The 57,671-nt window shown below is 41.2% G+C and carries 47 protein-coding genes and 1 pseudogene (2 of these 48 only partly in view); 18 read left to right on the top strand and 30 right to left on the bottom strand.

Annotated features, from left to right (window positions below):
• The 11 genes from CDC33_RS27705 to gloA form a co-directional block, all read right to left on the bottom strand.
• Nucleotides 1-648: the 5' portion of a glycosyltransferase gene (locus CDC33_RS27705; RefSeq protein WP_109011654.1), read on the bottom strand. Its footprint begins 435 nt before the window's first position; only the first 648 of its 1,083 coding nucleotides appear in the window; its start codon is at nucleotides 646-648; the stop codon falls past the left edge of the window.
• Between the two features lie 2 nt (nucleotides 649-650).
• Complete coding sequence (hpsE, locus tag CDC33_RS27700) at nucleotides 651-1,643, bottom strand: hormogonium polysaccharide biosynthesis glycosyltransferase HpsE (RefSeq protein ID WP_109011653.1); 993 nt, start codon at nucleotides 1,641-1,643, stop codon at nucleotides 651-653.
• Nucleotides 1,640-2,626 carry a hormogonium polysaccharide biosynthesis glycosyltransferase HpsE gene (gene hpsE, locus CDC33_RS27695; protein ID WP_109011652.1) on the bottom strand — a complete coding sequence of 329 codons (987 nt, stop codon included), beginning with the start codon at nucleotides 2,624-2,626 and terminating at the stop codon, nucleotides 1,640-1,642. Before hpsE (CDC33_RS27695) ends, hpsE (CDC33_RS27700) begins: the two co-directional genes overlap by 4 nt.
• Before the next feature lie 189 nt (nucleotides 2,627-2,815).
• Complete coding sequence (locus CDC33_RS27690; RefSeq protein ID WP_109011651.1) at nucleotides 2,816-3,529, bottom strand: pilus assembly FimT family protein; 714 nt, start codon at nucleotides 3,527-3,529, stop codon at nucleotides 2,816-2,818.
• 39 nt (nucleotides 3,530-3,568) lie between these two features.
• On the bottom strand, nucleotides 3,569-4,549 hold the full coding sequence (gene hpsC / locus CDC33_RS27685) for a hormogonium polysaccharide secretion pseudopilin HpsC (protein WP_244919366.1): 981 nt from the start codon (nucleotides 4,547-4,549) through the stop codon (nucleotides 3,569-3,571).
• Nucleotides 4,550-4,615: 66 nt separating this feature from the next.
• Entirely contained in the window at nucleotides 4,616-5,413 is a 798-nt protein-coding gene (gene hpsB / locus CDC33_RS27680; protein WP_369694362.1) for a hormogonium polysaccharide secretion pseudopilin HpsB, read from the bottom strand.
• 104 nt (nucleotides 5,414-5,517) lie between these two features.
• Nucleotides 5,518-10,119 carry a hormogonium polysaccharide biosynthesis protein HpsA gene (gene hpsA, locus CDC33_RS27675; RefSeq protein WP_109011650.1) on the bottom strand — a complete coding sequence of 1,534 codons (4,602 nt, stop codon included), beginning with the start codon at nucleotides 10,117-10,119 and terminating at the stop codon, nucleotides 5,518-5,520.
• Nucleotides 10,120-10,680: 561 nt separating this feature from the next.
• Nucleotides 10,681-11,523 carry a PIG-L deacetylase family protein gene (locus CDC33_RS27670; RefSeq protein WP_109011649.1) on the bottom strand — a complete coding sequence of 281 codons (843 nt, stop codon included), beginning with the start codon at nucleotides 11,521-11,523 and terminating at the stop codon, nucleotides 10,681-10,683.
• A 5-nt stretch (nucleotides 11,524-11,528) separates the two neighbouring features.
• A complete protein-coding gene (locus tag CDC33_RS27665; protein ID WP_109011648.1) occupies nucleotides 11,529-12,929 on the bottom strand; it encodes a glycosyltransferase in 1,401 nt (466 codons plus the stop codon).
• 245 nt (nucleotides 12,930-13,174) lie between these two features.
• Nucleotides 13,175-15,844 carry an ATP-dependent chaperone ClpB gene (clpB, locus tag CDC33_RS27660; protein WP_109011647.1) on the bottom strand — a complete coding sequence of 890 codons (2,670 nt, stop codon included), beginning with the start codon at nucleotides 15,842-15,844 and terminating at the stop codon, nucleotides 13,175-13,177.
• A gap of 952 nt (nucleotides 15,845-16,796) precedes the next feature.
• Complete coding sequence (gloA, locus tag CDC33_RS27655; protein WP_109011646.1) at nucleotides 16,797-17,231, bottom strand: lactoylglutathione lyase; 435 nt, start codon at nucleotides 17,229-17,231, stop codon at nucleotides 16,797-16,799.
• Between the two features lie 258 nt (nucleotides 17,232-17,489).
• On the opposite strand from gloA, the gene eno reads away from it, so the two are divergent.
• Nucleotides 17,490-18,779: a phosphopyruvate hydratase gene (gene eno / locus CDC33_RS27650; protein ID WP_109011645.1), complete on the top strand. Its 1,290-nt coding sequence runs from the start codon at nucleotides 17,490-17,492 to the stop codon at nucleotides 18,777-18,779.
• A gap of 67 nt (nucleotides 18,780-18,846) precedes the next feature.
• Here eno and argC read toward each other — a convergent pair whose 3' ends face one another.
• Nucleotides 18,847-19,905: an N-acetyl-gamma-glutamyl-phosphate reductase gene (argC, locus tag CDC33_RS27645; protein WP_109011644.1), complete on the bottom strand. Its 1,059-nt coding sequence runs from the start codon at nucleotides 19,903-19,905 to the stop codon at nucleotides 18,847-18,849.
• Between the two features lie 341 nt (nucleotides 19,906-20,246).
• On the opposite strand from argC, the gene ribBA reads away from it, so the two are divergent.
• Entirely contained in the window at nucleotides 20,247-21,920 is a 1,674-nt protein-coding gene (gene ribBA, locus CDC33_RS27640) for a bifunctional 3,4-dihydroxy-2-butanone-4-phosphate synthase/GTP cyclohydrolase II (RefSeq protein WP_109011643.1), read from the top strand.
• Between the two features lie 56 nt (nucleotides 21,921-21,976).
• On the opposite strand, the gene CDC33_RS27635 is transcribed toward ribBA, so the two are convergent.
• Together CDC33_RS27635 and CDC33_RS27630 are read right to left on the bottom strand one after the other, a co-directional pair.
• Nucleotides 21,977-22,855 (bottom strand): peptidoglycan recognition protein family protein, encoded by an 879-nt coding sequence (locus CDC33_RS27635; RefSeq protein WP_109011642.1) that lies wholly within the window; start codon nucleotides 22,853-22,855, stop codon nucleotides 21,977-21,979.
• A 200-nt stretch (nucleotides 22,856-23,055) separates the two neighbouring features.
• Nucleotides 23,056-23,295 (bottom strand): leucine-rich repeat domain-containing protein, encoded by a 240-nt coding sequence (locus CDC33_RS27630; protein WP_109011641.1) that lies wholly within the window; start codon nucleotides 23,293-23,295, stop codon nucleotides 23,056-23,058.
• Between the two features lie 529 nt (nucleotides 23,296-23,824).
• Between CDC33_RS27630 and CDC33_RS27625 the strand changes: the two genes are divergently transcribed.
• Nucleotides 23,825-24,028 carry a hypothetical protein gene (locus CDC33_RS27625; RefSeq protein WP_109011640.1) on the top strand — a complete coding sequence of 68 codons (204 nt, stop codon included), beginning with the start codon at nucleotides 23,825-23,827 and terminating at the stop codon, nucleotides 24,026-24,028.
• A complete protein-coding gene (locus CDC33_RS27620) occupies nucleotides 24,009-24,281 on the top strand; it encodes a type II toxin-antitoxin system PemK/MazF family toxin (protein ID WP_109011639.1) in 273 nt (90 codons plus the stop codon). The genes CDC33_RS27625 and CDC33_RS27620 overlap by 20 nt, the downstream gene beginning before the upstream one ends.
• A gap of 364 nt (nucleotides 24,282-24,645) precedes the next feature.
• Here CDC33_RS27620 and CDC33_RS27615 read toward each other — a convergent pair whose 3' ends face one another.
• The 3 genes from CDC33_RS27615 to CDC33_RS27605 all read right to left on the bottom strand — a co-directional run bounded on the left by CDC33_RS27615 (nucleotide 24,646) and on the right by CDC33_RS27605 (nucleotide 26,927).
• Complete coding sequence (locus CDC33_RS27615; protein ID WP_109011638.1) at nucleotides 24,646-25,275, bottom strand: DUF4126 domain-containing protein; 630 nt, start codon at nucleotides 25,273-25,275, stop codon at nucleotides 24,646-24,648.
• A 416-nt stretch (nucleotides 25,276-25,691) separates the two neighbouring features.
• A complete protein-coding gene (locus tag CDC33_RS27610) occupies nucleotides 25,692-26,114 on the bottom strand; it encodes a DUF488 domain-containing protein (RefSeq protein WP_109011637.1) in 423 nt (140 codons plus the stop codon).
• 30 nt (nucleotides 26,115-26,144) lie between these two features.
• The gene (locus tag CDC33_RS27605) at nucleotides 26,145-26,927 is read right to left on the bottom strand and encodes a DUF8758 domain-containing protein (protein ID WP_109011636.1); all 783 of its coding nucleotides are present in this window, start codon (nucleotides 26,925-26,927) and stop codon (nucleotides 26,145-26,147) included.
• Nucleotides 26,928-27,107: 180 nt separating this feature from the next.
• Between CDC33_RS27605 and metH the strand changes: the two genes are divergently transcribed.
• From metH to rpmB, 3 genes are all read left to right on the top strand, one after another.
• Nucleotides 27,108-30,635: a methionine synthase gene (gene metH, locus CDC33_RS27600; RefSeq protein WP_109011635.1), complete on the top strand. Its 3,528-nt coding sequence runs from the start codon at nucleotides 27,108-27,110 to the stop codon at nucleotides 30,633-30,635.
• 392 nt (nucleotides 30,636-31,027) lie between these two features.
• On the top strand, nucleotides 31,028-33,016 hold the full coding sequence (htpG, locus tag CDC33_RS27595) for a molecular chaperone HtpG (RefSeq protein WP_109011634.1): 1,989 nt from the start codon (nucleotides 31,028-31,030) through the stop codon (nucleotides 33,014-33,016).
• A gap of 160 nt (nucleotides 33,017-33,176) precedes the next feature.
• On the top strand, nucleotides 33,177-33,413 hold the full coding sequence (rpmB, locus tag CDC33_RS27590) for a 50S ribosomal protein L28 (protein WP_109011633.1): 237 nt from the start codon (nucleotides 33,177-33,179) through the stop codon (nucleotides 33,411-33,413).
• 217 nt (nucleotides 33,414-33,630) lie between these two features.
• Here rpmB and CDC33_RS27585 read toward each other — a convergent pair whose 3' ends face one another.
• From CDC33_RS27585 to CDC33_RS27575, 3 genes are all read right to left on the bottom strand, one after another.
• On the bottom strand, nucleotides 33,631-34,293 hold the full coding sequence (locus tag CDC33_RS27585; protein ID WP_109011632.1) for a Uma2 family endonuclease: 663 nt from the start codon (nucleotides 34,291-34,293) through the stop codon (nucleotides 33,631-33,633).
• Between the two features lie 471 nt (nucleotides 34,294-34,764).
• A complete protein-coding gene (locus CDC33_RS27580) occupies nucleotides 34,765-36,273 on the bottom strand; it encodes a M16 family metallopeptidase (protein WP_109011631.1) in 1,509 nt (502 codons plus the stop codon).
• Nucleotides 36,274-36,309: 36 nt separating this feature from the next.
• Nucleotides 36,310-37,965 carry a M16 family metallopeptidase gene (locus tag CDC33_RS27575; RefSeq protein WP_181374151.1) on the bottom strand — a complete coding sequence of 552 codons (1,656 nt, stop codon included), beginning with the start codon at nucleotides 37,963-37,965 and terminating at the stop codon, nucleotides 36,310-36,312.
• 149 nt (nucleotides 37,966-38,114) lie between these two features.
• Here CDC33_RS27575 and CDC33_RS27570 point away from each other — a divergent pair, with 149 nt between their 5' ends.
• Nucleotides 38,115-38,729, top strand: a complete 615-nt coding sequence (locus tag CDC33_RS27570; RefSeq protein WP_109011630.1) for a TetR/AcrR family transcriptional regulator — start codon at nucleotides 38,115-38,117, stop codon at nucleotides 38,727-38,729.
• A 152-nt stretch (nucleotides 38,730-38,881) separates the two neighbouring features.
• Here the strand turns inward: CDC33_RS27570 and CDC33_RS27560 are convergent, their stop codons facing one another.
• Nucleotides 38,882-39,328: a DUF4332 domain-containing protein gene (locus tag CDC33_RS27560; RefSeq protein WP_109011628.1), complete on the bottom strand. Its 447-nt coding sequence runs from the start codon at nucleotides 39,326-39,328 to the stop codon at nucleotides 38,882-38,884.
• Between the two features lie 233 nt (nucleotides 39,329-39,561).
• Nucleotides 39,562-40,845, bottom strand: a complete 1,284-nt coding sequence (locus CDC33_RS27555; RefSeq protein WP_109011627.1) for an ankyrin repeat domain-containing protein — start codon at nucleotides 40,843-40,845, stop codon at nucleotides 39,562-39,564.
• A 266-nt stretch (nucleotides 40,846-41,111) separates the two neighbouring features.
• On the opposite strand from CDC33_RS27555, the gene CDC33_RS27550 reads away from it, so the two are divergent.
• Nucleotides 41,112-41,582, top strand: a complete 471-nt coding sequence (locus CDC33_RS27550; protein WP_109011626.1) for a DUF4079 domain-containing protein — start codon at nucleotides 41,112-41,114, stop codon at nucleotides 41,580-41,582.
• 58 nt (nucleotides 41,583-41,640) lie between these two features.
• On the opposite strand, the gene CDC33_RS27545 is transcribed toward CDC33_RS27550, so the two are convergent.
• The gene (locus tag CDC33_RS27545) at nucleotides 41,641-42,315 is read right to left on the bottom strand and encodes a DUF1997 domain-containing protein (RefSeq protein WP_109011625.1); all 675 of its coding nucleotides are present in this window, start codon (nucleotides 42,313-42,315) and stop codon (nucleotides 41,641-41,643) included.
• Nucleotides 42,316-42,493: 178 nt separating this feature from the next.
• Here CDC33_RS27545 and CDC33_RS27540 point away from each other — a divergent pair, with 178 nt between their 5' ends.
• A complete protein-coding gene (locus CDC33_RS27540; RefSeq protein ID WP_109011624.1) occupies nucleotides 42,494-43,150 on the top strand; it encodes an NAD(P)H-binding protein in 657 nt (218 codons plus the stop codon).
• Nucleotides 43,151-43,640: 490 nt separating this feature from the next.
• Here CDC33_RS27540 and CDC33_RS27535 read toward each other — a convergent pair whose 3' ends face one another.
• On the bottom strand, nucleotides 43,641-44,105 hold the full coding sequence (locus CDC33_RS27535; RefSeq protein WP_109011623.1) for a DUF29 domain-containing protein: 465 nt from the start codon (nucleotides 44,103-44,105) through the stop codon (nucleotides 43,641-43,643).
• A gap of 417 nt (nucleotides 44,106-44,522) precedes the next feature.
• Here CDC33_RS27535 and CDC33_RS27530 point away from each other — a divergent pair, with 417 nt between their 5' ends.
• A complete protein-coding gene (locus CDC33_RS27530; RefSeq protein ID WP_244919365.1) occupies nucleotides 44,523-45,182 on the top strand; it encodes a glycoside hydrolase family 24 protein in 660 nt (219 codons plus the stop codon).
• A gap of 14 nt (nucleotides 45,183-45,196) precedes the next feature.
• Here the strand turns inward: CDC33_RS27530 and menH are convergent, their stop codons facing one another.
• The 5 genes from menH to metG all read right to left on the bottom strand — a co-directional run bounded on the left by menH (nucleotide 45,197) and on the right by metG (nucleotide 50,521).
• Nucleotides 45,197-46,012, bottom strand: coding sequence for a 2-succinyl-6-hydroxy-2,4-cyclohexadiene-1-carboxylate synthase (menH, locus tag CDC33_RS27525; RefSeq protein WP_109011621.1), 816 nt, complete (start codon nucleotides 46,010-46,012; stop codon nucleotides 45,197-45,199).
• 349 nt (nucleotides 46,013-46,361) lie between these two features.
• On the bottom strand, nucleotides 46,362-46,760 hold the full coding sequence (locus CDC33_RS27520) for a metal-sensing transcriptional repressor (RefSeq protein WP_109011620.1): 399 nt from the start codon (nucleotides 46,758-46,760) through the stop codon (nucleotides 46,362-46,364).
• 145 nt (nucleotides 46,761-46,905) lie between these two features.
• The gene (lptC, locus tag CDC33_RS27515) at nucleotides 46,906-48,120 is read right to left on the bottom strand and encodes an LPS export ABC transporter periplasmic protein LptC (RefSeq protein ID WP_181374150.1); all 1,215 of its coding nucleotides are present in this window, start codon (nucleotides 48,118-48,120) and stop codon (nucleotides 46,906-46,908) included.
• Nucleotides 48,120-48,749 (bottom strand): LabA-like NYN domain-containing protein, encoded by a 630-nt coding sequence (locus CDC33_RS27510; RefSeq protein WP_109011619.1) that lies wholly within the window; start codon nucleotides 48,747-48,749, stop codon nucleotides 48,120-48,122. Before CDC33_RS27510 ends, lptC begins: the two co-directional genes overlap by 1 nt.
• Before the next feature lie 167 nt (nucleotides 48,750-48,916).
• Nucleotides 48,917-50,521, bottom strand: a complete 1,605-nt coding sequence (gene metG, locus CDC33_RS27505; RefSeq protein WP_109011618.1) for a methionine--tRNA ligase — start codon at nucleotides 50,519-50,521, stop codon at nucleotides 48,917-48,919.
• Between the two features lie 365 nt (nucleotides 50,522-50,886).
• Between metG and CDC33_RS27500 the strand changes: the two genes are divergently transcribed.
• The 4 genes from CDC33_RS27500 to CDC33_RS27480 all read left to right on the top strand — a co-directional run bounded on the left by CDC33_RS27500 (nucleotide 50,887) and on the right by CDC33_RS27480 (nucleotide 54,631).
• On the top strand, nucleotides 50,887-51,612 hold the full coding sequence (locus tag CDC33_RS27500; RefSeq protein WP_109011617.1) for a lysophospholipid acyltransferase family protein: 726 nt from the start codon (nucleotides 50,887-50,889) through the stop codon (nucleotides 51,610-51,612).
• A gap of 171 nt (nucleotides 51,613-51,783) precedes the next feature.
• Complete coding sequence (locus tag CDC33_RS27495) at nucleotides 51,784-52,602, top strand: alpha/beta fold hydrolase (RefSeq protein ID WP_109012728.1); 819 nt, start codon at nucleotides 51,784-51,786, stop codon at nucleotides 52,600-52,602.
• Between the two features lie 275 nt (nucleotides 52,603-52,877).
• A complete protein-coding gene (locus tag CDC33_RS27490) occupies nucleotides 52,878-53,117 on the top strand; it encodes a type II toxin-antitoxin system PemK/MazF family toxin (RefSeq protein ID WP_109011616.1) in 240 nt (79 codons plus the stop codon).
• A gap of 347 nt (nucleotides 53,118-53,464) precedes the next feature.
• Entirely contained in the window at nucleotides 53,465-54,631 is a 1,167-nt protein-coding gene (locus tag CDC33_RS27480) for an EcsC family protein (RefSeq protein ID WP_109011615.1), read from the top strand.
• Nucleotides 54,632-55,255: 624 nt separating this feature from the next.
• On the opposite strand, the pseudogene CDC33_RS40675 reads toward CDC33_RS27480, so the two are convergent.
• Nucleotides 55,256-55,447, bottom strand: a pseudogene (locus tag CDC33_RS40675) (type II toxin-antitoxin system RelE/ParE family toxin); the annotation flags it as partial.
• Between the two features lie 79 nt (nucleotides 55,448-55,526).
• On the opposite strand from CDC33_RS40675, the gene CDC33_RS27470 reads away from it, so the two are divergent.
• The 3 genes from CDC33_RS27470 to plsX form a co-directional block, all read left to right on the top strand.
• Nucleotides 55,527-57,008 carry a leucyl aminopeptidase gene (locus tag CDC33_RS27470; protein ID WP_109011614.1) on the top strand — a complete coding sequence of 494 codons (1,482 nt, stop codon included), beginning with the start codon at nucleotides 55,527-55,529 and terminating at the stop codon, nucleotides 57,006-57,008.
• A gap of 67 nt (nucleotides 57,009-57,075) precedes the next feature.
• The gene (locus CDC33_RS39155; protein WP_181374149.1) at nucleotides 57,076-57,213 is read left to right on the top strand and encodes a hypothetical protein; all 138 of its coding nucleotides are present in this window, start codon (nucleotides 57,076-57,078) and stop codon (nucleotides 57,211-57,213) included.
• A 116-nt stretch (nucleotides 57,214-57,329) separates the two neighbouring features.
• Nucleotides 57,330-57,671, top strand: the beginning of a protein-coding gene (plsX, locus tag CDC33_RS27460; RefSeq protein WP_109011612.1) for a phosphate acyltransferase PlsX. The gene runs 681 nt beyond the window's last position; only the first 342 of its 1,023 coding nucleotides appear in the window; it begins with the start codon at nucleotides 57,330-57,332; its stop codon lies beyond the right edge, outside the window.

The following is a 57,671-nucleotide window of genomic DNA, read 5'->3' as shown; positions in this document are numbered from 1 at the left end:
AGAAACTGAATTAGCACTTATGCGATATAAGATTTGTACAGATGGCACACATACAAAATCAAACTGAAAAGCTAATCGCAGCCACATATCCCAATCCTGAGCCGCACTTAGAGATTCGTCAAAGCCACCTAATTTAGTTAAAGCTTTTCTACAAATTAAAGGATTAGAACCATTCTCTAGAAAGTTATTTAATAACAAACTTTCATAAACATTTCCATTTAGATTGACGCGCTTGCCTGAAAGTATAAATTCCCCATTTGCATTAATATAATCAGTCCAACTGTAAGCAACTTTTGCAGTAATATTTTCTTGCAGAGCCTTTAACTGAGAATGAAGTTTATCAGGTGTCCAAAGATCATCTGCATCTAAGAAACTAACAAATTCTCCAACTGCAAGGTGTAGCCCTCGGTTACGGCTGACGTTTCCGCCAGCATTGGGGTAAGAAAATACTTTTATTCGTGAATCTTGAATTTCTGCAATAACTTCTATTGTTGAGTCTTGCGAACCATCATTAATTATAATTAATTCTAGATCAGAAAAAGTTTGATTTAAAACAGATTGGATTGTATACTTAATAGTCTTTTCACAATTGTAAGCAGGGATGATTACAGAAATCTTCGGCAATTTTCTGCTAGTAGATTTAATCATTGCTATATGGCTATTTTATTTTTTAATACTTTGCCTAAATTACATTTAAAGTAGTAAAAAGGACTCATCATACTAGCTAAATAAAACTCCATCTCAAAAAGTGGAATTAGATTATTTTTAAATTGCCCTCTATATCGAATGAGATGTTGTAATACTCGGCGTAAATTCCCCAAGATAGTTTTCACAAAAACTATCGGTTTTTGCCAATTTTTAGTATTTATCAAGCGTAACTGAAAAATACACAATCCACAGCCGCGTGCCAACGTTAAGAGATAATCTTGCTCAAGTCGCCAATGCGGTATTTGATGATAAGTATGCATGGTAGGGTTATACCAAATTTGCCAACCTGCATAATGTATATAAAGCAATGGTTCATAGTCATCACCCTGTACCAAAATACCAGGTAACTTACCACTTAAATTAGGTTGTTGTGGTACATTTTCAAGCCATACTTTTGTTCTAACAACAAGCGCCGCACCAGGAGGAAGCCTTAAATTGTCAGCATCAAATAAATGTGGATTTGAGCCATGTTCTCTAATAGCTAAAAAAGCTTGAATTCTTTCAAAATTTTCTGGTGGCTTGACTTCAAAATCACCATGAATTTGTCCACTCCAAGCACCTGCTTGCGGATGCTCCAATCCAAATTTATATGCTTCTGATAACCAATCAGGTGCAGGTAAGTTATCATCATCTAAAAATGCGATTAGCTGCCCTCTGGCTTCACGTACTGCCCGCAGTCGTGCAAATGCTGCTCCTTGTTCGGTTTCTAAAAAATATCTTAAATGACAGTTTCCATTAAATATTTTTTGGTAATTCTGGATGATTTCAGATGTATTATCAGAACTATTGTTATCTACAATAATAATTTCCCAGCTAAGTTGTTCTACTCCTGTCTGGCTTAATAGTTTATCTAAAATTTTAGGTAATCGAGTTGCTCCATTATATGCAGGAATGGCTACGCTAATGTCTAAACTTTCAACTGTTAGTTCAGTCATAATACTTGGTTGTTTGATAATTTATTTTTTTTTAAATATCCATTTTTCCAAAGATAAAAAGGGCTAATAAAACTACTTAAAAAAAGTTCCATTTCGCAAGCAACTACTAAATCTTGCTTTAGCTTAAATCGATATTTGAGTAAATGTAAAATAATTTTACGCAAGTCATTTATCATATAAACTAAAAGAGCAACTGGCCTATATACATGTTTTATAGTTACCATTCTAGTTACATATCGGCTAAGTCCAATACCTCGAAAAAATGGAATTAAATAGTCTTTTTGCAATCGAGAGCTTGGTATTTTATGAGAAACTTCCATTTCAGGGTTATACCAAATCTCCCATCCTGTTTTTTGGATATAAGACAACATTTCTAAGTCTTCACTGGTAAGCATATTGCCTTTAACTCTACCAGTTAAAATCGGCTTATCTGGTACACTTTCTAACCAAGTTTGTTTACGAACAACAAGTCCAGCACATGGGGGTAATAATTTTTTACTTGCTTCATATAATAGCGGTAAATTACCTCGCTCTGTAATTGCCAAGAATGGAGCAATGCGCTGAAAGTTTTCTGGTGGTTCTATTTCCCAGTCAGGATGAATTTGGCTGCCATAAGCGCCCGCCTTAGGATACTTTTCACCAAAAGCAACAGCTTGGGATACCCAATTTGATACTGGGTAATTGTCATCATCTAGAAAACCTATGAATTTACCTTTAGCTTCTACAACTGCCCTTTTTCGAGCATAAGCTGCTCCCTGCCGCGCTTCAAAGCAATACTTTAAAGGATAAGGACACCGCCAATTTTGTTGATAGGTTTGAACAACTTTAGCTGTGTTATCAGTGCTGTTGTTGTCTACAACTATAATTTCCCAAGTTAAATTTTCGGTGTGAAGTTGGTTTTGTAGCCGTTCTAGTAGTTCAGGCAAACGACTTTCACCGTTATAAGTTGGGATAGCTACAGTAAAGTCAAGGTTTTCAGTCATTTGACAAAAGGGATATTTTGATTAGGACGCTTTTATCTGCTCAACCAATAGCTAATTTATCAGCGATTATTTTATTAAATCAACTCTCAAACATGAAAACTGCACCTGATGTTTTAATTTTGCGATCAATGTGCAGTTTTATATACAGTATTACTACGTATTTTTATAAAAAATTACTATAAAAACTACTTAGTCGCAGTTGGGAGAGCCTTTTGCTGTGATCATTGAGCCTAAGAGAGTTTTCACAATGACGCATCGCTTTATGCTACTAGCCGATGTAGAACTTGTAGAGCTTGGTACTGCTATCACTATTTTTAACCCAGGTGGCTCTGTTGAAGGGGCTGTAGGTGTTCCAAAGTATGGAGTTGGTAAAGTCAAAGCCCCCATATAGTCAAAAGTAATTTTTATTGGTGTACTTAAAGTATAGGATACAGGAGAATTAGTAGTAGAATTGGCAGTGTTTTCGCCACTGAGATTTGCACCTAGCAGTAATTTATTAGAGCTGACGCCTACATCTGCCCCTAAAGGTTTCCATGTAGGGCTTGCAGCATTGGTATTATAAACAGCAACCTCTATATTTTGGGTTGTGGTATTTTTCTGAAAACTGACAGTATAGCTAAGTTTTTTGTTTTTAGCTTCGCGCTGTCCTTCTTGGAGTGCGGCTAAAACGGCATCGTTAGCCTTACTTACCTTCTGTCTATTTACAAAAGCAACCCAACTAGGAGTTGCGATCGCTGCTAAAATTCCAATCATCACCATCACTACGATTAATTCCAGCAAGGTAAAGCCAGCATCTTGTTGGGTGCATCCAGAAGCACAGCGTAGTTTATTAATTAAAAATCGCTGTTTACTGGTTTCATTTCTACTGTTTGGGTTAAATAACTTCAAACTTAACTTTCCCATAATTTGCTGCCATTAATTAATTCCTTAAATTTTCAGCACTTATTTAGTAAATAAGTATCCGCGTCCTTGCACCCGTATACTTGCACTTGGAAAATAAGTTTTGTTGGTATTTATGTAATTAAAGTTATTGCTTTGTAAACGTGCAAGTGCATTGCCTCGTAAAAAGACCTGGGCTGTTGTGTTAACTCTATCGATACACGCATAGAAACCAGTCATTTTGCTAGTATTACGTGTATTAAAGCTAGTAGTATTTGGTGATACTTTCTGCCATGTATTGTTATCAGTAGGACATGTTGCCGCAGGTGCTGGTGTTGTGTCATCAGTTTTGGTTTGATCAATAAAGTCAACAAGTACTGTAGTATCGGCAGTATAATCTGGTGTGGCTTTTACCCAAGCATTCATCTTGTCATTAATAGTGCCTACTCCATCCAGCTTAAATAGGGTAAAACCTGGACTAGGACAATTACCACTAATATATTTGCCAGTATAGCCAGTACAATCAACACCAGTACTAGCTGGTACACCATCCTTAATTTGCCATCTCGCAATCCGAGCTGCATTAGACCAAGTAGAACTAGAAGTAGCGTCTTTAATTAAATAGTAGGCAACCAATGAGTATACAAACGTATCATCTTTTTCGGTTCCTGTAATTGTAAGCGCTTGATTAACTAATTCTCGTTTCCAAAAGACAAGAACAGGGACTCTATCTGTTGCGCTCGAATTAGGTAATTGATTTTTGATAGCTTCAATCCCGTCAGCATCATAAAGATAAATTGCCTGTTGTAAATCACGGGCAATATAATCTAGCGCAGCTTGAATTTCTTGCTCAGAATTTGCCTTTGCTTGCTCCTTTCGGTCTGTGTCCATAATGTTAATCATGAATCCTAGCAACGGAGTAATGATCAGGAATGCCAGAAGCATGGCAATCAACAATTCAATCATAGTAAAACCGTTAACTTGCTGAACTAGCCTAGAGCGTTTTAGCTGGCTTTTGAGTAAGAATTTTAGTGTACTCACCATATTGTGGTATTCTTTTTAGTGATAAATGCACAGTGAGCATCGCATAATCTGAAACTGCCTAGTTTTTTACTGGCAAGCTTGATTTGTTGCAGTACCCAGTCGTCGGCATAAAGCCTGAAAGGTAGTGTTAGTGTTGCCAATGTCGGTTGTCATTTCGATTAATGGTGCTTGGCGATCGCCTAATCCACCAGTGAATGTTTTTTGTCTATTTTTAGTAGTATCTGTGCTAGCTTTGAGAGTTTTGCTAAAGTCAACATCTGCCCGATAGATCCGAATTGCCAGACGATAGCCATCATTAGCCCCAGTACTTTGGACAATTCGACCTGCTTGAATGTAAAACTGATCGCTTGAACAATCTGGATTACTAATAGTGCCATTCTTATTGAAACAATACAGACCAGTTGCCGATGTGGGAGTAGGCATATCTGTAACATTGTTAATTAAATAATCTTGTGGTCTACCTGTTATTGCTGATATAGCTGGTGTAGTTGCTGTAGCTGGTGTACCTGCGATATCTGAAACTCTTCTAGGTGCAGCCGCAGTTGGAGTTGCAAGTGTAACTAGTGTACTTGGCACTGTAGTAATAGCGCCAGTTCTGATGCCATCAATGAATGCTTTTGTTGCTTGGGTTGCAAGTTCCACTCGTCGAGATTGAACGCGGGTTGCTGTTGAGATGACGATCACAGGTGCGATCGCTGCTAATAAAATAGCAACCACAACTATTGCTACCAACGACTCAATAATTGTAAAACCAGACTCATCAGCAGGGTGGATTTGTTGTTGTTTATGCTTAATCATTGCTAATTGCCAGCTTTTGAGATTTGATGATGGGGAACTATAGCGGTTCTCACTTGGGTACAGCACAGTTTTAACCTCTCTCCAAACCTCTCTCCTAAAAGGAGAGAGGCTTTGAGTCTTACTCCCCAACGCTAGTAGGGAAGGGACTGGGGGTTAGGTTTCTATTGAACTCAACTGCAAGGACGCTGATCTGGATCAATTGCAAAATTACCATCAAGTTTTTTCGCACACAACAAACTTTGCACCCATGCGTCATCTCGACCAACTTCCCGGAAGTACTCATCTGGCAAATCATCTGGTATCGTTGCCAGTCTTTGGGCTAATAAGTCAGGCGACTGAGATAGCAGTGCTACATCATAACCCCATTGCCGTGTAGGAGCCAGATAGAAAGGAGTTCTGCTGTCATTACCTTGAATCTTATACTTAAAATCATTAGATTGAGTTGATATGGATGTGCTAAATGGTGCAGTGGCATAAGCACTTCGTTTAATTTGGATGAAAGAGCCGCTAATCCTAGCTTTAATGGCATCGCCTGTTCCTCCAGTTGGGTTCCAGTTTTCCATAAAGCGCACAAAGTTGTGTAAACCACCGTTATCTTCCGTAGGACGCGCTGGGGTATCTCCAGCTATTGCAATTAAATTAAAAGTAGTTTCAGTAGCTATTTGCAACCAATATCTGTGTTTTCCTGGCGAAATATTACCAGTATCTAAACTGTCATAGGCAAAAGGGAAATCTATTTGCAACACTGGTTTTTGAGACGGTGAGCCTTGTCCAGTTTGACTGGTTAACAATGGTGGATCATCAGGGTTAAATGATTCATTTCCACTTGAATCTTGTGTTTTAAACCAAGGGATAAGAAAAGTACCAGAAATACCATTACCATTATCTTCGGGATAACCTGGTTTATATGTACTCCAAGTGTCGTAAGGAAATAATTTTAATTTGGCAGTACCACCCTCACCGATAAACCCATAAACAACAGGTTTGCCATTGTTCAAAATAAAATTCCCATTAGCATCCCGTTGAAAAGCAACCCGTCGTGGTAAATTTTGAGCCTCACCACAATCAGGTAGTCGCGCAACTGTACCTGTCTTGATTGCACTTATTGGTTGACCAAGAATGCCATTAGATGCGCCAGCAGTTTTTTGTGAAGTTAACCCATTACAGTTACCTCCAACTGCCATTACCCAGTTTTTATTATCACTACAATCAGCAGGATTAGTTGCAATGCAAACTTCCGTTGCAAATTCCCTGGTTCTTGTTGCTAACTGAATGGGTGTTACAAAATTGTTGAGATAAGAGCTACCTTGATAAGTAGATGGAACACTGGGATCAAATGCACTTGATGTATCAAAATCTTTCGGTAAGCGGTATTTAGCGTCGCTAGTGTTTGTCACACCAGAATCGCCATCATAAAACCATTTTGTAGTAGGATCACTCTTGTAATACCAACTGGTAACATAAGAATTAAATCCACTTGCCTTGTTTCCTAAATTATCATTGGAATCATAATCTCCCTCATTACGAAAGCCCTCTCGGAAGTTATTAGAAAGTAAAGTAATAGAATCTGCCAACACAGATGCAGGACGCCATTCATCACCAGTTGTACAATTTGGTAGCCTACTATCACTTGGACGACATGCAAAATTCGGATTGCGTGTAGCTTTTGTCCGAGAATAGAAATTACTCCAATCATCTGACAATGCTGTTGTGAACTCTTGTTGAGTGTGAAGATTAAAGTTTCCTTTAACGTACACAGGCAAATTGGTAGCTAAAATCAACCCTTTCTCGGCGTCTCGATAATTATTACTTGTGCCGCGACCGATTTTTGAGCCGTTAATCAGCATAATGGCATTAGGACGGCGAGTTGGGTCAAGCTTGTAATCCACCGGGCTTTCTGACTTTTTCGCCTCTAAATCCCCAGATGATGAACTCAAATCTGGTAGCGCATCGTTGCGAGTCGCATAGATAATACCGCTATTCGGCAGTAAGTATTCTTGTGCTGGTGTTGTTCCACCAATTGTGGTTGTGCGAAGCGAGTTAATATCTAATACAGTGGCGCGAATTTCTAATGGCTGTCTGTCTTTTTTGTCCAGATCATAATCTGTACCTAAAGTTGCACCACCATCTGCATTAGTAAATGTTTCAAAAACTGTCGTAGTTGTGTTGTCTTTATGAATTGCTTTAACTTGTCTACTATCTAAAAAAGTTGTTTCTTTAATTGCACCGTGAGGAATCGGGAGAGTACCAGGAACTGAAATACTACCATCTAAAATCTGTAGGGAACAAAGAGCAGCATCAATGGCAGACTGCTCGGCAATAGTGCGATTTGCTGCTGCTTTTGCTAAAGCATTTTTGAGTGCTTCATTTGCCCAGCGCCCATTTTGATATTTTAATTGGGCTTGGTAAGCCAGTACATTCTGATAATAAGTGGTAGTCCTACTTGGAGGCGCGTAAACTATGCCATTGTTGGATCTACCACCAGTAGCATTACCATAAGGCAGTGTTGATAAATTCTTAGCTGTAGTGCTATTAGTGGGATCATAGTAACTACTCACACAAGCGATCGGCGTTGGACTTGTTGCACTGTAACCAGTAGCCTTGTAGTGATAAACTGCTGTAGCCCGCATCCGTAGATAAGGCGTATATGTTGCATTTGGTAGTGTAATTAAATTGCTGATTAGACTTGTAGCCGTTGCTACTGTAGCTGTGCTAGAAGCCACTGGCATTAGATCAGACCAGATATTTGTAGTAGCAGCAGTAGCTAGAGCAAAGTTAGAGTCTAGAAGAGCGCCTGTGGTAGTGTAACCTTGTGGCAAATAAATTCCACCACCAGTCACCACCCGTAAACCACCAACAGGGTCTTGTATGCTGTTAGGTACTGTAGCTGCTGCTAGTTCCCAATCTTTATCTCGGTCTGTAGAGCCTAAATCAGCTAGTATCTCAACGCGAGAGCGGCGTGTGCGAGGTGTAGAAGGTGTGGTTGGTAGATCCCAGTTAATACCACTAATAGTTTGCGTATCTTGAGGATTTGGACCAACAAATCCGCTTTTAGTGCTGTCCCACCAGATTTGAGGCAAATTATTACCAATGACAACCCTATCACCTAAGGATTGTTCTTTTCCGTCATAGGTTTTTTGTAATGTAGTGGGTTCCGTCGCACCAGGTATCAGCTTTCCACTGTTTGTACTTAGAGTTAAGCTAGTGTAATTAGTACCTGTCTTACCATCAGTAGGATCAGTAGGATACATCCAAGCATTGACAGGGCGTAGGATATCACCAGTGTCTTGAAGCGGACTAGTTGTAGCGTATGTACCCAGAGCATCACCCCCAAAAGAAACTTCTTTGTAAGGTACGCGGCGGGTGCGTTTTTGAAAATACAATTGTAGCTGTTGTTTGCGAAATGCAAGTTCTTCTGGTGCGGTATAACTTGCTAAACCAAGCTTATCTTTTTGTTGTTGAATACCCTTGGTAACTTCTGTAGGATCAGAATGTGTAGCGTTAGCTGTAGTGTCAGCTATTTGAGCGCTAACTAGGCGATTGATACGTTGCACGTAGGCGAGACTGTTATAAGCGATTAAATTTGCTTCGTTTGATGCGGGAGTAGTTGATTTTGCAAAATCGACTACAATAGGATCGGTAGCTTCCCCTTTTCTAAATAAATCCACTTGGGTGATCTTTGATAAGTCACTTGTATCTGTGGAGCCACCAGCACCCAAGTTTCCACCAATTACTATTTTGGCATTGTCATCATCGTAGAAGCAGGATTCCTTACTGCTAACTTGATATAGCCTGACATTATTTCCGTCTGAACCAGTGAGCAAATTACTATTGGTAAAAACTCGTCCATTTAATCTGAAGGTGGGGCCTGGGCTAATATCTATGTCATCTTCATAAAGAACAGCATTATTAACTACAGGAATTTGCACACGCTCTTGTTGATACTCTAAAGCAGAAAAGCTTTTATTACCCTTGTAAAGTTCGTACTTAGTATTAGAAGCTGGTGTAGTAGTAATAGGAACAGTTGCTGTGTAGACAAAGAAGGCTTTTTTCAACTTATTACCTATCTTAAACCAGCCAGTATTACCTACTAAGCTAGCGCTTGTGCCTAGCGTATCTCCACAATCTCCACTGACATTACCAGCAGTCATTGGTAGAGTTCTTGCCTCTAGAGAATTTCTCGCATGAGTATATGCACCACCACTTATCGGAGGATTTGTAAAGTAAATGCCATAGAGGGTGTAGCTATCAAACTTGCCGTTATTGTCGGTATCAACAGGGTACGACCATGCAGTTTTAAGTTCGGTTCGTTCACCTGTATATTGTGAGCTTTTAGTTAGCTTCAGTTGAGTTTCGTCGCCAAAGGTATATTCGTTGAGATTGCTTACCAGCGTATCGTATAGGGCGTTATCTGTTGGTGTAGCTCGTGGTAGTCGTCCGTCTTGAAATAGCTTATTTATTTTAGCTCTGGCTCGATCAATTGCCGGAGTTGCAGCATTGAGTGCAGCCTCATTTACTCGAACATTACTAGCATTTTTAGAACGCTCAAAAGATCGAAATAAAATTGCAGTTGTTAATAGGACAACAACTAAAGATACCATCGCTACCGTTGGCAATACAAACCCAGCATTTCCCGTACCACGTCTTCTATTGGTGGTAAAAAGGGTTCTTAGTAGCCAAATTATTTGCTTTTTTATTGTAGAGAAAAACTGGCTAATAAGTTTTTTTAAACAAAGTATTCCTACCTTGAAAAATTTGCGTCTTATAGACATAGAAGCTTCCCTGTCCAAGATTTTTTACAGATTTGAAGATATTTTTATAGGTGAATCAGCCTATCCTGTAGATTTTAATGAAATTTGATACTTTTGGTTTTTATGAAAATTAGCCTTTTTAAAAATTCTTAAAAAAGCAGTAGAAAATTAACAGATGTGATTTACTAAATTTATATCATGGGTTCATTTTTTGGTTAATACCTAAAAATACTGAACTTTTGAAAATTCTTTAATTTATCCTTATATAAAATACTTATGTCACATAGAAACCTGCATTCATAGACCAATTAAGCTCTCTCTAATAGAGAAATAGTATGATTTAAACTAACTTTGTAGAAATCTATTTCATCCAAAGCTAGCTTTATGAAGATGTTGCCAGCATACTAAAGTTATAGTACCCACCTGTTAAAGTAAAAATATCAGTTATGGGCAAAATAATATAAAAAATTTTAAAATCCCTCTGTAGTGGAGAGGCGGCAAAGTAAATATTCTTAATTTCAAGCAAATACGCAGTAATTAAGTTTAATAGTCAATAGCTGAATGACACATCGTTTGTACAGATTATCTATTAGAATATTGATTTGACAACATAGAAGTTGGCTTGAAAAAAATTTCATACGGTATGAGAAATCGCCGCAGGAAACCAGGCTTTAGTACAGCAGCAGTTTCAGCATCAATAGGTAGGCACTGGGAGCGGTAGGCTTCAAGCGCCTCCATCTTCTTGCTTTGAACAGAATGGATAGATATACGGTGAGCAGATGCTAATTCACCTAGTTTCAGGTCACGGAAGAGTAAAGATTTCCAGAGAATCCAAATAGGGTACTGTAAAACGTCAACCTCAATTTCAGAGTATTGAATCGCCGCTAGCAGTAATTCATAAGTTACTTCATGGTCTTTAATACGGTCTTGACGGTGAGTTACATAAACTTCTCCAGGCCCGAAGGATTTCAGGAGCTTGGCAAGTTGTTCAATTGTTTGTTGGCGCTTGCTTGCATCTAGATATTGAAGGTGACTATCTGGTTTGTCAAGAAAGTAAATTTGGCTCTTGTCTATTCCTAAGATGCTTAAAGCACAAAGTGCTTCCTGCTTACGAATTGGAACTATTTCACTCCTTTGAAACTTGGGATGTTTGCCATGACTGGCTGCTCCATCTGTGACAAAAACAATCTGGACTGGCACATTCTGTTCTCGCTTCAGTCTAATTAAACCACCACACCCCAAAACTTCATCATCCTGGTGCGGTGCAATTATCATCGCAGATTTCTGATTAACTAACATTTCCTTACTACCAATATGCAATAGCCAAAGAAACTGCAAGATACTCAGAAATTCTGGCAATTTATGATTGTATAATCGCCAAATCTTGTTTTGTACTCGACGAAGAAAGTCTTTGATGTTTAGCATTCTTCTCAATTCTGTATTAGATTTTTATATATGGCGGCTATTTCTGCTGCCTGCATATCTACTGTGCGAACAGGTTTAATACCTTGGCGTAATTTATTAAGTAAATTAGTATCTGTTGCTAATTGCTCAAGAGCTTGAGTCCAAGCGTTAGTATCGTTAGAAGTCACTAACCAACCATCAATGCCATGCCTAACAAGTTCAGCAATACCCCCCAAGTTAGAGCCGATGACAGGTACAGATTGGGAGTGGGCTTCTAATACAACTAAAGGCCCAGTTTCCAGGCATTGGGAAGGTACAGCCAGTAAGTGATAGTTAGCTAGAGTTTGGGGGAGTTCAACTCTTGTTAGTTGTTTATTCACACGAATCCGAGGATCGTTTGCTATCAAATTAAAGATTTTTTGGCGATATCGTTCATCCTGTGTTATTCCATAAATGGTCAACTCAATCTTGACGAATTGCGGTAAATCTTTAACTGCCTGTACTAAAATCTCGATACCCTTATATATATCCCAGCGTCCTAAAAAAACTACTTTTAAAGGATCTGATTGCTGTTTTGTCTGTGGTAATTTTTTGTGTGCAGTATAAGAAATTCCATGTCGAGAGAGAATGAGTTTTTCTTCAGGTATGCCGTTGATGAGTAGAGCTTTATAAAGCCAATCACACACTGTCACAATGCGGTCAGCATATTTTGCCATTTTGAGCAAACTTTTTTGGCGTGCAGCAACATAGCCAGGTACAACAAAAGGACGTACAAACCTTCCCAGATTGCCATCGTCTACTGAGGTTGGAAGATATGCACTCACAGGCATTGGTAGACGACTCAGGATAGCTTGGGGCAAATGGCTCAAACTATTGACCGTTGCAGCAGGTAGCTTTTTGCTCAAAGTATCAGCACACTGAGAACACCGCACTACATCAATTTTGCCATCACAAACTTTTTGTCCATTGAACATCAAAGTAATTCGCTGGCAAACGGGCATAGCATAGTGTACTGTCAGCACTGTTGCCATGCCTAATTCTTTAGCTAATCGCAAATGAGGCAACCCACAATATACTTCCCAATGGTGCTGATGATATATGTCTGCTTTTTGGTTGGTTAACCAATTAGCGAAATATTCAAATTTACCATGCGGCAATTGTCCATGATTCGGTTCTGTTTTGGGCGCAGGAAATACGGGATATCGATAAACTTCTACGTCGTTATATTTATAAGTCGCTTCTTTTGGGGAACCGTTACTAGCTGCTGCTATCAGGATGTCAATATCATGCGTAGGTTCCGCCAACGCTAAGAGCGATGTCTCCGACGGGCTATGCCTACGCAATTCTGGCAGTAAATCGTTAAGGTTTACTTGAATACCACCACATTTATCTGGAAAATAACGAGCAAGAGCTTGGATTACTTTCATCGGGAGGAATCTCTAGGACAGGAAATCTGCTCTTGCTATTTTATTCGCTGTATTGTGAATTACCCAGTAATATCTGTACTCCAGTTAGGGAGACGCGATAAATCGCCTTAGGGAGACGCGATAAATCGCCGTCTCTACAGGGAATTCTTTATTGACATACTACTAGATCGCCCATTCTTACCTGACGAATCAGAAAAATAGGGCGATCTAGTTTTATTTGTATCTTCTTAAGAGTGTATTAACTTTTACGATTCTGGTGCTGACTCAACCAGCTTGACGGTAGTTTGCGGCACTGATATTTTTACCAGCACTTTTTTGCTAAAAGATAGACCGTTTTCGTTTTTATCAATGATAATCGTGTCTCCAGAGATAAAAGTATTCTCCAATAACTTGGTAGCGAGGGGGTTTTCTACTTCTCGCTGAATTGCGCGTTTGAGTGGACGGGCACCATAAACTGGGTCGTAGCCTGATTCGACAAGGTGATCGCAGGCTGATTGCGATATCTCAAAGAAGATTTTTTGCTCGCGCAGGAGATTTTCTACCCGCTTGAGTTGAATACGGATGATATGCCGCAGTTCCGTGCGACTGAGGGCATGGAAGAGAATAATATCATCAAGGCGGTTGAGAAATTCTGGGCGGAAATGCGATCGCAACGCTTCCATTACCCGCTTTTGCATCATTTCATACTTGGAATCATCACCAGATATATCTAAAATATGTTCGCTACCAATGTTACTTGTCATGACGATCACAGTGTTACGAAAATCCGCAGTACGCCCTAGTCCGTCAGTAATGCGACCATCATCTAACATTTGCAGAAATATGTTAAATACATCTGGGTGAGCTTTTTCAACCTCGTCTAACAAAATTACTGAGTAAGGCTTGCGGCGAACAGCCTCAGTGAGTTGTCCCCCTCTTTCAGAGTCTACATAGCCTGGAGGAGAGCCAACTATTCGCATCACAGAATTTTTTTCCATATATTCCGACATGTCAAGTCGGATAATGGCATCATCAGAATCAAAGAGAAACTGGGCTAAAGCACGGGCGAGTTCGGTTTTACCTACACCTGTGGGGCCCATGAACAAAAATGAACCAATGGGACGCGAAGGATCTTTCATCCCCGCACGGGCGCGGCGAATGGCTGCTGCTACCGCTTCTACAGCCTCTTCTTGCCCAATAACTCGTTGATGCAAATGACTTTCTAGTTGCAGTAATTTTTGCCGTTCTGATTCCAACAGGCGATTGACGGGAATTCCTGTCCACTTAGCGACGATTTCCGCAATATCAGCTTCAGTGACTTGTTCTCGCAGCAACGTCGAACCTTGATTTTGAATTTCTAAAAGGCTGGCTTCTTTAGCTTCGCGTTCGTGCTGTATTCCTTCCAATTTGCCATATTTCAATTGAGCAGCTTTATTTAAGTCATAAGCACGTTCCGCTTGTTCAATTTGGACTCGCAGCGCGTCTTCTTCTTTCTTTAAGGCGCTTATCGCCTCTAATATCTGCTTTTCACCTTGCCATTGCTCGTTAAATATTTGTTGTTTTTCGGTCAAATTAGCGATTTCTTGCTCAATTCGCTGCAAACGTTCTTTCGTTTGGGCAGTACCCTTTTCTTCGCCAGCTAATGACAGCTTTTCCATTTCTAACTGCATAAGGCGGCGATCAATGGTTTCCAATTCGGCTGGTTTGGAGGTAATTTCCATTTTTAACTGTGCAGCTGCTTCATCCACCAAATCAATGGCTTTATCTGGTAAGAAGCGATCGCTAATATAACGTGCTGACAGGGTTGCTGCTGCTACCAACGCCGAATCAGAAATTTTGACGTTATGATGCACTTCATAGCGTTCTTTCAACCCCCGCAAAATGGAAATGGTATTTTCCACACTTGGCTGATCGACAAATACTTGCTGAAAGCGGCGTTCTAGGGCAGCATCTTTTTCAATGTGTTTGCGGAACTCGTCGAGGGTAGTTGCGCCAATACAACGCAGTTCTCCCCGCGCCAGCATTGGTTTAAGCAGATTTCCGGCATCCATCGCCCCTTGTTGGGTGGAACCTGCGCCAACTACGGTATGTAGTTCGTCAATAAACAGTACGATGTCACCGTTAGATTCTGTAACTTCCTTGAGGACTGCTTTCAGGCGTTCTTCAAATTCTCCTCGTAATTTTGCCCCAGCAATCAAACTACCGATATCTAAAGAGATGAGTTTGCGGTTTTTCAGAGATTCGGGAACGTCACCGTTTACCATTCGTTGTGCTAAAGCTTCGGCGATCGCAGTTTTACCCACTCCAGGTTCACCAATCAAAACAGGGTTATTTTTGCTACGACGAGACAATACTTGAATTACCCGGCGAATTTCCTCATCCCGTCCAATTACCGGGTCGAGTTTTCCAGCTTTTGCCTGTTCTGTCAAATCTCTGCCAAATTTTTGTAAGGCTTCATAACGGGATTCTGGGGTTTGATCTGTCACCTTTTGGCTACCGCGAACGGCTTTAATAGTAGCTTCTAGTTTGGCTGCATCTGCACTAAAGCTTTTGAGGATCTTTCGTCCAATGCGATCGTCTTCAGCAAAGGCTAAAAGTATGTGTTCCACGGAAATGTAGGAGTCTTTCATCCTGACTCTAGCTTCCTCGGCTCGGTCTAGTAAAATATCTAAATTGCGGCTAAGGTAAAGCTGATCGCTTTTACCAATTTTGGGCTGACGTTGGGTAAAGGCTTCTAGTTGCTGCTGCAAGCGGATTGGATCGACCTCAGATCGAGCTAGGATACGTATTGCTAAACTAGTGGGTTCTTCTAACAGGGCAATAATTAAATGTTCAACATCTAGCTGCTGTTGTTGATAAGCACGAACTATATCCTGAGATTTAACAATTGCTTCCCAGGCTTTATCAGTAAATTTATTTGGATCTGTAGGTTGCATCTTTATAATTTGATTTTTAGTTTAGGGAGTGGGGAGTTAGGAGTTAGGAGTTAGGAGTTAGGAATTCTTTCCTCATCACCAGTCCTTAATTATCCAAACATTCTGGGCGTATATTTGCGTGTATCTCCAGTGGCAATTTTGGATTGGTAATTGGCGATCGTTTAATCCATTACCTATTTCCTAATTTAAAACGAAAACACTGTTCTGAACGGACTTTGCTAAATGGTAATATTGGAGCAATTTCTACGACGGACTAAACCTAAGCTATTAGTGTTGTTCATTAACGATAGGATAGCGATAATACTAATAGGATTTACGCAGATGAGATCCCCTAACCCGCCTAAAAAACCGAGGCAAAAAGCGAAAAGTCTTGTGCTTCCGGGTTTACCTGCATGAGATACCAGTGTGCAGCAAGAATCAATCTCCCCAGATGTAGCTTAACTTTTCAAGACATCGGTGTGGATTTTTCTATAACTTTATTGTCAGTGATAGCTCCCTTGCTCCTTTTGCCCGTTGGTTGAAACCTCACCCGCAAATGGAGTGATTTTTCCCCCTGCTCCCTTGCTTTCTGCTCCCCTGCTTTTTCATAGGGTTTTAGTGGGTGGGTTAATTTGTTCCTTTTTAAGGCTTATCATTACCAAGATCAAAGAAATCTTCCGCTTCGTTGTTAACCCGCCTGGGAATAAATTCCGAGGCTAATAGCTAAAGTCCTCTCAAGAGGACTAAATATAAGATTTTAAGCGATTTCAATGGCTAAAGTCTTTTGTTAGGGAAAATTTTAGTCCACTTAAGTGGACTTGGGCTATCAGTCCAAGAACTTAAGTTCTGGGCGGGATGTTCGCCAATGCCACACCTTGACTGTTACAAACAAAAAAGTGGGTAACGACAAACCTTTTAAAAAGGATCAAGCCTGAACCCAAGCGTATTAACTTACTATTACTGATTATAAGAATTACTGGCTCACAAGTTGCTCTTGTGATTCCTGTTTGACTGCGGAATCTTGAGTTTTAAGTTGAATCAGTTCAATTTTATACCCATCTGGATCTTCTACGAAAGCAATTACTGTCGAACCATGTTTCATCGGCCCGGGTTCGCGGACAACTTTACCGCCCTGATTGCGAATTTCCTCACAGGTAGCGTAAATATCATCAACCCCAAGGGCAATGTGACCATAAGCATTACCCAATTCATACTTTTCTACCCCCCAGTTGTAGGTTAGTTCTATCACCGAGTTGTCACTTTCGTCGCCGTAGCCAACAAAAGCTAGGGTAAATTCTCCCCCTGGATAATCTTTTCGGCGTAGTAATTTCATACCTAGAAGTTCACAGTAAAACTTTAAGGATTCTTCAAGGTTGCCCACCCGTAGCATTGTATGTAGTAATCGCATATTGGCCTTTTCTCTGTAATTGATTTAGTGTTATTCTCTGCCAATATTTTACCTAGCTCAAAGTCTAAAGGTAGAAATGCGATCAAAGAAAAAGACAGGATAAACATTCTCTTAGCCATTTTTGGCGTTGATCCCTATCCATATAATGGAAATCTTCTTTAATCTCAGCCAATAAAGTCTCTTAACAGCATAAGCTAGCGATTGGGTTAGGCAACTGGACTGTGTGCGTAACAGACTCTAATAAAGGATAAAGTACAGATGAGTAAATTTCTAGATACTGCAATTGAAGCGATCGCAGCCCGTGAAATTCTTGATTCACGCGGTAGACCGACAATTGAAGCCGAAGTGCATTTAGCCAATGGTGTTGTTGGACTAGCGCAGGTTCCCAGTGGTGCATCTACTGGCTCTTTTGAGGCTCATGAACTGCGTGATGGCGATAAAAGCCGTTATGGGGGCAAAGGCGTACTCAAGGCGGTAAAAAACGTTAAAGAAGCACTTGCGCCAAAATTATTAGGCTTGGATGCCCTCAACCAAGAACTGCTAGACCGGACAATGATCGCCATAGATGGTTCTCCTAACAAATCCAGTTTGGGGGCGAATGCGATTTTGGGGGTTTCCTTAGCAGCAGCCAAAGCTGGTGCTGAGTCTCTGGAAATTCCGCTATATCGCTATTTGGGTGGCCCTTTAGCGAATTTGCTCCCAGTACCGTTAATGAACGTGATTAACGGTGGCGCACACGCCTCAAATAACGTGGATTTTCAAGAGTTTATGATTGTCCCAATTGGTGCAACTTCCTTTCGGGAAGCGTTGCGCTGGGGTGCAGAAGTATTTGCTACCCTCAGTCAAGTATTAGATGAAAAGGGTTTGCTCACTGGTGTGGGCGATGAAGGCGGTTTTGCCCCTAACCTAGAATCTAATCAGGTGGCTTTGGAATTACTGGTTGCTGCCATTAAAAAAGCTGGTTACAAGCCAGGGGAAGAAGTAGCTTTGGCGTTGGATGTGGCAGCTAGCGAATTTTACAAGAATGGTCAGTATGTTTACGATAGTAAACCTCATGCCCCGGCTGAGTTTATTGATTATTTAGGACAACTAGTTGACCAATACCCAATTGTGTCAATCGAAGATGGTTTACACGAAGAAGATTGGCAAAGTTGGCAATTGCTCACCCAGAAATTAGGTTCGCGGGTGCAATTAGTAGGAGATGACTTATTTGTGACTAACGCTACTCGCTTGCAAAGAGGCATCCAGGAAAAAGCCGCTAATGCGATTTTGATTAAACTCAATCAAATTGGTTCTCTTACCGAAACCTTAGAAACAATTGATTTGGCAACTCGCAACAGTATCCGTTCAGTAATTAGCCATCGTTCTGGTGAAACCGAAGACACAACGATCGCTGATTTAGCTGTAGCAACCCGCGCCGGTCAAATCAAAACAGGTTCCCTGTGTCGCAGCGAACGCGTAGCAAAATATAATCGCTTGCTGCGAATTGAAGATGAACTAGGCGATCGCGCCGTTTATGCTGGTGCTGTGGGGTTAGGGCCGAAGTAGGGACTGGGGACTAGGGACTGGGGACTAAGGGAAGAATTTTTCCCAATACCCAGTACCCAATCCCCAATCAAGGATAAAACCCCAACTTGGGCAACCCCAAAGTTTCATCCCAGCCCATCATTAGGTTTAAACACTGAATCGCTTGGCCCGCCTGTCCTTTAACTAGATTGTCAATTGCTGACATGACAATAACGCGACCTGTGCGCGGGTCAACTTCTACACCGATATAACAAAGATTGCTGCCGTTAGCCCATTTAGTTTGGGGATAAACGCCGCTACCGCAGATTTTCACCCAAGGAGAGTTGCGGTAGAAGGCTGAGAAAATTGTAATTAAATCATCTCGCACTAAACCGGGATCGCGCATTGTGGCATATACCGTTGCCAAAATACCGCGCACCATTGGGATAAGGTGGGGTGTAAATTGGATCATCAGTTCGTGACCAGCTAAGTCACTGCAAATTTGCTCAATTTCTGGGGTATGACGGTGACGGCCAATATTGTAAGCTGCTATAGAGTTGTCTGCTTCAGCTAGTAATAAGTTGGTTTGAGGTTGCCGTCCACTGCTAGATGTACCAGACTTGGCATCAATAATAGCTGTTTCTGGCACGATTAAACCTTGCTTTAAAAGTGGCGAAAGTGCAAGGAGGCTAGCGGTGGGATAGGAACCAGGACAGCCAACAAGTTGAGCTTCGGCAATGCGATCGCGATAAAGTTCTGGTAATCCATAAACTGCTGTAGCTGCAATTGTGCGATCGCTTCTCTCAATGCCATACCAATTTGTATAAGTTGTCAAATTACTAAACCGATAGTCTGCACTCAAATCTAGTACTTTACATCCTTTTTCCAACAGTTTGGGCGCGATTTGGCAAGCTAGACCATTTGGTAAAGACAAGAAAACTACTTCACAGCGAGGAGCAATTATTTCTGGTTCTACTGCTTCTATTAGCAGGTTAGTTGCATGAGCCAGATGCGGGTAGAGATCCCCAAAGGATTTCCCGATACTGCTTTCATCGCCTAAATAAACCAGTTCGACTTCTGGATGATCCATCAGTAGCCGTACTAACTGTACTCCGCCATAGCCCGACGCGCCAACAATCCCAACGGGTACGCGTCTAAATTTGCCCATGATCTGAAATCCTTATCCCATGAATGGTGAATTCGTTATCAGCTATCAACAATATCAGCGACTAGACGCATAGCGTACAAAACACCTGAAACCCCTCTACTTTTTTCAGATGCCGGTAAGTAGTGACGCGGCGAAATTGCCAAATATTGTATTTGTCTCTCTTGTCTCCCTTGTCATGTTCATTCTTGATTGTCGTTGCTTTATAAACCCCGATTTTAGGGGCAGAGATTTTTGCTAGCTTATCAAATCATTGCTAGTCTACTCCTCTGCCTTATAAAGGAGCTACAATCTAAAAGAAGAAATTGTTAAAAAAATTTACGTTGGTAGCTGGAAATCTTTCTGTGTCACAGCCTAATACTAACCAAGCTTTTAAATTTGATTCGATTGATGCCGCCTTAGCAGACCTAAAAGCTGGTCGCGTCATTGTAGTGGTAGATGATGAAAATAGAGAAAATGAAGGCGACTTAATTTGTGCCGCCCAATTTGCCACACCCGACATGATTAATTTCATGGCGGTGGAAGCTAGAGGGCTGATTTGTTTGGCAATGACAGGCGATCGCTTAGACGAGCTAGACTTACCCTTGATGGTAAGCAACATTACAGATACTAACCAAACTGCCTTCACTGTTAGCATTGATGCCGGCCCAGAATTGGGTGTAACCACAGGCATCTCAGCAGAAGACCGTGCCCGCACTATCCAGGTTACTCTCAACCCAGCGACAAAACCCACCGATTTACGTCGTCCTGGTCATATTTTCCCGATTCGGGCTAAAGCTGGAGGCGTACTCAAACGCGCAGGACATACGGAAGCGGCTGTGGACTTAGCCCGACTAGCAGGATTATACCCAGCAGGAGTAATTTGTGAAATTCAAAACTCCGATGGTTCAATGGCGCGGTTGCAGCAATTAGTCGAATATGCGAAACGTCACAATTTAAAAATCATTAGTATTGCGGATTTAATCAGTTATCGCCTACAGCACGATCGCTTAGTGTATCGTGAGGTTGTTACCAAACTACCTAGTGAATTCGGTCAGTTTGAAATTTACGCCTACCGCCATACCCTGGATAACACAGAACACGTTGCAATTGTCAAAGGCGATCCAGCTAACTTCAAGGATGAGCCAGTAATGGTGCGGATGCACTCAGAATGCTTAACTGGTGACGCTTTGGGTTCTTTGCGCTGTGATTGCCGGATGCAGTTAAATGCTGCACTGAAAATGATTGAGTCTGCGGGTCAAGGTGTAGTTGTATACCTGCGTCAAGAAGGACGGGGAATCGGCTTGATTAACAAGCTGAAAGCCTACTCATTGCAGGATATGGGACTGGATACAGTAGAAGCAAATGAGCGTTTAGGATTTCCGGCTGACTTGCGAGATTACGGCATGGGGGCGCAAATGCTCATGGATTTGGGCATTAAAAAAATACGTTTAATTACAAATAATCCCCGTAAAATTGCTGGAGTTAAGGGCTATGGGATGGAAGTAGTCGATCGCGTTCCATTGTTAATTGAAGCCAATGACTACAATTCCTATTACCTAGCGACAAAGGCGAAAAAGTTGGGTCACATGCTGTTACAGACTTATCTGGTAACAGTAGCAATTCATTGGCAAGATGACCCGGAAGCTGTGACAGAACGTTATGAACGCCTAGAAAAACTGCGACACTTAGCGAAAAGTAATGATTTATTGTTGCAGGAAGAAGCGCGTCCCTTAGCGATCGCTATATTTGACGAGCCATCTTTGACAGTACACTTGGGTTTTGATCAGCCAAAAGTTGCTAGCACTGATTGGTATCAACAAAGTGGTCATCCTTATATACAGGCTATCTTCCAAATTCTGGACAAACTAGCAATCTTGCCTTACATTCAAAAACTAGAATTTTTGATATCTTCTGGTTGCGATCCCTTGAGTAATTTACAAGTCCAACTAGATAGACAGACATTCTCGGATGGTACACTGCCTTCATCGATTAGCGATCGCCTGGAGACGCAGCAAATTTATAGCTTTAGCAAATAGCTTGGTTGAATAAATTTTGTCGGGTGTGTTATCGCCAAAGCGTAACGCACCATTTTTTATCTACTCACCCTATATATTGGTCTGACCTGACGATAAGTATTAAGTAAGCTGAGAAATTTATTCCCATCAAAATTTATCGGGTCAACTTTTTTACCAGAGCGGTCTACTAAATGGTGCGTAGTGATGCGATCGTCTGGGACTTGGCTTTGAGCAATTAACCAAGCAAGAGAATTATATTGAGCCTCCGTATAACCGCTATGGGTTTGTTGGCTGCTAGCGTCATAACTATCTGGCGGTGTTTCTAAAGAAACATGATAAGCAAAATTATTCACAGACGCAGGCAAATTCGGATTAGTCTGCACAGTTTCCACTCCCTGTGGAGTCTCAAATACTGAGTTAGCTGCACCAAAAGCCCGCTTTTCTGGGGGTACTAGATAAACCACCGTTCCGTCTAACTTGATTAAAGCGTGGTAACTTGCTTGCACACTTTCATCAGTATGGGCTACTTGAAAGAAATTAATGGCGCTGGAAGCAGAATAACCAGTTTCATGGAGGACGATAATTGGTTGATTGTTGAGAGGAACGCCGTTAACATCTTGGGCATACCGTTCTCCATAGTTACTTGGATCAACTGAAGCAACTTGATAACTCGGTCTGTACTGTGCAAAAGCTTGAGTGGTTACGTACCTTGCTACAGGCTTGTTAATCTTGACTGGGGACTTGATAACATTTTGAGATTTCTTCTCTGGCTCTTTTGCTGATTGAAATTGCGCCTGGGGATATTGACTGAAAGCTGCAACCTGTGGATTGGATGCACGGGATATTGTCGGATTATTTTGTAATTTTGTCGCTCGTCCAATTAGCAGCACTAAAATTAAAGCCATGAACATCAGCGAGATTAGTAGCACCCTAGTCGCCCAGTCTTTAAACCTCATGTTTCTAATACCCGTAAAACGGTAGATTTTAATTTATAGCTAAACTGCCGTGTCAGTTGTAGAGGCGCATTTCTGTAAACCTCTACCGCTTATGGTATCCAAATAATAATCGCTATAACACCTTAATTCTAGTCAAATATACGTTTATAATCCCTGCAATAGTGCTGTTACGAGCTAACTACTAGCAGCTTACAAATATATTACCCTTTAGCTTCTAACCTGGCTCGAAGATAGGTCAAAATTGCCTGCGTTCCCTGTTCAACAATTTCAGGCGGCGGCGAGCTTAATTGTGGATTATTAGAGAGGAATAGCTTAGTCAAGTTGGAGAGTTGGCTGATTTCTGGCGGTAGCCTGCTGAGTTTCTTGTTATGGAGGGATAGCACCGTTGCTTTTTCCCTGGCATCTCGTTCAATAATTTGCAACAGTTCTTTGTTTGTCACCTGCAAACCTCACTAACTCTGTAGCGATATTTACCAAAATAGTGTATCGCAGGTTATAGGGAATGGGGCTAGATTAATGTGTTCTATCTGCGTAGGAAGGGCTGTAATATATAAATTAGTAGGGTGCGTAGCCGTAGCCCGTCGTAGACATCGCAACCCTTGCAATAACATTCACTCATCCACGAGTATAAAAGACTCGCTCACGAGTATCAAAGGTGCGTTACGCTTTCGCGCCCATTTCCAACAACCGCCTCAGAATGAATTCTGAGGCTAACAGCTAAAGTCTTCTAAAGAAGACTGAGAAGCCGTTTTAGTCCACTTTAGTGGAGTTGGGCTATTAGCCTGGAACTTTGAGTTCCAGGCGGGTTAGGTAGCAATACGATTTTCCTTAACTTTCGCGCTAACACACCCAAAGACTACGATCGCTTTATAATTGCGATGTTTACGACAGGCTACGCCTACGCATCACCAACGCTACAGGCGATCGCTTTATGGCATACATTGAATATAGTTAGCAGTCGGCAATTCCATGAATATTCGTCAAGAACTTCTAAGTCTGATTGAACAACTGAATGATGAGCAGTTATCAGCATTGCTTGATTTAGCTCTTTCTTTCAAGAATGGCGAAAAATCTGTTAATCCTGCTATTGAGTCTCAGGCTTATCAGGATTGGGTAAGTCCTGAAAATGACATTTACGACGAAGTATTTGCTGATGAACTTACAGCGCGGTGATGTTGTGTTGTGTCGAGTTCCCATGCCTTCAACCGGATTGGCACAGTTTAAAGTTCGCCCTGCTGTTGTAATTTCGGCAAATCAATTGAATCAAATTCTTGATGATTTGATGGTTGTGCCTTGCACTTCCAACACTAATCGCCCTTTAACTGTGACGCAATACTTAATAACGGGTGATGAAATTGCCAGTGCAGGTATTAGAGTTGAGTCTGTAGTTCGCTGTGAGTCAATTTTTACATTAAATAAATCTTAGAACTTACGCATTGACAGAAAAGCCAAAATAACAGATAGAGTTTTCAAGGCTGATAGCTAGATTTTTCAATGAGATTTTAGCGATGCCTGCGGCGGGCTACGCCTACGCACTCAATCAAAGGTGATTGATAAAAGCCCGAAACAACGTATTTAGGTTGATGCACAAGATAGTTATTTTGTACAGTGCGTAAGTCCTAAATCTATGATTCTCAGAAAGCTGGGTTTTCTTTCCTCTGAGGCGATTAATCAGGTGAATTTTTGTCTAATAGCGGCTTTGGAATTATAAATTACTGCGATCGCTTTATAATTGCGATGTCTACGACGGGCTATTCGGCGTCGTAGCGATGAAACCAATCCATCACTACTTATCCCAATTCTCTTGATGGAGAAACGGTTTCGTTAATTTGAGAAGATGGTTTATTCAAAAAGAAATTCCAAATTCTTTGAATAGCAATTATTAGAAAACCAATCACAATCACTCCTGCTACCACTGGTAAAGCTAGCGCTAGTACAGACAGTCCGATTGCGATGAGCAATTCAATAGTTGACACAACTGGATTGGTTAATCCACCAGAAACGCCAGTAGAACTTATCCGCAATATATTGGTTAATCCCTGAGTTAATCCTGCGGTTCCACCACCTGCAACTAAAGCTAACGTCCATTGCACTAGTGGATTCATATCTGGAGCAACAGATGCTGTGACGATTGTCCCGGCGATAAATGCCGCAGGAGTGGCTACAATATCCAGCAGATGATCCAACCAAGGAATGTAATAACCGATAATTTCTAGCAAACAAGCGACGGCAAATACAATTACAGCTTGAGGTGTTTCCACCCAATCAAAGTTAGTCGGTAAATCTAAATGTCCAAAAACTGAAGCCACACTCAACGCTAGCAGTGGTACAAATACTCGGAAGCCAGCCGCCGCACTCAAACTAATCCCCAGTAATAATTCAATAAATGTATTGAGATTAAACAAATAATTTAAATCCATAGTAAGACTCAAGTTATACTCCTGGTGTTTTTTCCATCTTTGATCTGAACGGAGTAATACCAATTCACGAAAAACATGATACAGATATAAACCTTGAAAGCCTTGCTGTATCTAAGTTTTTTAATTGCGAATTGCGAATTGTGAATTGTGAATTGGTATAACAACTCTAAGCTGTAATCCCAAGATAAGAAACTTGGCGAAAATATTTCATCTGACTATGTGTAGAATCAGTGAAACCTCACCTCTGTTAATGGGCAATGCCATACCCCTACGAGAAATCTATAATATTGCCCACCTGATAATAGCGATGTCTACGACGGGCGTAGCTGCGGCACCACCAACGCTACAGGCAATCGTCTCTTGTGAAATGAGATTACTAAACACTCTTCCCTAAGTATCGAGAAAATTTTAGTTTACTACTCTAAATGCTTAACAGGCATTGATACTAAGTTTCCCAAGCAATCAGCAACTTCTTTCCGATGACAGCGATTCGGGTTCATTTCAGCACACAAGAGTAAAACATTACCTGTTTGAGCAACTTGTGCAATTTCATGTAGAGCTTTATCTGCTTCTTCTTGATTTACTGGAATCCAATTTTCTTTACCAGATGTATTGCCTAAAGCGGTTTTAGAAATATACTTAATGTTATTTAATTCACAGAATATTTTAATTTTGTCGCCGTACCATTTACGGCTCCAAGCACGAGGAACCATCCTCACATCAACAACACATTCCACATCAAACTTTTGTAGGTATTCCAAGAAGGCATCGTAGTCTTTGCGATTGCCATATCCGAAGGTAAGTATGCATCTTGTTTTAGCAATATCTTTAATCTTCATTTTCATTCCTAGAACAATCAAGTTTAAATATTACATTTTTATTAATGGTGGGTAAAATATCCCAATAATCATAAAGCTATTTTTGTGGTTTTTTAGGTTTCCCATAATAAAGTATAAATCTTTTTTGCTTAAAAATTCGTCTTCTAGTTTTTGGCGTACTTTTTCTAAAGCCTCCTTTTCTTTATTCTCCATACTTGTTTCATTTGATCTATCTCTACAATTTCTATAAAGTTGTTGAATTTCCCAATCATTTATTGTACAACTATGCTTCTTTCCATCTGGGGAAATAAATTCGTAACCAAACTTATAAGGAATTTTATCTAATTGTACTGAAGGCTCAAACAAGTCCATTTGATCTAATATTGTTTGCTGTTTTGGTTTCCACTCCCGTTCTATTTCCTTTTTACAGAAGTATTTTTTTATAATTTGTGGTTTAATAATACCGAGAGACTTACCTTGCTCTTTAATGTCCTGAATAGATTTGAATTCTAGTGGCATAACCAAGGCTTTTCGCTCTTCCCAATTCTTGCGAGTATCAATTTTTCGTATTACTTCTATCGAAGAATCATCTATACGAAAACTTTCTTCTCTATAATCTTTTTCATTTCTTTCTATTTTAGCACTTATAATTGACCATCTTGGATAACGCTTATCAAAATCTAATTGACGAAAACGAATGGGATAAATGCGAATCCACTGAACTGGTTTCTCCTCATCATCTAATAAAACTCCTGCTGTACAGACTGTTTCTTGATATTTGGTGCTAATTGAAGGGTATGTTTTAGTTGCAATCAAAATTTTCCTTCTTTCCATAGAACAACCTCTATATGAACTAGCTCACTATACAGTGATATTATAGACACATAAATAATTCCAGTACGGCATCAAAATTTTTTCATTACATACTGCCGAAACTCCCAAAATTTTGGAAAATAATAAAGTAAGTCGAGTATCACAAGACTCACTTGATATCCTCATTTATTCTAGGAAAATATGACTCATCCTTTCCTTGAACGCCTGCGTAGTCCAGATAGCCCAGTCCTCGTCTTCGACGGGGCGATGGGAACCAACTTACAAACCCAAAACCTGACTGCTGAAGACTTCGGTGGCCCACAGTATGAAGGTTGTAACGAATACTTAGTCCACACGAAACCCGAAGCAGTCGCTAAGGTTCACCGCGACTTCCTCGCTGCTGGTGCTGATGTCATTGAAACCGATACCTTTGGCAGTACCTCCCTGGTGCTGGCAGAATATGACTTGGCAGACCAAGCCTACTACCTCAGCAAGACAGCCGCAGAATTGGCCAAGCGTGTGGCTGCGGAATTTTCCACGCCAGAAAAACCCCGGTTTGTGGCAGGTTCCATCGGCCCCACAACAAAACTTCCTACCTTGGGACATATTGACTTTGACACCATGAAAGCGACTTTTGCCGAACAAGCAGAGGCGCTGTGGGATGGTGGTGTTGATTTATTCCTGGTGGAAACTTGCCAAGATGTGCTGCAAATTAAGGCAGCGCTGAATGCCATTGAAGAAGTGTTTGCCAAAAAAGGCGATCGCCGTCCGTTGATGGTATCTGTGACAATGGAAAGCATGGGCACAATGTTAGTTGGTTCAGAAATCAGTGCTGTGCTGACAATTTTGGAACCTTACCCAATAGATATTCTCGGTCTAAATTGTGCCACGGGCCCAGACTTGATGAAACCACATATCAAGTATTTGGCAGAACATTCACCTTTCATCGTTTCCTGTATTCCCAACGCGGGTTTACCTGAAAACGTCGGCGGTCAAGCGCACTACCGCCTAACACCGTTGGAATTACGGATGTCATTGATGCATTTTGTTGAAGATTTGGGTGTCCAAGTGATTGGGGGTTGCTGTGGGACACGTCCAGAACACATTCAACAATTGGCAGAAGTCGCCAAAGACCTAAAGCCAAAAGTTAGACATCCTAGCTTAGAACCAGCAGCAGCATCAATTTACACCACTCAGCCTTACGACCAAGATAATTCTTTCTTGATTGTTGGTGAACGTCTCAACGCCAGTGGTTCCAAAAAGTGCCGCGATTTGCTAAACGCGGAAGATTGGGATGGACTCGTTTCAATGGCGAGGGCACAAGTCAAAGAAGGCGCACACATCCTTGATGTCAACGTCGATTATGTAGGACGTGACGGCGTGCGGGATATGCACGAATTAGTTTCGCGCATTGTTAATAATGTGACATTGCCTTTAATGCTTGACTCCACCGAATGGGAAAAGATGGAGGCGGGTTTAAAGGTTGCCGGTGGTAAGTGTTTGCTGAATTCCACCAACTACGAAGATGGGGAACCGCGCTTTCTAAAGGTGCTGGATTTAGCGAAAAAATACGGTGCTGGTGTAGTTATTGGTACTATCGATGAAGATGGGATGGCGCGGACAGCAGAGAAAAAGTTTGCGATCGCTGGGCGTGCATACCGTCAAGCTGTAGAATATGGCATACCACCCACAGAAATATTCTTTGATACCCTCGCGTTACCAATTTCTACCGGGATTGAAGAAGACCGAGAAAACGGTAAAGCCACAATTGAATCCATCCGGCGGATTCGTGAGGAATTGCCTGGATGTCATGTAATTTTGGGTGTTTCCAATATTTCCTTTGGTTTGAATCCAGCCTCGCGGATGGTGCTGAACTCGGTGTTTTTGCACGAGGCGACGACGGCAGGAATGGATGCAGCCATTGTCAGTGCTAACAAAATTTTACCGTTATCGAAGATTGACGCCCGCCATCAAGAAATCTGTCGTCAGTTGATTTATGATGAGCGGAAATTTGAAGGTGATGTTTGCGTTTACGATCCCTTGGGAGAGCTTACCACAGCGTTTGCCGGGGTGACAACTAAGCGCGATCGCTCCTTAGATGAAAGTCTCCCCATCCCAGAACGTCTCAAGCGTCACATCATCGACGGCGAACGCATTGGCTTAGAAGAACATCTGAAAAAAGCCTTAGAAGAATATCCCCCCTTGGAAATTATCAACACCTTCTTATTAGATGGTATGAAAGTTGTCGGGGAATTATTCGGTTCGGGACAAATGCAGTTACCCTTCGTCTTGCAATCTGCGGAAACCATGAAAGCGGCGGTGGCGTTTCTAGAACCGTTCATGGAAAAATCAGAATCAGGCAACAACGCCAAGGGAACCTTTATCATTGCCACAGTTAAAGGCGATGTCCACGACATTGGTAAAAACTTGGTAGATATCATCTTGTCTAACAATGGCTACAAGGTGATTAACCTGGGAATTAAGCAGCCGGTGGAAAACATCATCAACGCTTACGAACAGCACAAAGCTGATTGTATTGCCATGAGTGGTTTGTTGGTGAAATCCACCGCCTTCATGAAAGAGAACTTGGAGGTATTCAACGAAAAGGGAATTAGTGTCCCTGTAATTTTAGGTGGTGCAGCATTGACTCCCAAGTTTGTCTATGAAGATTGCCAAAATACCTATAAAGGTAAAGTCGTTTATGGTAAAGATGCCTTTTCTGACTTGCACTTCATGGATAAATTAATGCCAGCAAAGGCTACTGGTAACTGGGAAGATTTGCAGGGATTTTTAAACGAAGTCGAAACGGCTGAAGTTTCAACAAATGGTAACAAAGAACCAAAAGCTACAACTGCTGAAGAAACATCTGCTGAACCAAAAGTAGTAGATACGAGACGTTCTGAAGCTGTGGCTGTAGATATTGAACGTCCCACACCGCCTTTCTGGGGAACGAAGTTATTGCAGCCTAGTGATATTCCCATCGAGGAAATATTCTGGCACTTAGATTTACAAGCTTTGGTTGCTGGACAATGGCAATTCCGCAAACCAAAGGAACAATCTAAGGAAGAATATCAGGCTTTCTTGGCTGAGAAAGTCTACCCAATTTTAGAAACTTGGAAACAGCGAATTATTGAAGAAAATCTGTTGCATCCCCAAGTGATTTATGGTTATTTCCCTTGTCAAGCCGAGGGAAATTCTCTACATATATATGATTCAGAGAACCAATCACAACAGGTTACAACTTTCGAGTTTCCCAGACAGAAGTCTTTAAGGCGGCTGTGCATAGCAGATTTCTTTGCACCGAAGGAATCGGGAATTATTGATGTCTTTCCGATGCAAGCGGTTACTGTAGGGGAGATTGCCACAGAGTTTGCCCAAAAACTGTTTGCTGCCAATCAATACACCGATTATCTGTATTTCCACGGCATGGCGGTACAGGTAGCGGAAGCTGTGGCTGAATGGACACACGCCAGAATTCGCCGCGAGTTAGGTTTTAGTGCTGAAGAACCCGACAATATTCGGGATATATTGGCACAACGCTATCGTGGCTCACGGTATAGTTTTGGGTATCCGGCTTGCCCGAATATCCAAGATCAATATAAGCAACTGGAATTATTGCAGACTGACAGGATTAACTTGTATATGGATGAAAGTGAACAACTTTATCCAGAACAGTCTACCACTGCGATTATTGCTTACCACCCGTTAGCAAAATACTTTAGCGCGTAGAATCTGACTCGTTAGTACCCCCAGCCCCCCGATAAATTGGGGGGGCTTAATTCAATTTTTAAACGCAGAGGGGCGCAGGGGAAAGCGCAGAGGGACACAGAGGTTTACCCAATTTATTCGCTACTAATTAATGAAATATTGTATTTAGACGGCAGTCTCAACTAAACTGATAGACTTGCGTTGAAAATCGGAAGTCGGAAGTAGGGAAATCCGAATCAGAAAATGGGGGCAAACAACGCTCAAAAAAGGTGCGATCGCCTAAGCTATGCTTTTAAAATCCTAATTGGTATCGTGCCCTTCTTTGTTCTCCGGGTTTATTCTGGCAAACAGAAGGTTAGGCTGTATTAACCACTATCATCATTTCAGATACTAACATCGAAGAATTACCAATTATGCTAGAACAAGGCACTATCAGTATTCATACTGAGAATATTTTCCCGATCATCAAGAAGTCGCTTTACTCAGATCATCAAATCTTCTTGCGGGAACTGGTATCCAACGCTGTAGACGCCATCCAAAAGCTGAAAATGGTATCCCGCGCCGGAGACTACGCTGGAGATATCGGCGAACCAGAAATTGAAATTGCCATTGACAAAGATAAGAAAACCCTATCCATCTCCGATAACGGTATCGGGATGACCGCAGATGAAGTTAAGAAATATATCAATCAAGTTGCCTTCTCTAGTGCTGAAGAATTTATTCATAAGTATGAAGGCAAATCAGATCAACCGATAATTGGCCACTTCGGTCTTGGTTTTTACTCTTCCTTCATGGTGGCGCAAAAGGTAGAGATTGATACACTGTCATACCAAGAAGGAGCGCAGGCGGTTCACTGGACTTGCGATGGTTCCCCAGCTTTCACCCTAGAAGAATCGTCCCGGACAACTCGCGGCACAACTATTACTCTTAGCCTGCAAGGAGAAGAGGAGGAATTTCTCGAATCAGCACGAATTAAGAATCTTGTCAAGACATATTGCGATTTCTTGCCAGTACCAATAAAACTGGAAGGCGAAGTATTAAATAAGCAAAAAGCACCGTGGCGAGAGTCTCCAAGTAACCTGAGTCAAGAAGATTATTTAGAGTTTTACCGCTACCTGTATCCTTTTCAGGAAGAACCTCTATTGTGGGTACATTTAAATACAGACTATCCCTTTATCATCAACGGGATTCTGTATTTCCCCAAAATGAGGCCGGATGTAGATGTTACAAAAGGGCAAATCAAGCTATTTTGCAATCAAGTTTTTGTTAGCGACAACTGCGAAGAAATTATCCCGCAATTTCTGATGCCAATGCGGGGTGTCATTGATAGTACTGATATTCCCCTGAACGTATCACGTAGTGCCTTGCAAGGCGATCGCACCGTGAAGCGAATCGGTGATTACATTGCCAAAAAAGTAGGCGATCGCCTCAAAGAACTTTTCCGCGACAACCGCGAACAATACATTAGCGCTTGGAAGGATCTTGGTACTTTTGTAAAATTCGGCGTTCTCAACGACGAAAAATTCAAAAAGCAAATCGAAGATATCATCGTCTTCCGCACCACCGCCAAACTGACAGAAAAAGTTGCTGCTGAAACTCCAGTCGTTGAAGTACAGTCTTCAGACGGGGATGCTTGGCAAGATGTGACTCCTTCACCCAGTTCTGACTCAGCACCCAGCGCTCCTTACACCACACTGAAAGAATATCTAGAACGCAACAAAGAACGTAACGAAAACCGGGTTTTCTACAGCACTGATGAAGCAACCCAAGCAACATACATAGAACTGCATAAAAATCAAGGCTTGGAAGTCCTGTTTATGGACTCCTTCATCGACACCCACTTTATCAACTTCCTAGAGCGGGAATATAAGGATGTCAAATTTACACGGGTGGATTCTGACTTAGACAATACTCTGCTAGAACAAGACAAAGCTAAGGAAATTGTTGACCCCAAGACGAATAAAACTCGGAGTGAGACCATCAAAGAATTATTTGAGAAATCTCTCAACAAACCCAAACTCAATATCCGCACTGAAGCCTTAAAATCAGACGATCCTCATGGAACACCACCTGCGATCGTGCTTTTACCAGAGATTCTCCGCCGGATGCGGGAAATGAACGCCATGATGCAGCAGCAGCAGACAGTAGAGTTTCCCGAAGATCACGTTTTGCTGGTGAATACTGCTCATCCATTGATTCAAAATCTGGCAAATCTTAACCAAGGTAGTATTATTCAAGGAGACGGTCAATCGCCTACAGATCAGTTAGTGAACTTGATTTGCCAACACGTTTACGATTTAGCGCTGATGTCTCAGAAAGGATTTGACGCTGAGGGAATGAAATCCTTCGTCGAGCGATCGAATGAAGTACTCACCAAGCTGACAGAACAGGCTAGTAAATAGTGGTGAGTGGGGCATTGGGCATTGGGCATTGGGCATTGGTTATTAATTTTTGTCCCTCACTCCCCTACTCCCCCTGCTCCCTCATCTCCTTTCCTACTTCTGTTGTCTAAGACCTAAAATGGAAAGGCTGTATTAAAATAACAATCTGGAGATACTCGCTATGTCCCGTCGCTGTGAACTAACTGGTAAGAAGGCAAATAACGCCTTTGCTGTTTCCCACTCCCACCGCCGTACTAAACGGCTTCAGCACGCTAATCTGCAAAGCAAGCGTGTTTGGTGGGAAGCCGGAAATCGCTGGGTGAAGTTAAAGCTGTCTACCAAAGCAATCAAAACCCTACAAATCAATGGGTTAGAAGCAATGGCAAAAGAAGCTGGCATTAACCTGAATCATTACTAAGTGAAATACAGGTGATTCGGGGCGTGCAGGTAGCTGCGCGCCCCTAATGCTAATTACATCTTGAGTAGTAGGCTTTTTAATACGCTTCGGATAAGGTTTTTTGATGAAAATTACATATAACAAAGCCGTCTCTACAAAGGACTGATTATTGTAAAGACGGCGATTTATCGCGTCTCTTCCCTTAGCTGAACCGTATTGGCTCTGTACCCAAAATTAATTATGAATTATTCAGTGATTGCTGTTGTATCTGCTTTTGTACCCAAAGACGAAAAGCCTTGAGCGTTGCATTTCTACCTGCTGTTGTACTTTGCTCTAAATATTGGGGAATCGTTTCAATTAGTTTAAATTTAGGAAAATTTAGGCTTTTCTGAGACTCTACATAATGTCCATCTTGCAGAACATTAATTTGGAGCTTTCCTTTATCAAAACGCCAAAGCTCAGGTACTTTTAAAGCTTCATAGATATTAGGATGAGTGCGAGAAGTAATATCAACTTCTAAAGCTAAATCTGGAGGGGGGTCTACTGTTAAATCTAGTCGCTTCTTGCCGCGAATCTTGGCTTCATTTTTTATATAGAAACACTGGTCAGGTTCTATACCTTTAGCCATCACTTGGTTTTTGAAAGTGGTAGAACCAAGACATCTAAACTCAATATCTAATTCTTCCAAAAGCGCTTTGACTAAATCACCAATAATTTCTTTATCGTCTTCATGTTCTGGCAGTGGTGCCATAATCTCTAGTATTCCCCTGTCATAAGCAATTCGTGCAGCACGATGCTCTCCTAAATCCTCTAGAATTGTTTCCAATTCCTGCCAGGTTACATCTCGCAGTAGCACTCTTTGTCCTGGTGGAACATGGATGCGCTTTAATTCCAACAACATCATCTTCACTCCCAGTAGCTCAAATCTAAATTTAGCTTATACCATTTCACGAAATGTCTAATACAAATGATTAGTTTTTAATTCTTTCCCCCTGCTCCCTGCTCCCTGCCCCCTTGCTAGGCTATTTGTATCGATTTTAAAGTGAAATGGTATTACTCCAGTTAATGCGACAATTGTTTGCTGCTTCATTACTAAATTGTCGGATGTTTGGACATGCAGTAGTTTGTTGTCGCGTCTCGCCTGCTTAATAAACCCCTTTATTGAAGTGTATGGGGCGATCGCTCCTAAAAAAGCGTAATTAAAAAAAACCTCTGGAAACTCCAGAGGCTTTGGTTCCTGATTTAGTTTCTATTGCTTACTACAATTTGTCCTCAGTCATTTCCCGATAATCAAGGAAATTATCACAAATACTCATAACATCATGCTGATTACCAGGAAATCTAGAGGAGAATACCTTGTTAATAGCGCAAATTAATTCTTCACCTTTGGCTGCGAACCAGGAATCGTTACATCTATTGGTGTCACCTTTGCTGCTAGCTGCGTCAATGGCGGTTGAATAGCGGTTTGATTCCCTACCACTAAAGTCACGATCTTTTCTGGCTTGAGGTATTCTCGTGCTACTCGTTGCACATCAGCAGCTGTGGTGGCGGCGACGGCTTTTTGATAGCGAAAGAGAAAATCAGCAGGATAGCCGTAATATTCGTATCGCATCAACCGTGATAAGGTTTGTCCAGGGTCTTGAAAGTTAAATACAAAGGAGTTGAGTGTAGACTCTTTTGCAAAAGCTAGTTCTTTTGCTGTAACTCTTTGAGTTTGGATGCGCTTGATTTCATTTTGTAATGCTTTGACAAACTGGACGGTAGCATCCGATCGCGTTTGTCCACCAGCAATAAACATGCCAGGATAGTCGTAGCGAGGACTCCACTCGCCATAAACAGAGTAAGCTAAACCTTGACGCGATCGCACTTCATTAAATAAGCGTCCACCAAATCCATTTAACACTCCATTCAATACATCGAGTGCCGGATAATCAGGATTGTCAAACCGTCCACCTAAATGGCCAATAAACACACTACTTTGTGTTAATTGTGGCTGATTGACAAAAAAGACTCCACCTGTATTGGCTGGCGAAACACTTGGTAATTTGGGTTTAGCAATACCTGGGTTACGGTTCCAATCGCCAAAATTAGCTTGAATGAGCGATCGCATTTTTTTGGAATCAAAATCCCCCACAATCCCCAAAATCATATTATTGGGGTGGAAATATTGCTGATAAAACTTGATCAAATCCTCACGCTCAATTTGATCCACCGTTGCATATTCTATCGTGCGAGCATAAGGACTATCTTTTCCATAGATCAATTTTTTAAATTCTCGACTAGCAATACTATCTGGATTATCATTGCGACGAGCAATGCCACCCTTAGCTTGAGTTTTCGCCAAGTCTAGCTTTTCTTGAGCAAATACTGGCGATCGTACCACTTCGGCAAATAACCCAAACACCGTTTCTAAATCTTCACTGAGTGCGTCAAAGCTAGCACCACCAGAAGCTTCACCAATACTAGTTTCCACTGATGCCGCGCGTTGTTCCAATATCTCGTTAAGTTCATCAGGCGAATGCTTCTTAGTTCCTCCAGTTCGCATCACCGCGCCTGTAAAACCAGCTAAACCAACTTTTTGTTGTGGTTCCAAGCGATTTCCTGTCCGCACAAACGCCGTCCCATTCACCAACGGTAATTCGTGATCCTCCATCAAATAGACAACCAAGCCGTTTTGGAGAACAAATCGCTCATACTTGGGTAACTTAATCTCAGGTAGCGGTGGTAACTGCAACTCTGTATAATGCTTTGCCTCAGCCGTCGCCGCCAGAGAAAAATTACAAGTTAAAAGTAAACACGCAAACACACCAACCAAAGCATAAATAAGCCCCTTCACATTTCGGATTTTGAATTTTTTACCCTTCACCTTGTACCTCTGCATATCTCTCTCCTTTACGCCCTTTGCGGTTTGTTTCTCTTAAGCTTCTTTCGACAACAACTTTCCAATCGTGCGATTTTTTGGCGTAAACGTCTCCTTTGCCACCCGCACAATATCAGCCGTAGTTACCGCCGAAATATCATCCAACTGCTTAAACAAGTTCCGCCAAGAGCCAGTTTTCACCTCATATTCCAACAATTGTTGAGCCATCCCCATATTTGAATCGAGGGTACGTAACAAACCCGCTCGTGCTTGGGTTTTCACTCGTTCCAAATCAACCGTTGCTACAGGTTCAGTTTTTAATTTGTCAATTTCTTGGCGCAAAGCCACTGCCAACTCATCAACCGTATGACCGGGAGCCGTGAGAGCATAGAATAACATCAGGTTTGGGTATTTATCTCCAGGAAATCCACTGTAACCTTGAGCATTTAGCGCCAAGCGTTGCTTTTCTACCAAAGACTTATACAACCGCGACGTGCGCCCATCACTTAATAAGCTACCAATGATTTCATAGACTGCATTATCTGGATGGGTAATTGCCGGACGATGATAACCTTCTAAATACCAGGGTTGAGAAGGTAGCTGTAAAGTAACTTCTCGTGTTTGTTGTTGTGGCGGTTCCACGGGGATTTCTTCAACAGCTTTGGTTTTTGCTTGATAGCGGCCAAAATAAGTTTGCGCCAGTTTTTTTACCTCAGCCGGGTTAACATCTCCGACAATGGCAATGGTCAAATTACTTGGTACGTAGTGAGTATCAAAAAACTTTTGCACATCTTCTGGTGTCAGATTGCGGATATCTTTGTCATAACCAATCACCGGACGTCTGTAGGGATGAACTTTGTAAGCAGTATCAATAAATTTCTCCACCATTAGTCCAATGGGTGAATTTTCCACCCGCATTCGTCGTTCCTCTAAAATTACATCTCTCTCTTTATAAAACTCACGCCGAATTACAGGATCGAGAAATCGTTCCGACTCCAGCGACATCCAAAGTTCCAGCTTATTGGCAGGAAAGCTGTACAAATAACGGGTAGCTTCAGTTGAAGTATTGGCATTTAAACCCACACCTCCCGCTTGTTCGACAATTCGCCCCAATTCGTTTTGCTTAACAAGCTTGGCTGCTTGCGCTTCCACTCGCTTAAACTCAGCTTCTAACCGAGCAACCTCATCTTTTTTGCCATTAGCTTTTGCTGTTTTAATTTGACCATCTAATCGTTCTAAGGTTTCTAATAGAGGTTTTTCTGCCTTATAGTTTTCTGTACCAATGCGCGTTGTGCCTTTAAACGCCAAATGTTCTAGAAAGTGAGCTACACCAGTTTTGCCATCTGGCTCATCCACACCACCGACATTGGCATAAGTAATAAAAGAAACTACAGGCGCTTGATGTCGTTCCAAAACAATGAATTTTAGACCATTGTCGAGGCGAAACTCCGTTAACTGCTTGATAACTCGATTTAGATAAGGTTGGATCGAACTTTGAACTGGTGGAGTTTGAGTTTTTGTAGGTTGCAGCACTCTTTGGGGAGGGGGTGCGGTCTGAGTTTGAGCCAGAGCAATTTCTGGCAGCAATCCCCACCAGAGGATAATCAAAGCCAACAAAGCGACAAACAACCGCCGCAATATCACAGATACTTTATCTGACCAATCCAAAATTCCCAATCTAAAAACTAAAATTGACCGACTGATCTGGTTCATAAGCAAAAATTAAGATAAAGTTACACTACCTAACAAACTAGGTACTTAGCAAAAAGACGTTAATCTTGTATTAAGCTTGTTAGGCTTTTTTACTTGACGTTAGACAATAATGCTACAAATCGTGTTCCGCAAATTTCACCATAACTGTTATGCGAGTTTTTAATTCTTCCCCACCTTCAGAGGCTCAGACGCGCACCCGGATTTTGCAGGCAGCACAACGCTTGTTCGCCGCTCAGGGATTTGACGGCACTACCACTCGTGATTTAGCACAGGCGGCAGGTGTAGCTGAAGGGACTCTATTTCGTCATTTTGCCAATAAAAAGGCAATTTTGGTGGAAGTAGCGACGAGTGGATGGGTGGAGATTCTCACAGATTTGCTGACAGAATTAAGTGAAATGGGCAGCTATAAAGCCGTAGCTCAGGTGATGCGTCGCCGGATGTGGAATTTTCAAAAAAATGCCGATTTAATGCGCGTCTGTTTTATGGAGGTGCAGTTTCACCCCGACTTGCGCGATCGCATTCAATTAGAAGTCATTACCAAAATGTCCGATGTGGGCGAAGCGTTTTTTCAAACAGCGATGGATAAAGGCATTTATCGCAAAATGGACGCCAAGCTGGTAGCCAAAGTTTTTTTAGGAATGTTTGCGATCGCAGGTTTTTCCAACAACACCCTCATGGAACCTGATGCTTCTCCTCAACAAATGCAGGAAATGGCAGAAGGACTTGCTGATATCTTCCTTAATGGTGTTTTAGCTAAAGATTAGGGATTAGGGCATTGGGCATTGGGAATTGGGCATGGGAAAGAGGTGGAGGGGCAGGGCGCGGGGGGCAGAGGGGAAAACTCTCTCAACTCTCTCCTTTGCTCCCTGCTCCCTGCTCCCTGCTCCCTGCTCCCCCTGCCCCCACTCCCCACTCCCTACTCCCCATTTCCCACTATTTTCGCTTGCTGACTCCACTGTTGTACTAATTCAATCGCTGGACATAAATCTCGTCGCTGCATTGTTGCTACCTGCAAGCGCATAATTTGTTGGTGCAATCTGTGACTGGGAGTTTGAGCTAACTGTGCAACTGAAGCAATACCTGCATGGAGCAATAAACCACAATATTGTATGCCTACACTGGGAATACGCGCCAAGTCAGCTAAAGCCATCCATTTATTTACATACTGAAGATGAATCTGTAGTTTATTTGCTAATGCTAGTCTTTTCTCTAAAGTTTTCCCTTGTTTGATTAGTGCTACTGTACTAGGAATTCCAAAATTGTGTAGTTGAGATTGTTCTTCGTCGCTTAGTCCAGGTAATTGTTCAATTGGCCAGTCACGAGATTGGATACGATTTTGATTATTTGTATTTTTAGCAGACATTTTTGAAATTAAAATATAGGCTTATTTAGATATTGTGACAGGAACAAGAGGCGATCGCCTCGTATACTCTCTGACGTTACGAAAAGCACAGTCTAGTTATATGAAACAGATTTTGTCGCATAGGCAGAAAAACTGTACAACTCATTCGTGCTGGACAATTAAAAAAATGATCATTCAGAAGAATTATTATCGTCTGGCAAATCAGGAAACAAAAGATTTTAGATGGCTATTAGCTATTCTTGCGCCCCAGCTTTTTGCAGGCTTTGCACCACATTTTTATAACCATTAAATTCTGCAATCATTAAAGCAGTATAACCACCCCGGTTTTTCAAATTCACATCTGCCCCAGCTTGCAGTAACAACTGCACAATTTCGCCGTAACCTGCTGAGGCAGCCCACATCAATGCTGTTGCCTTCGCTGAGTCTTGAAAATTTACATCTGCTCCCTTCGCCAGCAACAAATGTATTATCTCTGTGTGCTTGCGTTCGGTTGCCTTGATCAAAGCAGTTTTGCCATCATCGCCCGCAGTGTTGGCATCAGCACCATAGTTTAGCAGCACTTTCACTGTTTGGGTGTGTCCCTGTGATGCAGCCAGCGTCAAAGGTACTTCACCAAGGTTTTTCTCAGTAATATCTGCCCCAGAATGCAATAATGCTTCGACGATATGGCTGTGTCCCTGCAATGCTGCTACAAGCAGTGGCGTATCACCCAGGTGGTTCCTAATTTGGACATCTGCACCCCTGTTAAGTAACACTTGCACAACATCAATGTAGCCTTCCACAACGGCAAGGTGTAGGGCAGTTTCACCATCTTGGTCTTGGAGATTAATTTGGGCACCTCGATTTAGTAAAGCTGCTGCGATCGCACTATGTCCAGCAGCTGCTGCTGCCGATAGGGCAGTTCCACCATCGGCATTTTTCACATTCACATCAGCTCCGGCTGCTAGCAGTGCTTCCACAACCTCTAGATGTCCCAAATCTGCCGCTAATGTTAAGAGCGTCTCACCCTCCTCATCTCGAATATTGACATCGACACCAGTTTGGAGAATTGCTTGTAAAACTTCTATTTGTCCCTGCTTAATGGCCAGTTTCAAGGCAGTATCATCATCTTTATCTGCGATATTCACCTTTGCACCAGCAGCCAATAAAACTCGCACTACATCGATATGACCTTTAACTACAGCTGCCATTAAAGCTGTACTGCCATCTTCATTAGTGGCATTGACATCAGCACCTTTAGATAGTAAAAGCTGCAAAATGTCAAGCTGTTTGGCACTAGCCGCCAACATCAAAGCCGTCAAACCATAGAGTTTTCTAGGCAAGTTGATATTTGCCCCAGCATCTAATAGCGATCGCACAATTTCGGTATAGCCTAAATTGGCAGCAAACATTAACGCCGTCGTGCCAAGGCGATCGCACGCGTCCACCCTCGCACCAGCAGCCAGTAGCGCACACAGACCCTTGATATCGCCGCTTTTAGCAGCTTTTAGCAGCAAAGTATCGTTGTTTTCAGTCATGAATGAGATCCCACACAGGGGTTTTGTTCGTCTACCCTCAAAATTTAGTCTGAGATTATTTATCCACTTTGGCAAGAGGTTTATGCAATTCAAAATTCACTCATTCTAAATTCAAATTCAATAAAAGCAGTCTTGGTAAACATTCTGGCTATTGGGTCGATGAAAATTCTTCTCTTTCTTAGCCTCTTTTTATTTGTGCAACTTTAAGCACAGAAAATAGAATTATGCTAATTTTTATGAAGATTTTATAATTGGGCGAGAACACGATGAGCTTGGAACTTTCCGCGTCGGTGAAATATTGGCTGAATTTCTTTCATCCGGTGCTAATGTGGGCGCTATTAGTACTTTCAATTTATGCTGCCTACTTAGGGCTGCAAGTACAGCGTACCAGAAATGCTCAGGGGGAAGAAAAGAAAGAACTGATTAAAGGTAGATATAACGTCAGACACTACCAAATCGGGTCTATACTCCTAGCTTTGATGGTTATAGGTGCAATTGGAGGGATGGGTGTCACTTACATCAATAATGGCAAGTTATTTGTCGCGCCTCACCTGCTGGCAGGACTGGGTATGACGGGTATGATTGCATTTTCTGCTGCTTTGTCGCCTTATATGCAAAAAGGGGCAAATTGGGCGCGGGCAACTCATATTCTGGTGAATTTTACCCTTTTGGGGCTTTTTGCTTGGCAGGCTGTCACCGGCGTGCAAATTGTCCAAAGAATTCTCACTAAAGCATAGTTAAGTAGTCCTTTGTCGTTTGTCATTAATTTTTGACAAATGGCAAAGGACTGTTGACTTACCGCTTTTGTTTTGAATTAGCAGGAAAGGGTATTGCCAAAGATTTATGAAAATCCTCTTGAACTTTGCGAGTTAAGCGGCGGGAGACTTGGCGGACAATTTGGTTAAGTAAGCGATCGCCTGTAGATTGAATTATAGATTTGGGTAATCGCTGAATAAATCTGGGAAAGTGCAAATCAACTATTAAATCTAATTCCCATTCAACTCTGGTAATTTCACCAATACTACTGGAAGTATTATTTTCTATTAACTGTAGAGATGCCCGGTAGTCTACGTCATAACCAGGCGGTTGATAGTCAGGAATAGGGATTGTACGGATGCGGTAAATACCTGCGTCTGGAGGCAACAATTCCAAACCAATTTTAGGTTCTACATCATAACCAAAAGCACCAAAACGACCAATTACTAAAGCGTAGCCATTTTCCCCAAGTAATTGCACCTTCATGGGTTCAGCGCAACGGGAAAACCATGAGGCGTGATTATTAAGATACTGGGCAACCTTCTCTGCTGAGGCAGGCATTTCCATAAAATCTTGATAACGACCGTAAAATTTTGTGACCGTCGCTACATTTGCTTCTATTAATGTGTCCTCAGCTGCTTCTTGGCTGGAGGCTACAGGTAAAACTGCTTCTGTTATTTCCCAGGATTTATATTCGCTTTTTCTTGAAAGCATAAATGCATTAATGTATATTTTAGCGTTCGTCTATATTAATAATTCCCCATGTACTTGGGTCATTTCACACTAATATCCCATTTTTACCGAAACCTCATTAATCTACCATCAAGTCCATAGAATTACTAAAATAAAGAACTGAACAAGCACACAATAGTTTCCCAGGATAGCATTTCTCATGAAAGCATTTGTAGCAGGGGCAACAGGTGAAACAGGTCGCCGGATTGTGCAAGAATTGATAGCGCGGAATATTCCCGTCCGTGCTTTGGTGCGGGATATAGAGAAAGCTAGGGGTATTCTCTCTCCTGAAGCCGAATTAGTGGTAGGCGACGTATTACAACCAGAAAGTTTAACTGCTGCGTTGGAAGATAGCACAGTTGTGTTGGTTGCGACTGGTGCAAAACCTAGTTTTGACCCCACTGGCCCCTATAAAGTAGATTTTGAAGGGACTAAAAATTTAGTAGAAGCCGCTAAGGCAAAGGGAATTGAGCATTTTGTCTTAGTTTCTTCTTTGTGTACTTCGCAGTTCTTCCATCCACTGAACTTGTTTTGGCTGATTTTAGTGTGGAAAAAGCAAGCTGAAGAGTATATCCAGAAAAGTGGTCTTACCTATACGATTGTGCGACCTGGTGGGTTGAAGAATGAAGATAACTCCGACGCGATCGTGATGCAGAGTGCTGATACACTGTTTGATGGTAGTATACCCAGGCAAAAAGTCGCCCAAGTTGCTGTTGAGGCGCTGCTTGAAGCAGATGCACGCAATAAAATTGTCGAGATTGTTGCTAAACCAGAAGCAGCCTCGAAAAGCTTTAAGGAGTTATTTCAACAGTGCTGATATTCCACAGGATTCTATTCTTCAAAGTTATCGGCTCATATCTTCATGGAGAAGCTGCACCTAAGCCTAAGTTCAGCTTTGCGTAAATTCGTGGCGATTTGAGGGTTAAAGTTTAAGCGCAGAGGCACACGGAGAATTCGCTACGAATTAACGAAATGCTGTACTAAGCGCTTTGTCAAGTAGCTTGCTTAATGTAATGACCGCCCCTCCACTCCTAATACGGTTCGGTTAAGGCAAGAGACGCGATAAATCGCCGTCTCTACAAAGGACTGATTATTGTAAAGACGGCGATTTATCGCGTCTTTGGATCTAGAGCGTGTCATCAAAAAACCTTATCCGAACCGTATTGCCTCCACTCCTAAAGCGATCGCTCCATCTTACAGTCAAAAGGGTAAAGCACAATGCGCTTTATCCTTACACTGATTCAGGATAGACGAGCGATCGTCTTATTACTTTAATCTTCACAAAAAGTGATAGAACAAAACTACTTTTATTCTGGAAAGTACTCATTATTGAAAATATCTTCAGGACTAAAAGGGCATTTTTCTGGAAAAATTTCCGGCTGTAAAGCTGTTTTTTGAATTGCTTGTCTTCTGGCTTTAATATAAACTGCATCTAAGCAGTTAAGACAATAGTTATAAAGTGTTTTGGAACGAAAAGAAAATTCTAGTTCATCACGGAAATTAGTTATTTCTATTTGCCAGCCTCGTTGACAATCTTGTTTTTGATTTTCCCAATAACGATAAAGTAAAAGATGAATTAATAATTGTTTTAAGTAACTTTCTACTTTTCGCCTTTGTTCAATTCCCAAAGCTTCAATTTCTTCTACTAAATGTTGCCAATCCAGATTTTCAATATCTTTATTTTCTAATTGTTTAAGTGTTGTTTCTACCCACAAATAATAATCTTCTTCGTAAAGGGTGGGTTCAACAGATTTTAATATTTCTGTTGTCATAGTTAATCATTCGAAAAATTAATCATTTAATTATAACATAGGTCAGCGATCGCACTATCCCACACTCAAAATGCAGAAGTTTAGCAATGAACCAGTTTTAGAAGTGCAACTCGAAAATAGTACGATTTGAGCAAGGTAGCGATTTCTTATCGGAAGTAGGATGCTACAAGAAGCGATTGATATTATACTTAATCGGTATTGTTGGGAGTATCTCTTTATGCTCATTTTCCCTAATTCTTAAAAAAATGAGCAAATCGGGAATAATAACTAACAATTAGGTGTGAACTTTAATGGAATAAGTTCGTCGATGATTTTTGTTAGCAAAGAGAACAAATTTGAAGGAGTCGGATTCTGAAAGGCTTTGAATTCAAAGGTGTTGAAAAACTTATTGGGCCAATAGCCGCGCTTCTCGGCTTTGTGTATTTGTTGCAATGGTATATTGGAGACTTGCGATCGCCTTCTGATCCCATCTTTACAGTTCAACAGCCGCCTTTGGTCATGAAAAAGGGCGACCCCTATATCCGCGCTTTAATGCGAACTATTTCGGCGAGTGAGGCGAGTGGTAATCGTCCCTATTCGCTATTGTATGGTGGACAGCAAGTCAACGACCTGAGCCGACATCCTGAGATATGCGTCACAATTGTCACAGGCCCTAACACAGGTAATTGTTCTACTGCTGCTGGTAGATATCAAATTATTAACATTACTTGGTATCGTTTAGCTCCCCGTTATCATCCAAAACCGATGCAGATGATGTTTTGGACTGCTTATAGTTTTGAAGCAGAATATCAAGATATAGTAGTTTACCGTTGGTTAAATGATTCTAAAGTTTGGGGAACTGATCTTTCTCAACTGTTGCGTCAGGGAAAGTTAAATGATGTTTTGCGGCGTCTCTCTCCCACCTGGACAAGTCTAGGATATGGTATAGAAACTAATTCTGTTAGTAGCTCTCTGCCTAAAGTTTATCAGAAAATGCTGCAAGAGGAATTGGCCGCAGCTAATCAACCAAAGGTTCCGAATTTGACACCATCACCAACTCCTTCTAACAAGGCAGTAAATAAGTTACCAAAGCAGTGAGATTATCCTAATTTTTAACTTGCTGCATAGAAAAAATCTTTGATATTTTCTACAAAAGCTAAAGTATTTTCAAAGTGAATATTATGTCCAGCATTACTAATTATTTTTAGTTGGGCAAATTCACAAAGTTGAGCCATTTCTGTATTAATAAATATAAATTTTTTATCATATTCACCCACTAATAAGAGCAGAGGTATTTTATTCTCTTGTAGCTTTTCCCACAAAGAAGGTTGGCATCCAGTTCCCATGAAGCGCAATGATTTATCTAATTCGTATGGATTATTCTGTAACCGATTTTCTATCATGCGATCGTATTCTGGATGATTTTTTATATAACCAAAAATTGGTTGATTGTACCAATTTGAAAGAAAAGCAGCAAAATCAGTTTGAATAATACTTCTGCTTAATTTTCTAGCTATTTGAGCATCACGTCTAACTCGTTCTAATCGTTCTGCTTCTGTTACTAAACCTGGGGAAGCTGATTCTAATACAACTTTAATAAAACGTTCTGAAAAATGTAGAGTTAGATATAAAGCCAACCTTCCACCCATTGAATAACCAATTAAGTAGCATTTATCTATTTTTAATTCATCTAATAAATTGATTATTGCTTGAGCAGTAGGTTGTATTGTATAGTATTCATCACTTCCTAAAACTTGGGTTTTACCATGTCCGGGTAAATCAAGGGTGAGATAAGAAAAGTCTTCAGTTAATATTTTTATAGCTTCATCGAATTCATTAATGTTTCCCATGAAGCCATGTAATAAAAGAATTAGAGGTTTGTTTTTATTGACATTTAAATAATAGTTAAACTTATATTTTAAATTCATTTTTAAAATAGATATTTAAAAGCTTAGTTGATATGATTTTTTATTACTAGTGGGGCAAAGCAGAATGTTCGCAGATACTAATAAGATAAAAAAGTTAATTAATTTCAGAGGTTTTAGCATCGTTGACATAATAAACACGTAAGACACTTGTGTTAATTTTGGCATAAATAATACCAGTTTAAAAAATGATTGCGACAGATGGACAGAGAAAACCCAGATACACTAAGCGGTTTCTAATCCAAAATCTAAAATTCAAAATCTAAAATGGTATAACCCTTTGCCTGAGTCAATACACCAAATCTTGCATCTTTACAAAATGCTTTGTTGTGCTAGTCAATTTTTATTTTTATTAAGGTAAAAATCTATCTAAAGCAGCTTTTAACTGTTTAATTTCAACGTCAATATTACCCTCTTGCGCAGCTCTAGCAATACATTCAGTTAAATGTTCATCCAAAACAATTCGCGCTACTTTATCTAATGCGCCTCGAACTGCGGCAATTTGCAGTAGAACGTCAGGGCAAGGGCTATTTTGCTGCACCATTGTTTTAATACCACGAACATGTCCTTCTATGCGCGATAATCGATTGGCAATTCGCCGTAATGACTCTTCGCTATGGACATGAGGATGAGCCAACTCTCCAGCCTCATGAGTATGATCTATATGTTCCTGGTCTGTATGATGATGGGAATGTTCTGCTTGTTGGGATGTTGGCAAGGATTCCTTGTTTAATCGGTTTGATCCATTCATGGGTTATCAGAATACTTGTAGTACTAAAATCCTAGCCTAGTGTTTGTAGGGCATGGGGCATTGGGCATGGGGCATTGGGCATTGATTATTCGCTTTGTCTCCCTCATCTCCCTCATCTTCCCCCGCTCTCCCCACTCCCCTAACTCTACTGCTGACGATTGGTTCTTTCTTGGGGAATGATTTCTGTTACTACCCTACCGCTAGAAGTGCCGCCTTTAACAACAATATTTTCTGTTTGCAGATTACCAACGGCTGTTTCACCTGTAAAATTTAACCGTGGGTCAATTTGTCGATAAACTACATTTCCCTGAGCTTCAACTAACTTATTGTCTAAATACCAAGTTAATGTATTAGATTTCAAAGACTGGCGACGCTGACCAATGGCGTTGACGTTACCTGTTAAATAAACTGTTTTTTGTGGTATTTTCATTTCACCTTGATTGGCAGTGACGGTAAGATTTTCGACACGCTGGAACATCCGCACGGGGGAATTTGTAGTGACAGTTTCTGCGTTCATGTTCCAGGTCATAGAGTTACTAGTTATTTGCACTGGTGGGTCTAGTAAATCTAATTGAGCATTTTGTTGAATAGTAGCAATTTTCGTTTTTAAGTTGACTTCGGCAGAATTTCCTTTGCCGCGATCGCTAATTTTATTATTTTTGTAACGGTCAATTTGTAAAGGGCGATCGCCAATCAATTTTTCTTCTTTAATATTCCAGATTAAATGCTCGGTTCTTACTTGTAACTGGGGATCTATGGAATTTGCTACTACCCTACCAGAAAATTCCATGCGCTGTTCGCGGGTTTTGACTCGCGCTTCCTGCGCCACAGCTTGTAGTTGTTTATGACTACCGTTAATCTGGTTGCGGACAATCAACAAATCTTCTTTGGGACGCCATTCTAATTCATTACCTTGCAATACAATTCCATTCTTAGGATCTGTGGCAAATATCTTACCTTTAAGAAATAACTGCTTCCCATTTTGTTCAATATCTGCGACATCTGCTTTGATTTGATAAACTACTTTCCCATCTTGATATAGTTCACCATAAGGACTTTCGGCTTGACCAATTTGTTTTTCTTTGGTGTATTGTGCTTGTTTAGCCCTGACTTTCCAAATCGGTCGTCCTACTTCATCTGCTTGTTCTAAGGTGACATCAAAGAAAGTCAAATTGCTATCTTTGTTATTAGATGAAGCCGCAGTATTTTGTTGAGAAGCTGTGGGAGATTTTCCCCCACAGCTTACTAAACCAAATATTAAGAAAAAAATTAAAGGTAAAATAAGGAAGGGAGGAGTAGAGGAGAAATTTTTAATTTTTCTCTCGTCCTGTCTCCCCCTTTGATGAAATTGATACGCCATTATTCTTGGATTTCTAGATGTCCATCACTAGTTCTGGGGTCTTCCAAAAAACCGATACCAGATAACGGCCGGTATGGATAGCTTTGGCGAGGAGTTTTTTGAATATCTTCTTTGATGGCTTCTAAATCAATGTAGCGATCGCTTACATTAATTAAGCTGTCGCTGGTCATCGAACGCAAACTCACCACTTCTACCCGCACGCCGCGATAGCTGACTGAATTTACCGCATAAGCCAAATCCCCATCACCGCTAACTAAAACTGCGGTATCATAAGAATCTACTAGCGCCATCATATCGACTGCTATTTCTACATCCAGGTTAGCTTTTTTAGAGCCATCTGGTAGCTGGACTAAATCTTTAGCAATAACTCGGTAGCCATTGCGACGCATCCACAGCAGAAACCCCTGTTGCTTCTCGTTTGTCCGGTCTACACCAGTGTAGAAAAAAGACCGTAGTAGTCTAGAACCTCCAGTTAATCGATACAACAGCTTCGTGTAATCGATTTCAATTCCTAATTGCAGTGCAGCGTAAAATAGATTTGAGCCATCAATAAATATAGCGACCCTACCCCGATTCTCCAAAACTTGTTCTGGCGTAAATATTGAATCGGTTTCAAAATTATTCAACATCATTGTGATACCTCAATTATTATCCCTGTTATTTTTGATACAAATTACCAACTTTTAGATCCTAGTCACAGCAGCTTATGATAATCTTCCGGGACTAATTTAAGTTCAGCCCCGATAAATGTTTTGAGAAAATTAAGAAATTGAACAAAATCAGAGTTTGATAAGGATTAATCGTTTTTTGGGGGTTCTATTCGCTTAAAAATCGGTTGGGGTGTACCCAACTGTTGTTTACTAGATAGTATCCCCCATGTTGCATGGGTGGCAAAAGGAGCGGTAATTGAACTTTGTATTTGATCGTTAAAGTTTATTCCAAAGCCCAGTTGCTGATAAATATCGCTACTGATATTTGGAATAATTGGGGAAAGCAGATAAGCTGCTAGTCTAACTGATTCTAGAACTGCGTACAGAACTTTTTCTACCGACTCCTGCTGTCCCTGTTTATATAATGACCAAGGAGCCTGTTCATCAATAAACTTATTACTGGCTTGCACCAATGAAAGGATGGCCTCGCAGGCTTCACTGAAAGCTAGCTCTTGGTATGCTTGTTTTACATGCTCCCCTAGACGTAAACCAATTGTTTTCAATGGATTTTCGTCAGAAATTCCTTCATTGCCGATTGATGGGACATTATTCTGGGCACAGTATTTCTTCACCATGTTCAAGGTGCGATTGAGCAAATTACCTAAATCATTTGCCAAATCTGCATTCAGAACATTAATGAACCTTACTTCATTAAAATCTCCATCTTTGCCAAATTCGATTTCCTTAAGGAAGTAATAACGAACGGCATCACTACCGTAGCGCTGAACTAAAGCTATAGGATCAAGGGTATTACCCAGACTTTTGCCCATTTTTTGACCATCTTTAGTCAAAAAGCCATGCCCAAATACTCGATCTGGCAAGGGTAAGCCACCCGACAACAGCATTGCTGGCCAGTAAACTGCATGGAAACGCAGAATATCTTTACCAATTAGGTGCAAGTTAATCGGCCACCATGTTTTTAAGGCATTTGCTAAAGTCGGTTCTGCATCTGGTTCTAGTAATGCCGTTACATAACCTAACAGCGCGTCAAACCAGACATAAAGGGTGTGCTTGGGATCAACTGGTACAGGAAAACCCCAATCTAGATTTACCCGCGAAATGGAAAAGTCTTGTAGTCCTTGATTTACAAAGCTGAGAACTTCGTTGCGGCGACTTTCTGGTTGAATAAAATCCGGTCTAGATTGATAAAATTCTGTCAGCTTAGTTTGATATTTGGATAAGCGGAAAAAATAGTTTTGCTCGTCTCGCCACTCCACTTCTTTGTTAGTATGAATCGCGCAACGGTGTCCTTCTAGCAGATCCCGTTCTTCTTTGAATTCTTCGCAGGATACGCAGTACCAGCCTTTTTGTTGCCCCTGGTAAATATCACCAGATTTCCAAACTCGCTCAAAGAATTCTTTAACGATCGCTTCATGACGAGGTGCTGTAGTCCGACTAAAGCGATCGTATTGAATATCTAATAATTGCCACAAATTAACGAAACTAGGGACAATCTCATCGCAAAACTCTTGTGGTGCTTTGCCTAAACTTTCTGCCGATCGCTGAATTTTTTGCCCGTGTTCATCTGTACCTGTAATTAGTAATACCTGATACCCCAAGAGTCTATTAAATCGAGCCACTACATCTGCTGCGATCGTTGTATAAGCACTGCCTATATGAGGCACATCGTTTACATAATATAGTGGTGTTGTTAGTGCAAATGTCAATTCTTTTTTTTTCACTAGATTCATGCAAAATAAAAATTAACTTATAAAACGTTTTACTATTGGAAAAACCAAGTAATTATACAATATTATTTCTATTTTTTCCAATAATACCTTAATAATAGCAAACTTTTCAGATCAAAAATTGTTTTGTAATATGCATCAATTCAACTCATTTTTGCCTACAACAGTGAATCATTCTCATAATTTTTTTGTATACTTTCTATTAGAAAATATTGTGATCAAAAATACATAATCCAGAATCCGGAAAATCTATCTGGTTTTGTGGATTAGATATTTCTATCTTAAGACGGTCATGGCAGTCGTAAAGAAATGTAAAAATTAAATTAAAATAAACTGCCATATTTACCGGAAAAATATATTGATTAGGTATGAGTCGAAATAGCCCCCTAGAAATTTCTCGCGCTTTGGTGGCGGCGCTTTCAACCCAAATGTTTCGTTATTACGAGGATCGCATTCCCCAGGATGCCAGCGTTTTGGTAGTCAGCAATCACCGCAGCTTTATGGATGCACTAATTTTAATGGCGGCGTTATCGAGTCCGATTCGCTTTGCTTGCCATCACTACATGGGACAAGTGCCAGTAATGCGGGAGATTGTCACCGGACAATTGGGGTGTTTTCCTTTGGAAGAGACTCAAAACCGTCAGCAAAGCTTTTTTTCGCAATCGCAGGTGCTATTGCAGTCCAAGCAGATGGTAGGAGTATTTCCAGAAGGAACTGAACCAATGGTGAAATTTACTGTGCCAAACATGGTGGGTGAGTTTCAACGAGGATTTGCTCATTTGGCATTACGGGCTGATGTGCAGGATTTAGCAATTTTGCCGATCGCGATCGCTTCCTTAGAAGAAGTAAACACTTCTGGCTTCCCCTTAAGGCTTTTAAGTCTATTTGACCCTTCAGAACCTTTATTTAACCAAAGCGGTTGGCATCCTTTGGTACTTTATCGTCGGGTTGCAGTGTTAATCGGTCGCCCTTATTGGATTACGCCCCAACATCAAAAAAAATATCACGGCAAGCAAGCCAGAACTGTTGTGGCTGAACTGACAGAACATTGTCATGGTGAAATTAGTGATTTACTGCGTCAAGGTTGCTATTAAAGCCATTCGATTTTAAATTTTGGATTGTCTTCACGACTAACATTTAGCTTGTTCCCAAGCCTTTTTTATTTTTTCTCAAAAGTCCGAAGCTCGTAACAGCAACAATTAGCAATCCAAAAGTTTTATACCATTGATTAATGACCAATGACCAATGACCAATGACAAATGACTATCCAAGAAGTTGAGCTAAATCCTTGTTTTCTAACTCCTAAACGAGTCAAGCCAGAGTATCCCCTGTTAGTATATTTGCCAGGAATGGATGGAACTGGTCAACTATTGCGATCGCAAACGGCTGGATTAGAAACTGGCTTTGATGTCCGTTGTTTAGCGATCCCACGCAAAGACCTTAACACTTGGGATGTGTTAGCGAAAAGTGTATTGGACTTAATCTACGCCGAATTAGAAAAAAGCTCTCAAAGGGCAGTTTACCTGTGTGGTGAATCCTTTGGTGGTTGCTTGGCAATGAAAGTAGCGATTCAAACACCGCATTTATTTAAGCGAATTATCTTAATTAACCCAGCTTCGTCCTTTCGTCTTCGCCCTTGGTTGAATTGGGCATCGCAAATAACTTACTTAGTGCCATCAGAATTGTATGATGTTGGCGCACTGGGATTGTTGCCATTTATAGCATCTTTGCCACGCATTTCTCGGAGCGATCGCCATGAACTGCTGAAAACTATGCGTTCTGTGCCGCCAGAAACCGTTCTTTGGCGGTTGTCTTTACTGCGAGAATTTGAGATTGATAACGAACAGCTAGGTTGCTTAACTCAACCAGTTTTGCTGATTGCTGGTGGTAGCGATCGCCTTTTACCTTCTGTAACTGAAGTAAAGCGGATAGGGAATATCTTACCAAATACCAAAATTGTAGTATTGCCCCATTGTGGACACGCTTGCTTGCTAGAAGAAGATATTAATCTCTACGAAATTCTTAAGGATAACGACTTTTTAGAAAGTAATGCTGATATAGGTAGGGGGCTAGAAGTGAGATGATAGGGTGAGGCGCGATCGCATCAAATAAAAATTAATTAAACAAACTCAAAACCCACTATGACCACAACAACTGTCAAACTGACTTCTAGATGCCATTGCTAACCTTCCTTTAGAAGAAAAACATCAACTGTGGCAATTATTAAATGACGAAATTAATCAAAGCGAAGGAAATTTATTTCCAGAAGACTCTTATGATTGGGGTTCCCAAGGACAGCCAAAAGGCAAGCCATTAGAATATATCCCTGGAGTTGGGCTAAAAGTTGTTGGTGGCAAGAATGCTCCAAGCTGATTTGCTTGAATGTGGGGACGTAGTTATAGTAAATTTGCCTACTAGTACTCCTAGAGGACGTGAACAGCAAGGAACTCGACCTGCTATAGTGGTCGGTATACCTTGGCGAGAAGTCCGCTATCCAATGCTAATGATTGCACCTTTAACGAACTTTGGGGGTTTAAGTCCCCAGCAAGATAGGCAGCACGTTTTGTGTCGGGGTCTAAATCTCCGTCACAAAACGTAATTGCGAATTGCGTTAGCGGAGCGGGGCGTTAGCCCATTGCGAATTGCGAATTGGTTTAATAATCCCAGCTTATATCCGCGTTTGTTAGCTGGTGTGGTGCTGGTGGTTTGTCTCTGTCTTCCATTGTCTTACTAGATCAAACGCGGGGATTAGATATAAATCGAGTTTTGGCGTATTTGGGAACACTCACCCCTGAGCAATATGTTCCTATTGTTGATGGATTAAGACAGTTATTCAGAAAAGAAAATAGTTAATCTGAAACTGATATTTACGTTTATAGAGGGATGTAGAGCCGCTCATAATTTCGCTATAACCAAAAGAGAGGCTTTACAAGATGGTGTCAAGCAATGGCAGACAAACCACAAGAAATAGAAGTGAATAAATCAGTTAATTCACCCAGAGAAACTTCAGAAGTACAAATCCAGGCTCAATCATCAGTAGAAAATGAACCGTCTATAGTAGAGTTTTTTATTAAAACTGTTGCTGAGACTGGCAAAGCAGTTTTAGACACAGCAGTAGAGGTGGGAGAAACGACAGCGAAAGAAACACACAAGTTTATTGAGCAAACAACTCAAAGTAGCGGTCAATTTGTGAATCGCCTCAACGAAAATTGGTTGATTAGAAAGCTATCTGGAGTATTAAATCTAAATTGGCTAATTGGTACTACTGACGCTGTTGATTTGGAAAAAGCAGAAGTTGCGGTAAACAAGCTCAAACAACAGTATCCAAATGAATCAGCTAGCCAGATTGCTCACCGAATCATGGTGGAAAAAGCAACTCAAGCAGGCACAGTTGGACTAGCAACAAGTGTTTTGCCAGGATTAGCAGTTGCATTGTTGGCAATTGATTTAACAGCCACAACCAAAATTCAGTCAGAAATGCTTTATCAGATTGCATCTGTCTACGGGCTAGATTTAAAAGATCCTGCGCGTAAAGGTGAAATTTTGGCAATTTTTGGTCTAGGCTTGGGTGGAGGTCGTCTATTGAAAGCTGCGGGATTAGGCTTGCTGCGAAATATACCCTTGGCGGGTGCGGTAATTGGAGCTAGTTCAAATGCGACGATGATTTATTCATTGGGGTATGCTGCTTGTCGATTTTACGAAGCCAAGCTAGAGGAATCAAATTCGTTCTCATCGCCACAGACACTAGTAACATTAAAAGCAGAGAGTGAAAAGTATTTAGAAACTGCGATCGCTCAACAAGCCCTCATGGATCAAATTTTAGTTCACATGATCCTCGCTAGTCATCCAGAGAAGACTTGGGAAGAAATTTTGCCAGAATTACAAGCTGTAAATCTCAGTCATAACTCGTTGGATACCATTGCCCAAAATATCAAATCACTTAAGTGTTTGGATATACTACTCAATCAACTGAATCGTGATTTTGCTATACCATTGCTGGCTCAGTGTTACAAAATTGCCCAGCTTGACAATAAGATTACACCAGCTGAACAAAGAATAATAGAGGCGATCACCAGCAAATTTGATATTGACAAAAATAAAATTGCGGCATAGAGCATTAAAAAGTGGAGTTATAAGCAAAGTTCACTAGTATAGGACTAGTATTTGATTTATGAAAAGATACGTAGGGTGTGTTAGCGACAGCGTAACGCACCATCATCAAGGGTTTGGTGCGTTACGAACTGCGTTCTAACACACCCTACAATACTAACACACTAATTTTGTTCAAAAATCAAATATGATTCCTATATCAGACACAAAACTAGCCATTTTTAATAACTTTAAAGACTGCCAAGCCATTGAAGTTTGGCAGGCTTTTCTAGTGTTTTACTAAATTAATGCTCTATCATCATTTTTTTTCCAAATATAGGAATCCGGTTTGATTTGGAGAAAATATACGTAGGATGTGTTAGCACAGAGAGTACGGCATCAAACTCGTGTTCATAGTGCGTTACGAACTCCGTTCTAACACACTCTACAATACTTAATTTCGTTCAAAAATCAAATAGTAATCCTATATAACTACCTCTCTTTTTTTAAACCTTTTCCTTTTATCTAGTCTAAGTTTTTGCCTAGTTAATTCCTGAGCTATTAATTCCTGAGCGCGGCTTTAAATTTTTATTTGGCTTTCTATTGGCTGTTCTTTAATTTTTTCTCTTAGGCTTTTACCCATTCTTCTTATCCTTCCTCTTTTAATTTTTTAAGATGACTCTTGTAGCGTGCATCAGCCTTTTGAATTAAGTGTTTGTAAAAAAGTTTTTGGCTAATACCGGATTTGTCACCTGCAACCAATAAAATGGCTTATCTCAATGGATCAAAAGCAAACGCCACACGCCAAACACCACCAAAAGCTGAGAATCGTAACTCCTGCTTTCAATGCCCTCACATGATGAAACAAGAAATTTGAGCAATACTGGTACAAGAAGGAATATTTACACAAAATCCCAACATGACAATTCAACTTAGTGATCAGCCTTTGCTAGAGTGGGCAGGCGATAGTTTGGCAATTGGATTATTTGAAGATGCAGTAGAGTTAACTGGAGAATTGGCAACTTTAGATCAAAAGTTTTCCGGGGTATTAAAAGAACTAATTGCTGAAGAAGAATTTAAAGGTAAAGCCAACAGTACCATCTTCACGCGTGTGAATCCTGGTAGCCCAGTGCGGAAATTGATTTTGGTAGGCTTAGGTAAACCAGATGCACTAAAACTCGACACTTTGCGACGCGCTGCTGCTGCTGTAGCTAGAGTGGCAAAAAAGCAAAAAAGCAAAATTTTGGGATTTAATTTCCCATTGTGGAATAACGATCCAGCCGCAAGCGCCCAAGCGATCGCAGAAGGTATAGAATTGGCACTTTACCAAGATAATCGCTTTAAATCAGAACCAGAAGATAAAGGTTCACAAATAGAAACCGTAGAATTACTAGGATTCAGTGGACAAGAAGCAGCCATCACCCGCGCCAATCAAATTGTGTCAGGCGTAAACTTGGCCCGAGAGTTAGTAGCAGCACCAGCTAATGCAGTAACACCAATTACTTTAGCCCAAACTGCTCAAGCGATCGCTAAAGACCACGGTTTACAAGTAGAAATTCTGGAAAAAGAAGACTGTGAAAAGTTGGGCATGGGTGCTTTTTTGGGAGTAGCCCAAGCTTCCGAGTTGCCACCTAAATTTATTCATCTGACTTACAAGCCAGAAGGTACACCCAAAAAGAAACTAGCAATAATTGGCAAAGGTGTAACCTTCGATTCCGGCGGACTCAACATTAAAGGTGCAGGTAGCGGCATCGAAACCATGAAAATGGATATGGGGGGTGCAGCTGCTACTTTGGGCGCGGCAAAAGCAATTGCTCAAATTAAGCCAGATGTTGAGGTTCACTTCATCTCGGCGGTGGCTGAAAACATGATTAGCGGTCGCGCCATGCACCCTGGAGACATTCTTACAGCATCAAACGGCAAAACAATCGAAGTGAACAACACCGACGCTGAAGGACGTTTGACCCTAGCAGATGCCTTGGTGTTTGCCGACAAATTGGGATTAGATGCGATCGTGGATTTAGCCACCCTAACCGGCGCTAACGTCATAGCCTTGGGTGAGGATATTGCTGGTTTGTACACTCCTGATGATGCTGTAGCTTCTCAATTAGAGAAAGCTGCCCAAACTTCAGGAGAAAAGATTTGGCGGATGCCAATGGAAGAAAAATATTTTGAAGGGCTAAAGTCTGGCATTGCGGACATGAAAAATACTGGCCCGCGTCCAGGTGGTTCTATTACCGCCGCCCTTTTCCTTAAGCAATTCGTCAAAGATACACCTTGGGCGCACTTAGATATTGCTGGCCCAGTGTGGACAGATAAAGAAAATGGCTACAACGGGGCAGGAGCAACCGGCTACGGCGTTCGGACGCTAGTTAATTGGGTAGAAGGGAGTGGGGAGTAGGGAGTAGGGGGAGCAGGGGAAGCAGGGGAAGCAGGGGAAGATCAGGGAGATGAGGGAGATCAGGGAGATGAGGCGAATAATCAATGCCCAATCCCCAATGCCCAATCCCCAATGCCCAATGCCCAATCCCCAATGCCCAATCCCCAATCCCCAATCCCCAATCCCCAATCCCCAATCCCCAATGCCCAAATTCGTGCTATCTTGAGCTTGCCAGCAAAAATTGTTGCAATAGTAACAGAAATAATTTGGCAGTCAGAAAGTTAAGCTTTTTCGGGCTTTGCCATCTGGTAAAATTTGTAAGGTTTCTAGAAACTGTGAGCAATGGGATCGACTCGCGTAAGGATCGCAATTGACGCAATGGGGGGGGATCACGCACCCGGTGAAATCGTTGCTGGCGCATTGCGAGCAAGGGAAGAATTGGGTGTAGATATATTACTAGTTGGTGATCCTCAACAAATAGAAGCTGCCTTGCCGCCAAAAACGAATTTAGGGCAGGTGGAGATCGTGACTGCACAGGAAGCGATCGCTATGGATGAGGAGCCTTTAAATGCAGTTAGACGCAAACGCAAGGCATCTATCAATGTGGCGATGGATTTAGTCAAGCAGCAAAAAGCAGATGCCGTGTTTTCTGCCGGTCACTCTGGGGCAGCAATGGCATCTGCT

The sequence above is a fragment of the Nostoc commune NIES-4072 genome (genome assembly GCF_003113895.1).
Classification (GTDB): domain Bacteria; phylum Cyanobacteriota; class Cyanobacteriia; order Cyanobacteriales; family Nostocaceae; genus Nostoc; species Nostoc commune.
The sequence above is the reverse complement of the archived record's forward strand: the minus strand, read 5'-3'. Positions and strand labels throughout refer to the sequence as shown.

Bases quoted from the DNA above. Each gene is read 5' to 3' on its own strand.
- hpsE (WP_109011653.1), bottom strand. From the start codon at position 1,643: ATGACTGAACTAACAGTTGAAAGTTTAGACATTAGCGTAGCCATTCCT.
- hpsE (WP_109011652.1), bottom strand. From the start codon at position 2,626: ATGACTGAAAACCTTGACTTTACTGTAGCTATCCCAACTTATAACGGT.
- CDC33_RS27690 (WP_109011651.1), bottom strand. From the start codon at position 3,529: ATGGGAAAGTTAAGTTTGAAGTTATTTAACCCAAACAGTAGAAATGAA.
- hpsC (WP_244919366.1), bottom strand. From the start codon at position 4,549: ATGGTGAGTACACTAAAATTCTTACTCAAAAGCCAGCTAAAACGCTCT.
- hpsA (WP_109011650.1), bottom strand. From the start codon at position 10,119: ATGTCTATAAGACGCAAATTTTTCAAGGTAGGAATACTTTGTTTAAAA.
- CDC33_RS27670 (WP_109011649.1), bottom strand. From the start codon at position 11,523: ATGCTAAACATCAAAGACTTTCTTCGTCGAGTACAAAACAAGATTTGG.
- CDC33_RS27665 (WP_109011648.1), bottom strand. From the start codon at position 12,929: ATGAAAGTAATCCAAGCTCTTGCTCGTTATTTTCCAGATAAATGTGGT.
- clpB (WP_109011647.1), bottom strand. From the start codon at position 15,844: ATGCAACCTACAGATCCAAATAAATTTACTGATAAAGCCTGGGAAGCA.
- gloA (WP_109011646.1), bottom strand. From the start codon at position 17,231: ATGCGATTACTACATACAATGCTACGGGTGGGCAACCTTGAAGAATCC.
- eno (WP_109011645.1), top strand. From the start codon at position 17,490: ATGAGTAAATTTCTAGATACTGCAATTGAAGCGATCGCAGCCCGTGAA.
- argC (WP_109011644.1), bottom strand. From the start codon at position 19,905: ATGGGCAAATTTAGACGCGTACCCGTTGGGATTGTTGGCGCGTCGGGC.
- CDC33_RS27635 (WP_109011642.1), bottom strand. From the start codon at position 22,855: ATGAGGTTTAAAGACTGGGCGACTAGGGTGCTACTAATCTCGCTGATG.
- CDC33_RS27625 (WP_109011640.1), top strand. From the start codon at position 23,825: ATGAATATTCGTCAAGAACTTCTAAGTCTGATTGAACAACTGAATGAT.
- CDC33_RS27620 (WP_109011639.1), top strand. From the start codon at position 24,009: ATGAACTTACAGCGCGGTGATGTTGTGTTGTGTCGAGTTCCCATGCCT.
- CDC33_RS27615 (WP_109011638.1), bottom strand. From the start codon at position 25,275: ATGGATTTAAATTATTTGTTTAATCTCAATACATTTATTGAATTATTA.
- CDC33_RS27610 (WP_109011637.1), bottom strand. From the start codon at position 26,114: ATGAAGATTAAAGATATTGCTAAAACAAGATGCATACTTACCTTCGGA.
- CDC33_RS27605 (WP_109011636.1), bottom strand. From the start codon at position 26,927: ATGGAAAGAAGGAAAATTTTGATTGCAACTAAAACATACCCTTCAATT.
- metH (WP_109011635.1), top strand. From the start codon at position 27,108: ATGACTCATCCTTTCCTTGAACGCCTGCGTAGTCCAGATAGCCCAGTC.
- htpG (WP_109011634.1), top strand. From the start codon at position 31,028: ATGCTAGAACAAGGCACTATCAGTATTCATACTGAGAATATTTTCCCG.
- rpmB (WP_109011633.1), top strand. From the start codon at position 33,177: ATGTCCCGTCGCTGTGAACTAACTGGTAAGAAGGCAAATAACGCCTTT.
- CDC33_RS27585 (WP_109011632.1), bottom strand. From the start codon at position 34,293: ATGTTGTTGGAATTAAAGCGCATCCATGTTCCACCAGGACAAAGAGTG.
- CDC33_RS27580 (WP_109011631.1), bottom strand. From the start codon at position 36,273: ATGCAGAGGTACAAGGTGAAGGGTAAAAAATTCAAAATCCGAAATGTG.
- CDC33_RS27575 (WP_181374151.1), bottom strand. From the start codon at position 37,965: ATGAACCAGATCAGTCGGTCAATTTTAGTTTTTAGATTGGGAATTTTG.
- CDC33_RS27570 (WP_109011630.1), top strand. From the start codon at position 38,115: ATGCGAGTTTTTAATTCTTCCCCACCTTCAGAGGCTCAGACGCGCACC.
- CDC33_RS27560 (WP_109011628.1), bottom strand. From the start codon at position 39,328: ATGTCTGCTAAAAATACAAATAATCAAAATCGTATCCAATCTCGTGAC.
- CDC33_RS27555 (WP_109011627.1), bottom strand. From the start codon at position 40,845: ATGACTGAAAACAACGATACTTTGCTGCTAAAAGCTGCTAAAAGCGGC.
- CDC33_RS27550 (WP_109011626.1), top strand. From the start codon at position 41,112: ATGAGCTTGGAACTTTCCGCGTCGGTGAAATATTGGCTGAATTTCTTT.
- CDC33_RS27545 (WP_109011625.1), bottom strand. From the start codon at position 42,315: ATGCTTTCAAGAAAAAGCGAATATAAATCCTGGGAAATAACAGAAGCA.
- CDC33_RS27540 (WP_109011624.1), top strand. From the start codon at position 42,494: ATGAAAGCATTTGTAGCAGGGGCAACAGGTGAAACAGGTCGCCGGATT.
- CDC33_RS27535 (WP_109011623.1), bottom strand. From the start codon at position 44,105: ATGACAACAGAAATATTAAAATCTGTTGAACCCACCCTTTACGAAGAA.
- menH (WP_109011621.1), bottom strand. From the start codon at position 46,012: ATGAATTTAAAATATAAGTTTAACTATTATTTAAATGTCAATAAAAAC.
- CDC33_RS27520 (WP_109011620.1), bottom strand. From the start codon at position 46,760: ATGAATGGATCAAACCGATTAAACAAGGAATCCTTGCCAACATCCCAA.
- lptC (WP_181374150.1), bottom strand. From the start codon at position 48,120: ATGGCGTATCAATTTCATCAAAGGGGGAGACAGGACGAGAGAAAAATT.
- CDC33_RS27510 (WP_109011619.1), bottom strand. From the start codon at position 48,749: ATGTTGAATAATTTTGAAACCGATTCAATATTTACGCCAGAACAAGTT.
- metG (WP_109011618.1), bottom strand. From the start codon at position 50,521: ATGAATCTAGTGAAAAAAAAAGAATTGACATTTGCACTAACAACACCA.
- CDC33_RS27500 (WP_109011617.1), top strand. From the start codon at position 50,887: ATGAGTCGAAATAGCCCCCTAGAAATTTCTCGCGCTTTGGTGGCGGCG.
- CDC33_RS27490 (WP_109011616.1), top strand. From the start codon at position 52,878: ATGCTCCAAGCTGATTTGCTTGAATGTGGGGACGTAGTTATAGTAAAT.
- CDC33_RS27480 (WP_109011615.1), top strand. From the start codon at position 53,465: ATGGCAGACAAACCACAAGAAATAGAAGTGAATAAATCAGTTAATTCA.
- CDC33_RS27470 (WP_109011614.1), top strand. From the start codon at position 55,527: ATGACAATTCAACTTAGTGATCAGCCTTTGCTAGAGTGGGCAGGCGAT.
- CDC33_RS39155 (WP_181374149.1), top strand. From the start codon at position 57,076: ATGAGGCGAATAATCAATGCCCAATCCCCAATGCCCAATCCCCAATGC.